Here is a 57671-nt window from a genome sequence, read left to right on the forward strand (position 1 = left end):
ACCTGATCCCTTCCCGAACTCAGAAGTGAAACCTCTTCGCGCTGATGGTAGTGTGGCACTTGCCATGTGAGAGTAAGTCATCGCCAGCTTTTAAATCTAAACACCCCCTCCGCTAACGCTGAGGGGGGGTTATCGTCAGTGGAAAAAGAAAAATAGAAGCCAATATTTAACGAGTCGTGCTATTTTTATCCTAATTAGATGCTAAATAAGAAATGCTATTAGGAGTGATATGATTCTCTATGAACTTTTATCTGCTATTGGAATTGTCTATTTAGGGCTTTTAGTATGGAAGTCGTTAGAAAAACCTAAGAAAAAATATCAAGCACCTAGAGTTATTCGCGAATGGATATTGGATGATCCTGAAGGTGAGCTATATGTAGCGTCTATTACATCAGATCAAAAGGTCTGGTCTGCTTGTGGACGTTATGCACATTCTTCTGGTTCAGCAAGTACGACTTGGTCTGATTTTCTCTCAGGGGATTTAAATGAGCTTGTGCGAACAACGATGGGGCAGAAAGTATTGGATGAAATGATTGAATGCCTAAAGCAGCAAAATATAAAGTAGCTGATATTTCCTCATCATAAAAAGATTCAGTCTGCTCTGATAAGTGTTCCCATTTAACTTGAACTATCATTTTCCAGAGGGCGTTGAGGTTAAAGTAGACTCCGTATTACATAAATATTTATACTTTCGCTATTTTTTTGAACAAATCAGTCAGTAGAAAAGAATTTTCCTTATATGCGTAAACATGACTTTATGTTATAAATATTTTTATAGGCATGTTTTTTGCTTGTTTAAACAAAAAGGAAAGACTATGAAATTATCTGTTGGATTGAAAGTTGCGAATAGCTTATCGTTAACTCCTCAATTACAACAGGCAATTCGTCTTTTGCAGTTATCAAGCTTAGAATTGGAACAAGAAATTCAGATTCAGCTTGATAGTAATCCTTTACTAGAAAAAATAGAAGAAACAGGCATAACTGAGAGTCTTTCTACTTTGGAAAGTAAAGAAAATGATGATTTGACGACTGAATTAAATGCTGATCATTTGCCGAATGATTTACCTGTTGATACCGAGTGGGATGATATATACACACATCAATCAACAGCATTAGGCTCTCCTGAATATGAAGAACGAGAAGATAATCGTCAGGTTCAACATAATTTAAAAGAGCATATTTTAGAGCAAGTTAATTTGTTGAATTTTTCTTCTATCGATAAGTTGATTGCCTATTGCATTGTTGACTCTCTTGATGAAAAGGGATTTTTAGATGCAGAACTTGAAGATATTCAGTTAGCAACCACACGCTTTCTAGATGAAATGGAAAGTGATGAAGAGGTTGAGTTGGATGAAATTATCGTTGTTCTTAAGCATATTCAACATTTAGATCCGATAGGAGTAGGCTCTCGAAACTTGGCCGAATGTTTGAGAATTCAACTTGAAGCATTGAATGAACATGTGCCTTATGTGAGTGAAGCCAAGAATCTTCTTAAATTTTATGAGTTACTCATTTCAAATGACTTGAACAAATTATTGAAACAAACGGGTCTATCCAAAGAACAATTGAAGTCAGCCGTTGATTTGCTAAGAACGTTAAAACCTTATCCAGGACTAGAATTTAATCAACAAGAGTCTGAGTATCAAGTCCCCGATGTAGTTGTCGGTAAAAAGGATTTACATTGGCAGGTACAACTCAATCCTGATGTTATGCCAAAATTGCGCATTAACTCTTTTTATTCTGGAATGATTCGTCGTGCGGATCAAAGTGATGATAACGTTTATTTGCGTAATCAAATGCTTGAGGCGAAAAATTTTATAAAAAGTATTGATGAACGTCATAAAACTTTATTGAAAGTTGCGACCTGTATTGTTGAGCATCAACGTGCATTTTTAGAACAAGGTCCTGAAGCGATGAAACCTTTGGTTTTGCGAGATGTGGCTGAAGAAGTTGAATTACATGAGTCCACCGTCTCTCGTGTAACGACAAATAAATATATGCTTACACCGCGCGGTCTATTCGAATTGAAATACTTTTTTTCAAGTCATGTGGGAACAACAACGGGTGGGGAAGCATCTTCTACAGCCATTCGCGCCATGATTAAAAAGTTGGTTTCAAATGAGAATCCATGTAAGCCATTGTCAGATAATGCAATTGCTGAAATGCTGAAAGTAGAAGGGATTGAGGTCGCACGACGTACGGTGGCAAAATATCGTGAATCGTTACATATTCCATCATCTTCTGAAAGAAAAGTCTTGATCTAAATTTCAAGGTGTGACTATTCTAGGGGTTCATTATTACGAAATAATGAATCTTTTAATGATCACTAGAGGAGTCGCTGAAAATGATTTAATGGATGTTGAACCACAAAATGTGCATTAAATTTGCTTAAGCGACGTTCTCGAATCCTGAGAAAAAGGTGAGGGATAGAATTATGCAAATAACAATTCGTGGACACCATTTAACCATTACACCAGCAATTGAAGAAAATATAAAAGAGAAGTTTAGCCATATGACCAAGCATCTGGATCAAGTGAACAGTATGCAGATCAAGCTGGCTAAGGACCATCAGGTAGACAAGCGGTCACATAAGGGGAGTGCAAACCATATTGCAGAGGCGATTATTCGTCTTCCGGGGGTAGAATTGTTTGCACAGGCAACAGCTGATGATATGTATACTTCGATCAAAAAATTAACAGAGAAATTAAAAAGACAACTTGCAAAACATAGAAAAATACAATGTTCTTATCAACATGAACTTGCACTTTTAAGTTGATTTTTATTTTATAAAAGAGGCTTTTTGTTGAGCCTCTTTTTTTTATTGATAAAAAAGAAGCTGTATACTGAATTAAGTGAAAAAGTTATAGTAAAATAACGCGTTTTACACCAGTGGTTGTATAAGAGGTCTTAGTAATGAATAGTGAGCAGCTCACGCAAATTTTAAAAGAAGCTTTCCCTGAAGCAGAAGTAGCAGTGAGCGGACAAGCTGGAAAATTTGACCTACGTATTGTTGATGATCAATTTGAAGGTAAACGTACCGTTAGTCGTCAACAAGCCGTTTATGCACCTTTAAATTCTTATATTGCGAGTGGTGCAGTTCATGCTGTAACGATTCGTGCAATGACAAAAGACGAATGGCGCAAAGCAAGCCTTTTCGGAGCTTAAATATTAATGGATAAATTTTTAATTACGGGCGGTGTTAAGCTCGAGGGTGAAGTGCGCATTTCTGGTGCTAAAAATGCAGCTTTACCTTTACTTGCAGCGATGATTCTAGCTGACTCTCCGATTACGCTTACCAATGTTCCAAATCTAAAAGATGTAAATACATTAGTAAAATTGATTGCTGGTCTAGGTGTGACCATGAGCTACGAAGGTGAAACGGTTTGTGCTGATGCTTCGACATTAGACAATCAGTTTGCACCTTATGAGCTGGTAAAAACCATGCGTGCTTCAATCTTGGTGCTTGGACCATTATTAGCTCGCTATGGAAAAGCAAAAGTTTCTTTACCTGGCGGCTGTGCGATTGGTTCTCGCCCAGTGGATCAACATTTAAAGGCTTTAGAAGCTTTAGGTGCTCAGATCGAAGTTGAAAATGGTTATGTGCATGCTTCAGTTGATGGTCGCTTGAAAGGTGGTGAAGTCATTTTTGATATGGTGACTGTGGGTGGTACCGAAAATATCTTGATGGCAGCAGCATTAGCAGATGGTGTAACCACGATTCGTAATGCAGCACGTGAGCCTGAAATTACTGATCTTGCGCAAATGCTGATCAAGATGGGTGCCAAGATTGAAGGTTTAGATACGGATACGCTTGTGGTAACGGGTGTAGAAAGTTTACATGGCTGTGAATATGCTGTGGTCGCTGATCGTATTGAAACGGGTTCATATTTGGCTGCAGCTGCGATTACGGGTGGTCGAGTCAAAACGACACATACCGATCCTAGCTTGCTTGAAGCAGTGTTGGATAAGTTTGAGGAAATGGGTGCAGAAGTCACACGTGGTGATGACTGGATTGAATTAGATATGCAGGGCAAGCGTCCTAAAGCTGTGAGTTTTAGAACCTTACCACACCCTGAATTTCCGACCGATATGCAAGCACAAATTATGGCTGTCAATGCGATTGGTCGCGGTTTTGCAACGATTTCAGAAACGATTTTCGAAAACCGTTTTATGCATGTCCCTGAACTTTCACGTATGGGTGCTAACATTCAAGTCGAAGGACATGATGCGGTTGTAACAGGCGTCGAAAAACTTCAAGCAGCACCTGTTATGGCAACTGATTTACGCGCTTCTTTCTCTTTAGTTCTTGCTGCATTGGTTGCAGAGGGGGAAACACTAGTTGATCGTATTTATCATATAGATCGTGGTTATGAACGCGTGGAAGAAAAGTTGCAAAGTTTAGGTGCTCAGATTAAGCGAGTAAAAGGATGAATGACTTAAGAAACGATGATCCAAATTTTGATGTGATGGGCAATTTTGATCATGGTTTAACTTTAGCACTCAGTAAAGGTCGTATCTTAAAGGAAACATTACCGTTACTAGAAAATGCAGGTATCAATTTACTTGAAGATCCTGATAAATCTCGTAAATTAATTTTTCCAACCACCCATAAAAAAGTTCGTATTTTAATTTTACGTGCTTCTGATGTGCCGACTTATGTTGAAAATGGTGCAGCTGATTTTGGTGTGGCGGGCAAAGATGTATTGATGGAACATGGTGCACAACATGTTTATGAGTTGCTTGATCTAAAAATTGCAAACTGTAAGTTAATGACTGCAGGTAAAGTAGGTATGGAACGTCCGAAAGGTCGTTTAAAGATCGCGACTAAATATGTCAATCTAACCCGTCAATACTATGCAAGCTTAGGTGAGCAGGTTGATGTGATTAAACTTTACGGATCAATGGAGCTTGCACCTTTGGTTGGTTTAGGTGATTACATTGTTGACGTGGTAGATACAGGTAATACTTTACGTGCCAATGGTTTGGAGCCTTTGGAAGAAATTTGCAAAGTATCATCTCGCTTGATCGTCAACAAAGCAAGTTTTAAGCGTAAACAAGCTTTACTCAATCCGATTCTGACGCAGCTTGAGCAGGCGATTAATAATCGCTAAAAAATTTCGAATGAAATATTGAAGGTCAACTAAGGTTGGCCTTTTTTATTAGAGTTTTTCAGGGTTGCGCAAAACATAAATGTCGGAGATGTGCTGTTGATCAAAATGAAAAGTTAGTACGATCACACAATGATGTTGCTGATCATATAGTTTGAAACCGATATTGCCATTCAAATAACACATTTCCCAAGATAACTCAGTCCATGCTTGAAAGAGTAAACGTTCAAAAAAGCGTAATACACTGTTCAGATCCGTAAAGGGTTGCCGAATTGCGGAAACTTTACCACCGCCATCGGCTGTAAATAAAATATCTTCACTTAAAAGTGCTTTAAGTTGCTCTAGATTGTGTGAATGAATCGCATCTTTGAATGCATTCAGCAAAGTTATCTGATGAGAAGTCGGTATGGTCGAAAGTACTTTGGGCTGCTCTGCAATCCGTTTCTTACTGCGAGTCACCAATTGGCGACAATAATTTTGCTGTTCTAAAAGTATGTCTGCAATTTCAGCGTAATCAAGATTGAATATCTCATGCAATATATAAGCGGCACGCTCTTTGACAGACAGTTTTTCTAAGATGAGCAGAAAGGCAGTGGAAAGGGTGTAATCTGATTCGACCAATAACTCTTCAGTATGATGATAGGGTTCAGGCAACCATGTTCCGATATAATCTGTCCGAGATTTGTGATGAGAGCGCAATAGATCAATACAATGTCTTGTGCATATGGTGGTAAGCCAAGCTTGTGGATAGATAATTTCATGTTTGGGTTGCTGTTGCCATTTGATAAAAACATCTTGTAAAGCATCTTCAGCATCACTTGTTGAACCTAAAAGTCGATAGGCAAGACCAAACAAAAATGTTCGGCTTGCCTGAAATAGGTTTAAGTCGTCTTGACTGATATTGGTTGGTCTATTCATTTAATTTTAGTGTTGCGAAATGCCGATGCGATTCCACAAATTAATCATGCCAATCAATAAAGTTAAAGCAGAGATTTGCTGTTCATTGAAGTATTTAAGTAACTCGACACGAAGTGGTTGGTAATCTGTTTGCGGTTGTAAATGGGTGAGTGCTTCTACCCAGGCAAATGCAGCTTTTTCTTGCGCACTAAAATCCGAACAGTGACGCCAAACAATCAAGCGATCTAAACGTGTTTGTGTTTCCCCGTCAGCTAGTGCTTCAGCAATGTGCATCTTGACACAGAAAGAACATTGGTTGATTTGCGAGGCTTGTAGCAGAACAAGATGATAGAGGGATCGTTCCAGTAAAGCAGAGTCGTCAATATTTTGATGTACTTGATAGAGAGACCGAATTGCTTCTGGTAAATGTGTTTTCGGATGAGTATTTAGCTTTGCCATTTTTAATGTTCCTCGTTTAAATCAATAGCGTTACTAAATTGACGATTCAGAAAGTGAAGTTGTGACAGAAAGTTAAAAAATATTTTATAAGATATTGTTTTTATTTTATAAATTTTATTATTGTTTATTGGGGTTTTGTCTTGATGAAGCGGTATTCATGGTTTATCGAAGAATTCGCTCTTTACTATTGATTTTTTAAGCAGATATTGCCCCCACAAATCTGATTAAAAAGAGTAAACTTAGCGTTCTCTTTTTCACCTTGTAGGTAAATTGATGCGACGTTTATCGACTCAGGATCAGAATTTTAAACAAACATTTGCTGAGCTTTTGGCATTTGAAACTGTGAATGATCCTCAACTAATTCAAACTGTAGACCAGATTATTGCCGATGTTCGTCAGCATGGCGATGATCATGTACTTAAGTTAACGCAGCAGTTTGATCGACATCCAGCGCATCAATTTTCTGATTTAGAACTGACACAAGCACAACTTAAGACTGCCTTTGACGGTTTAAGTACTGAAATCCGTGAAGCCTTAGAGTTGGCAGCAAAACGTATTCGTTCATTCCATCAGGCGCAGAAGCAAGAGGGTTGGACTTACGTAGATGAACTAGGTAATACCTTAGGGCAGAAGGTTACTCCGCTTGATCGGGTGGGAATCTATGTGCCAGGTGGGTTAGCTTCTTACCCATCCTCTGTGCTGATGAATGCTTTACCTGCACATGTTGCGGGTGTACCTGAAATTATTATGGTGGTTCCGGCACCGAATGGTGAACTGAATCCATTGGTTTTAGCCGCAGCATATTTGGCTGGTGTTAGTCGAGTTTTTACCATTGGTGGTGCGCAGGCTGTTGCTGCGTTGGCGTATGGCACACAGACTATTCCTCCTGTAGACAAAATTACTGGACCAGGCAATCGATTTGTAGCAGCAGCGAAACGTGCCGTATTTGGTCAAGTCGGTATTGATATGATCGCGGGGCCTTCTGAAATTTTGGTCTATGCTGAAGGTGAAAATAATGCCGATTGGTTAGCAATGGATGTGTTATCTCAAGCCGAACACGATACAGTTGCTCAAGCGATTTTCATTACACCTGATGAAGCGCTTCTCAATGCCGTTGAAGCTGCGATTGAAAAACATTTAAATGAATTGCCGAAAGCAGAAATTGCGCGAACTTCAATTCAAAATCGTGGTGCATTGGTACTGGTCAAAGACCGAGCAGAAGCGGTTGAGTTGATCAACCAAGTGGCCCCTGAGCATTTGGAACTTTGTTTGGATGATGCTGAATTGATGAGTCAAGACATTCGTCATGCTGGTGCGATCTTTATGGGACGTTATACACCAGAAGCAATCGGAGACTATTGTGCAGGACCAAACCACGTCTTGCCAACATCGGGCACTGCACGTTTCTCATCGCCATTAGGTGTATATGATTTTCAAAAGCGCTCAAGTTTGATTATGTGCTCAAAAGATGGGGTTAAAACCCTAGCGAAAACTGCTGATGTACTCGCAGTGCAAGAAAATCTTGATGCTCACGCACGTTCAGCACGTTACCGTTATGAAGTTTGAACTAGAAGTGAGTGCTGTAGCCTAGCACTATAAAAAATATAAACCTCTCCCTGACCCTCTCCTAAAATGAGAGGGGACTTGTCACGATACATGTGAAATAGGTTTGAAGACTCCTCTCCCTTGGGGCGAGGTTAGGAGGGGGTAACAAGAGAATAGAAAATGACGTTTACAACAGAACAAATGCGTTTTTGGAGTCCTGAGGTTCGTGAACTAGAACCGTATGTGCCTGGTGAACAACCAAAAATTCAGAATTTACTTAAACTTAATACCAATGAAAATCCATATCCGCCTTCACCAAAGGTGGTAGAAGCTGTTCAAGCTGTATTATCCAATCAAGCCGATGCTTTACGTCTATATCCTGATCCAGATGCAACTGCCTTAAAACAAGCGATTGCAAAACAGCAAAATGTGGATGTTGAGCAAGTTTTTGTTGGTAATGGTTCTGATGAAGTGTTGGCTCATATCTTTAAAGCATTCTTTATTCAAAAAGAACCGATCCTTTATCCTGATATTACTTATAGTTTTTATCCTGTTTATAGTCAGTTTTTTGGGATTGAAACGAAGCAAATTCCATTGAATGAAATGTTTGAAATAGATGTTTCAGATTATCAACAAGAAAATGGCGGCATCATTATTACCAACCCCAATGCGCCTACAAGTATTGCGTTAGGATTGGCAGAGATAGAAAAAGTATTACAGGCAAATCCAAATCGTGTGGTTGTGATAGATGAAGCTTATGTCGATTTTGGTGCTGAGACAGCTGTTCAATTAGTCAGTCGTTATGACAATCTCGTTGTTTGCCAAACGACATCTAAGTCACGTTCGCTTGCCGGTCTGCGTGTGGGTTTTGCGATTGCACAAAGTCATTTAATTGCTGCACTTGAAGCGGTAAAAAATAGTTTTAACTCTTATCCAATTGATCGTTTCGCGATTGCAGCAGCAGTCGCTTCATTTGAAGATCAAGGTTATTTTGAAGCACAATGCCAAAAAGTGATTCAAAGTCGAGAGAAATTGGTTAATGATTTAAATACGCTTGGCTTCAACATTTTACCGTCAAAGGCAAATTTTATTTTTGCTACGCACCCTCAACATGATGCAGCACAGCTTGCTCAGCAGCTTCGTGAACAGGGAATTATTGTTCGTTATTTTAATAAACCAAGAATTAATCAATTCTTGCGTATCACGATCGGTACGGATGAGCAAAATCAACGTTTGGTTGAGACGCTCAAAACAAAGATATTATAAACCGATATTTATTTTTCGGATTGCTGCCATGTATTGAGTAAATCAATCATGGCAGAAATTTTATCAAAACATTCTTGATACTCTGCTTCCGCGTCTGATGCGATCGTAATACCGCCTCCAGCCCATATTGATAATTCATTTTGATATTTTTGAATACTGCGGATCAAAATATTCCAACGGCCCGTCCCATCAAAATTAAAATAACCGAGACTACCGCAATATGCACCACGCGGAGCACCTTCTAACTCCTCAATGATTTGCATAGCACGAATTTTAGGTGCACCCGTAATCGAGCCCCCAGGGAGGGCGGACAGCAACATTTGCATTGGGTTGATTTCCTCTTTTAATGTTGCCGTGATTTCACTGACCATATGATGGACTTGGTTAAAGCTTTCGATTTCAAACAGTTTTGTTGTTTCTACTGATCCTGTTTCGGCATATACACTTAAATCATTTCGCAGTAAATCTACGATCATCACATTTTCAGCTTGATCTTTTTCAGATTGGCTCAGCTTATTCTTCGAAATTTGATCCTGTTTAGGGTCATTAAAGCGTGGCATGGTGCCTTTGATTGGGCGTGTTTTGATTTTTCGCTCGGCTTGAAACTCAATAAATAGTTCTGGAGAGCAGCTTAGTAACTCAAAATTACTAATATTAAGATACCCTGCATAAGGTGCATGTGTGAGATCCCACAAAACTTGGGCCTGACTCAACAATGATCCCTCGACTTTCGCTTTAAATTCTTGCGTTAGATTGATTTGATAGCAATCCCCAGCTTTAATATATTCTTGGACCTCATCAAAAGCATCCATATATTGTTGTTTTGACCAGCGCGGATGGCATTTTGAAACTAAGTTAAGTTTCACATTTTTTTGGGGCTGTTCTAATCGATGACAGATTTGATCATAAATGTATTGCGCTTCGTCTTCATCGCTATGGAAATACCAAGCATTATTTTGGAACTTTAAGAACGTTTGATATTTGCCTAAGAAAAAACAAGGTTGTGAGCGGATAGTATTGTCAATATTGAGTTGTGCTGCATAGTCATAACTAAAAAATCCAATATAGCCCCCTTGGAAACTGACATTGTTTGCCTTTGGAGGCGAGGTTGGGTCTAAATTGGTGAATTCTAAAATTGATGTCGTGGTGCTCTTCTGATATTGATCAAATTCAATACGATCAAATTGTTGTAGTGTCGAACGCTCTATAATTAAGAATGCTTTAGGTGAAAATGCGATAATTGGATTGTTTTGATCATACAAATAGGTTAAGCCAGTCAAACCATCTAATTGCAATAGCAGGTCAAATGCAGATGTGAGTTGCGTATTAAGCTTGCGATTAAAATAAGACATAAAACAACAATGACTTCATCTGTATTTGAGGTTTCAAATTGTACTACAACCAATAAAAATCTACTGATACGTCAGATTAAAAAAACATCGAATATTTGTTTGAATGAATATCGAAAAATAAATTTTAATCAAACTGATTTTTTCTGCATATTGTTGAAGCTCATTTGTATTTTGTTACATCCCTGATATTGAGCTTCTGTCAGTAGAATAAAGCGGCATCTCTTGAAAATGCGCACGTAAAAACAAGCATATATTTCTTTAAATTATTATAAATTTTATATGTTTATTGTTTATCTCTGGCTGTTAGTCAACTTTTTAATGATTCAGCCGTTTATCGGTTTATTGGTAAAAAACATTTAACAGGAGTTGAACATAAAATAACAAACGAGTAATTTAGTACTTGCTAAGCGAACTACTCAAGGATTGGAAGTTCAGGTTGTCATTAAAGAAAAACGACAGTGGACAGTTTAGAGTAGTGAAAGTCAAAAAAATAAATGCTCTTGGGAGAGTGCTCAATGAAAATGTTTACTAAACTAGTTTTAGTTTCTTCAATGGCGATTAGCGCAAATGCAATGGCTATGCAGTCAATGGATGATGCTGCACTAAGCGCTGCAACAGGTCAAGATGGGATTAATATCGGTATTGCTTTAGATTCTACTGGTATTTCTATCGATAAATTATATATTCACGATAACGATGGTTTGCAAACATCAACAGGTATTACTGGTGCTACTGGTGTAGCAGGTGCTATTTCAATTGATGGTCTTTCTATCACTCAAAGTGGTACTGGTAATTTACTTGATTTAGTGATTGATACTGATGCGGGTACTTCAGGTGCATTCCTGAATATCGCAGCAAATGTTGGTGCTGTAGATGTTAGTATTGGTTCGATTGGTGTTGCTGCATCAAATGGCTCTGAATTAACTGATACTACAACTGCTGTTCGTGGTGTAACAGGTACGACTTCTGAAATTCTTACTGGCCTAGACCTATCTTTAGGTGCGATCTCTGCAAATGTTCAATTGGGTGCTACACCACAAGGTGCGATGATCAAGTTGGATTCTACTCTGCAAGGTGGTTTGACGATTTCTAACCTTGGTATTAATGATGCTGCTGGTGGTGGTCAAATCTACCTAGACAATATTTATGTTCGTGGTGACAATGCTACAGGTGATCTTGATATTGATACAGATATTTCTGTAACGAATGCGGGTCTTCGTATACAAAATAATAGTACTCAAAATATGAATGTGTATATCGCAGGTGTGCGTTTAGGTGCTAGCGCAACTGGTGCTACTAACGCATCAATTGGTGATATTGAAATCCAAGGTTTAAATGTTGGCTCATCAACCATCACGATTTCTGGTCACTAATCAGTTTTCAAACAAAAAAAGCGCATTTTGCGCTTTTTTTGTTTATTGAAAATAATCTTTATGAACTAAAAGTACCTTACAGATATTTTTATGGATACATAAAGCTGGTCTTATTAAAGAAAATATACATTTCGTCAAAAAAAATAAAAAAAAGCTGTATTTTTTCATAAAAAAAGGTATCTTCAACATGCAGGGACGTAGTGTTTTAATGATTGAAACACTAAAAATAAAATGAATAAGGCAAGTGCTGCCACGGTTAGAAAAAGAGACTTATGTTAGAGATCGCTTTAGGCTCGGCATTGATGTATTACTTTACAACGCAAGCCTTTGAAATAGAAAAAAAACCAGATGGGACTGTGTATTATACAGAAACCCTAGACTCTCGTAATCCTTCGTTTACACGGAATCACCGCGAAGCCGTCACTATTAAGCCTGCTGTGGAAGATCAGTTCCGCGGTATTGTACGTCAGGCTTACGATTATAGCTGTGGTTCAGCAGCATTAACTACATTATTAAATGGTTATGCTGGTTTGAGTTTAACAGAACAGCAAACAATGTCTGGTTTACTACAGTATGGTGAATATCAGCGAATCATTGAGCGTCGTAGCTTTTCTTTGTTAGATATGAAAAGGTTTGTGGCTGCATTAGGGTTAAATAGCGGGGGCTATCGAGGGCAGTTTTCTGACCTTGCTGCATTAAAGCAGCCTGCAATTGTTCCAATTACTTATGCTGGCTTTAAGCATTTCGTTGTTTATAAGGCATATAAAGATGGGCGTGTTTATGTCGCTGATCCGGCATTAGGAAATATCAGTTTTGATGAGACACGTTTCAAAGAGGTCTGGGATAATAACACGCTCTTTTTGGTTGATGTACCTGAACAATATCGAAAGAATCTTTTGGCTTTACAAGATGCGGATATGCGACATGTTGAAGATGCGACAATCAATAAATATGCACTTGTGGATACTCAGTTTCAAACGCCGCGTTTTGAGCGTTTAGCCGATCGTGCTTCGACGATGCGCCGAGTTATAGATACCAATCCAGATTCAACTCGTTATAACCAACCAGTAACGACTTATATGCGAATGTACTATAAGCGCAAATAGTTCTTAAGTTTTAGTAAATTAAATGCATAAGTAGGATGTTAGAATGAATAATCAATGGATGAATATGAGTGTGCTTGCCTTAAGTTTAAGTGCAATCACAACAACTCTTTATGCTGAAGAACAACCTCAAGTAGATTATGCTGAGCAAGTGCAAGCTGAGCAAGAAACATCAGCAGGTGATGTGGTTGAGTCGGTTGTTGTGCCAGATGGTGGTGCGAATCAAGCAGCGAGTGCTTTGCAACAACAAGAAGGTGATGCATCACAAGAAGCAAATTTACAAGAGGTCTTTACGGCAAGCGAGCGTCAATATTCTTTGATCAAGAAGGGGACTATATCTTCATATTATGATATTGATTATACCTATTATAGAGATAGCCGTATTGATGCATCATTGGAAGATGGACGTTTAAATAACTACCGTGTTGAAGAGGATGCGAACCATACTCTGACCAATACCTTTACTTTGCAATATGGTGTCTTGGATAACCTGACTTTATCTGCATCGTTGCCCTTTATGGCAAAAAAACAATTAATAGATGATAAAACGGCTGCAGGTTTAGGAGATATTTCTTTTAGTGCGCGTTGGGAACCATTTCCACTGAAACAAGGTCGCCTTCCTTTAATCATTTTTGGTAGTGCATCGACTAAGACTGGGGACAGTCCTTATGAAATTGCGATTGATGAGTTATCTACAGGTAAGGGCTACTATTCTGTGGGTGGTGGTGTCAGTACCCGTAAATATATTGATCCAGTGGTTTTATTTAGTTCTGTTTCTGCAAGTTATGGTTTTAAAGAAACGGGCTTAAATCAATTACGTGGTGGTGGTGCGAATGGGCCACGTATTTTGGATAGTTTTGATCCTGGTCTAAGTGGTGGTTTTGCGTTTGGTTTCGCTTATTCGTTTAACTACGATGTTTCACTGACGATGTCCTATCAACAAAGCTTCAATACGGGTGCCAAGTTCTATTTTAAAAATGGTGAAAGCTTTAAATCCGCTGATCAAAGTAGTTCCATGCTGTCCTTTGCTTTAGGCGTCCGTGTATCACCAGCCACAATTGTTAATGGAACAGTTGGGATTGGCTTAACCGAAGATGCACCAGACGTTACTTTGGGCTTGTCTTTCCCGCTTGATATTATAGGTTTCGGCAAGAAGCTGCGTTAAGGAGATGTGAAGGTGAAATACCCTAAATTATGTCCCTTGACGATTAGTATTTTAATTGCGGGACTATCCAATATTGCTCATGCTCAGCTTGGGCAAGACTTATCTGTTGATCTCAGATCTTTGGCATTGGGGAATGCTGTAACAGCAGACCCTCCAGGAATTAGTGCGGTTCATTTTAATCCCGCAGCACTGGCGAAACTTGATGGTTTACAAACCGATGTTCAGGGGATTTTAGCTAACTTTTCAATTAAACGAGACTATACAGCACCTGCAGGTTATAACGTTTTTGGTTACTCTGATGATCCCTTGGTTTGTAATGATGGCCCTGAGATCGATGCACGAATCTGTACAGATTTTAAAGGAACTGTGTCTGGAGATGTCGAGTATGCCAGTATTTATGTTCCAATTTTAAAGAAAATCGTTGACCTAGGGCCGAATATGCCTTTGGCAGCGCCTACAGCTGGGATTTCCTATAAACCGCCTGGTTCTAAGGTCACGTATGCGACATCTATTTATGCTCCACTGGTAGCAGGCTTTGGCGCAGAAGATGGTAACCCAAGTAACTACATGGGACAACAAGTTGCATTAGAGCGTATTACTTATTTATCACCGTCTTTTGGTTATCAAGTGAATGATCATTTAGCTATTGGTGCTTCATTTGGTATGTCCTACCAAGCAATTGCAATGAAAACTGATTTACGCTTTCCCAATGAAATGATTGGGGTATTGCGTATGGTTGATGAGGTTGTCTGTGCTCCATTTAAAGGCAATGGCGATATTATTACCGGTTTACTGCTTTTTGGTATGTGTAATGCTAAAGAAGGGATGAACCCATTTAATAAAATGGGTTCACTTGATATTGCTATGGAGCAATCATTAAGTCCAAGCTATAATTTAGGATTACTATGGGAACCAACTGATGATTTTAGCTTTGGGATGGTGTACCAGAGTGAAGCCAAAATGCGTCTGCATGGCAAATACCTGATTAATGTTGCTGAAGCACCGCAACAGTTGATTGCAGGTTTAAACTCATCAGCAACAGGGCAGATTCTTGCAGCAATTCTTGGTTTTCCAAGCTATGCGCCAGCGGTAGAGTCTGGTTTAGTGGCAATGGATTTTAAATATCCTCAGCATTTCAAAGCAGGGATAAAATATAAAATATTTCCAGATTTACAAATGAATTTCGATATTGGTTGGACGGATTTCTCTGCATGGGATAAGTTTAAATTTGAATTTGATCGACAAATCTCATTATTAAAAGTCGCAAAATTGTTATCTGCTGATATTACTGAACGTTCATTAGCATTACCTTTAAATTTCCAATCTTCGTGGCGTTGGGGGATTGGTTTTGAATATTCTGCGACGGATCGTTTAAAACTACGTATAGGTTATGAACCACGGACAAGTTCTATTCCTGATGATAAGCGAAATACAATGGTTCCGATCAACAATGCACAATTGTTTGGGCTTGGTGTAGGCTATCGCTTTGATCAAGATACAGATTTAGATTTATCTATTGGTTTCTTACGTAGTCGTGATGATATTCCTGCGAATACCAGTAGTCTAGCCAACAAAACGGGGGTTGATAATATCTTACTCAATCCATATGCAGGGCTTGATATTAAAACCAATACCAAAGTGACTCTACTCGGTATTAACTATAGAACAAGATGGTAATGCAAAATATAATTAAACAAGGGCCTAAGTTTGCGATTTTAATATTGGCTATCGCATGTGCAAATGGCTCAAATAGTTACGCTGATGGTTTTTATACAATCATTGGGCCAGATGGTCGTCCAATGATTGTTCCTACACGTAATGCAAAACAGGATGTTGTTGAAAAAAAACAAGTAGATAAGGTGTTGTCTAATCAAAGTAAAGTTAAAAATATTGATATAACGGAATCTTCGCAAATTCAACAAGCAGAAATAAACTTAGGTACAACCAAGCCTTTAGCTCCACGAATCGATTCTGTCAAATCTCTCGCATCAAAAGCTGATAACACTCAATCTGAAACAATACCGACAGTGATTCAGGCAGAGCGAGTTAATCCTACCACACAGCAAAAATATACTCCGCCTTCTAAAGTTGAAAAAGAAGTGAAAGCTTCTATTGTACAAGCGCAAAAATCTTCATCTGTTACAGAGACTAGTAATATTGCTGTTGCACAGAATAAACCAATCGCTAAAGAAAAGTCTCATAGTGCATTTGAGAAAATTGATGGTATCGAATATGTAAATAGCGATTATCTAGAAGATCAGGAGTTTAATTTAGACGGGAAAAAACGATTCTATATGATGCCAGACGGAAGTGGTCGCCTTGAAACGGTTGAACGTAAAAAAGGTGTGAGTCGTTCGGTTTTAGATAAATTATTAAATCGTTCTGTTCAATCTACTGTACCGATTGCGTTATCTGAAAGTTATATACGGTTGTCAACACAAGATCTTGCACTTGCTTTTGAAGATGATCAATGTTTTTTGGAAAATTATTCAAAATCAATTAAAACATTAACGTCTAAAAAGGATGTTGGGCTATGGCCTCGTAAGCCTTTAAAAGAAAAGTTTGAATATGATCTCGTGAAATTAGATAGCTCAATTCAATATTTACAAATTGATTCTTATGCCGCAAGTGCTGAAAAACCAGTCTATTATTGGCCTTTAGTCGTTTTTTTAGATGAAAAAGGGTGTGTTAAAGAGGGAGTTAGCGGTTTCAAAAATGGTGAAACTCGTGCAAATCTATTACAGCATGCGGCAATTAATGGTGTTATTAAAGTTCCAGCTAATGTGAAATATGTCATGATGACCCCATTAGCTTCTGCAGTTGATCTTCCTGAAAATAGGCTCACCAATCAAGGTCAAATCAAAATTTCTGTTATACAGTAATTATATTTAGGATGAAGTGTTTATGAAAAAAAGGATTGTATTGCCATTTGCACTTTCAGCATTAGCTATTCTATTAAATGGATGTGGTGGTGAAAGCGCTAAAATTAATGAAGATCCAAGGAAAGGTGTTACAGGGGTTACATCAAGTACCAGTTGTGATGTGCGGCAAGATAATTGTTTGCAGTTTGTTTTAGACTACCCAATTGCAGGTATTAATTTTGATTGTAGTAGTGACAATATTAATCATTTTGCAACGAAACTTGATAGTAATGCTGTGACAGGAGCCTGTAAATTAGGTGATAGAGTAAGCTTTTATATTCAGGGTGAGGAATCACCTAGAATTGATTTGGGTACGATTCATTTAGATAATATAACGAAAACAAAAGTGGGTGTACCAGCGCGTATTAGAGTTTTCGATTTAGCGATGGCTTTAACAGGCAAAACTCCTACAGAAGTAAGCAAGAGTGATGATACAACTCTTGTTGCTATGGCATTGGTTAAAATTTTCCAAAGTTTAGGTGCAGAAAAGAAAAGTAATGTGATTGGTGATATTCAACCAACAGAGATCACACAGGAAAAAAGAAATCAATTAAAGAATATTAGTCGAGAAATTGGAGGCGCAGAATTTTATAGTGGTGAATATATTGGCCTTATTGAACCATGGTTAGATGTGAGCAAAATCAATGATGATCAAGCATTTACAATCGTTAACCAATTACTTAATTTAAGTAATATGGGAATATGGTATGCAGAATTGCCAATTTTTAAAGCAGGAAGTAATGGAGTCATTGATATACCAAATGAAGGGAGTGGAGTTTTCCCTGATGGTTTATTTGGATGTAACAGAGAGCTTTACACAGATTGTTTAGATATTAAGGACGGTAAAGGCGCAAACTTATTACACTCTATGGGGCGTTTTGAATTATTAACAGATCGTCAAGGGTATATTCTTGGTTATGGACAACAGTGGAAAGGCGCGCCAGTCATAACGAATGATGTTGTATCCCCACCAATAGCATTGATTACAAAAGTTAAACCCGAAAAGTTACAAATTACGGCACAAAAAAATTGGTTTAATTTGGTTAATCAAGAGATTAACCCAGATCAGCCTTTACGCTTTACATTGAATACAGATAATCCTGCTGAAGATTTATTAATCACACAAGGTAAATTAATTAATGGATCAAATATCGCAAGTACAGAAGCAGTTTATCGACAATTGACAAAAGCGAAAGCGACAGACCCATTTAATAATGCCAAAGATTTGGGTTTATGGAAGCAAAGTATTAATAGCATAAACTATAAAGGTGTAACGGATGTCTTTAAGATCAATCCAGCAAGTTATCTACCAAAAGATGTATTCACTACAGAAAAGAATGTTCAATCAGGACAACGCTTTGCCTTCCCATTATATGCAACTTTAACCTTTAGATTTCAGGATAGTAGTATTTCACCAATTGATTTGGGTATCGTAATTGATGAGCATGGTGATATTCGTACTGACATTAAAAAAGATGCAACTGCTACAGATATGTCTGGTGTTTGTGCTAAGGCTGAACCACAATCTAATGGTACATTTATCGATGAAAATGGTGTAATACAATATCGAATTGGTACAACGGGCGGAGCTTTGTATTCAGCAAATGATAAATCAATTACTGTACGTATGATTTTAGCAAATCCAAGATTTGGTGCACTTGAAGGTGTATTGCTAGGCCTAAATTTCACTTCTTTAGATGGACAGTTGAATATTGGGGGGGCAAAAATTAACGTACACAATTTATTAAATGGACAAGCAAGTGGTATTAACTTAACGAACTTTTCAAATAATACAGCTTCCTGGTTAAATAATTATGCTTTATATCTGACCACGTATATCAATATTTATGATAACAAAGATACGGATAAGAGCAAATATGTTGAGCCAACAGCTCAAGAGCGTGAGTTTGCGAAAGGTTATAGAGGTACTGCAAGTATTCGAATCGCAAATCAAAACATTCCTGCCTGTAATGCGATAAAAGTAAAATCTTGATTCATTTAAAGACCGCAATTTGCGGTCTTTTTTATCTAGCCAGTGTGATCTAAACGCGTGCCAAGTGTTTCTAGGTGAGTTGTAAATAAACCTTGTTTTCTATCAGAAAAATAATGTCTTAATGTTTGTTCAACACTAGGGAAAGCGAGTTCTGTCCAAGGGATTTCATGTTCTTCAAACAATCGACATTCGAGACTTTCTTCGCCAGCGCCAAATAACCCTTGTTTTAATTGTGCTTTGAACAACACGTAGATTTGTCCAATACGTGGAATATTATACATACAGTAGAGTTGTTCAATCTCAACTTCAGCTTCAGCTTCTTCTCGAGTTTCTCTAGCAGCACCTTGTTCCATGGTTTCAAAAAGTTCCATATATCCAGCAGGTAATGTCCATAGTCCATAACGTGGCTCAATGGCTCTGCGGCATAGTAAAACTTTATCATCCCAAATGGCTAAAGCTCCGCAAATCACTTTTGGATTTTCGTAGTGAATGTTGCCACAATTTGTGCAGACCAATCTTAATCTATGATCACCTAAAGGAATTTTTTGTTCGGTTTGATGCCCACACGCAACGCAAAAGCTCATAATTATCATCAGCGAGAGAGATAGCTCAGCATAACCGAATTTTGACGACTTCGCATCATCCTCTATGATTGCAGTTAAAATTTCGGCTATGATGATGAAAAATGAAAACAAGAGATGAGTCCTATGGAAGAGCCATCGTTAATACAGCTTTTAGAACAACGGTTGCGTTTTTCCAAACGAATCCAACAAGCAGATGCAGCTGTGTTAATTGCAATAACACAGGAAGTGCAGCCTCGTGTGTTATTGACACGTCGTTCTATTCATTTATCGCAACATGCGGGTGAGGTATCATTTCCTGGCGGCAAGCGTGATCCGAGTGATACCAGTAATATTGTGGTTGCGCTACGCGAAGCACAAGAAGAAACATCTTTGAATCCATTTGATGTAAAACTTTTAGGTGATCTTCCGATTCAGCGTGCACGTAGTGGTTTATCTGTGAAACCAATTGTTGGTTTGATTCCTGCACATGTGGATTTAATTGCTCAGCCTTCTGAAATTGATCGCATTTTCTTTGCAGATCTACAAGCATTGATTGAGGCACCTCCACTTCCTTACGAGGTGCGTTTAGCTCGACAATCGATTTATTTCCCGAGTATGCAGGTGGAAAGTGAAATTGTATGGGGGCTGACTGCCCGAATGCTGATTTCTTTATTTCAATATGGATTGGGCTATCAAAAGAATTGGCCTTTTCTTGTTAATCCACCAAATTTTGGTTTGTCTAAGTTTTAATTTTGTCTAACAAAACGAGTTTTTATCATGATGTATAAATATCAAGGATTGAGTCCAAAAGCATTACATGAACCTTGGGATGGTTGGGCTGCGCCTAATGCGACTGTAATCGGGCAGGTGGAGTTAGGACGTCAAGTCAGTATTTGGTTTGGTGCTGTGGTACGGGCAGATAATAGTGTGATCCGTATAGGCCATTTTTCCAATATTCAAGAGAATGCTGTTTTACATACTGATGCCGGTATCGAGCTCAATATCGGTGAGTATGTGACGGTTGGACATCAGGCAATGTTACATGGTTGTACAATTGGTGATAATTCACTGATTGGTATAAATGCGGTTGTCCTGAATAATGCTGTGATTGGTAAGAATTGTATTATTGGGGCAAATGCGTTAATTCCAGAAGGCAAAGTCATTCCTGATAATTCTGTCGTGATGGGGGCGCCTGGAAAAGTGGTAAAGACGATAGATGAACAGGGCGCAGCGCGTTTACGTTTAAGTGCATTACATTATGCAGAGCATTATAAAAATTTTATAGATATGGAACCGTTTAGCTTTTAATCGATATCTTTATTTGAAATAAAACCAGCCAAACAGAAGTTTGGCTTTTTTGTATCTAAATGGAGAACAACTCGAATATGAGAATGGAGTACGTTATGATATCGCTCGTTTTTCATCATACTTCGCTTAAGGTTTCGCATGAAGTTGCTTGCGTTGGAAACTGCAAATGAGCAGTGTTCCGTATCATTGGTTGATATGACTCAAGAGCTCTATTTTCAATTAGATAGTCGTGCGAAAGCACAAACCCAGACGATCTTACCGTTAATTGAAGATGCTTTATTACAAACAAACACCCAACTCAAAGATGTCAATGCAATCGCATTTAGTCGTGGACCAGGTTCTTTCAGTGGAGTAAGGATTAATGCTGCAGTGACACAGGCATTGGCATGGTCACAAGACTTGCCTGTGATTCCGGTTTCCAGTTTACAGGCTTTAGCACAAGCTGCATTTCGTCATACAGGTATGCAGCAAGTTACAGCTGTACTCGATGCACGTATGCAAGAAGTTTATATTGCCAATTTTAGCCTTGATGAACATGGAATTATGCAGGCGATTGATGATGAGAAATTATTGAATTACGAGCAAGCTACGGCATATTGCAAATTTATTGCAGTCGGTTCTGGTGCTGCACTCATCCAGGCTAGCCAGGAAAGTTCGCAAGTCATTGTGGCAACCGCACAAGATATCGCCAGTATTGCAAAAGTATATGCAACACAACATAAATGGGTCGATGCAGAATATGCACTTCCTGTTTATTTACGTGATGATGCATGGAAAAAAATTCCAGAACAAGGTAAAGCGGGTTAGGTATGGATTTGTTACTGCTGCTTAAAGCAGCGATCATGGGTATTGTCGAAGGTATTACTGAGTTCTTACCAATCTCAAGTACAGGTCACTTGATTTTGGCATCGGAATTGATGGATTTCTGGACAACTGAGAAAAGTGCGGTTTTCGTTGTCGCAATTCAGATTGGTGCTATTGCCGCCGTGATTTATGAGTATTGGTCGCGTTTGTGGAATGCTGCGACAGGTATGGTCACAGGTGAAGAAAAAGGCCGTCGTTTAGGGTTGAGCCTTATTTTTGCTTCGATTCCAATTGTCTTGGTCGGCTTAACTTTTGGGCAAGTCATTAAAGAGGTGCTTTTTAATGATGTTATTGTCGCTTTAGGCTTAATCATTGGTGGTTTAATCATTATTTGGGTGGAGAAGAATCCACCTAAAATTAATGCGGTAGAAGTGGAGAATATAACTTTTAAGCAAGCGGTCTGGATTGGTTTAATTCAAATTCTTGCTTTGATTCCAGGCACCTCACGTTCGGGTGCAACGATTATCGGTGCAATGTATTTAGGGGTTTCTCGTAAAGCGGCAACAGAGTTTTCATTCTTCCTAGGTATCCCTGTGATTATTGGTGCAGGTTTATTGGATCTATATCAGAGTTATCATGTATTTGAAGGTTTAGAGGATTGGACAGTCATTGCCGTTGGGCTTGTTGTTTCGTTTATCTCTGCCTTACTTTTGATTCGTGCGTTGGTTGCCTATGTGGCTAAGCGCGATTTTATGATTTTTGCGTGGTACCGCATAGCTTCTGGTATATTGATTTTATTATTATTCTTGACTGGTTGGAAATTATGGTAAGCGAGTTTCGCTTATTTTACCAAGCTAAAGATATTGAGAAAGCACAGCATTATCATGCTGTGCTTTCTTTACGTGGTATTCAGGTAGAATTTTGCTTGATTGAGCAATTAAATGCTCGATTTTTACGTTTAAATCCTGAACTAGCGCTTTGTGTCGATGCTTCTGGATTATGGCTATGTGCAAATGGCATGAAAATGCGACCAGATTGGCAGGCAGAAATTCCTCGTTTAAAACGTGCGAGTCTAAAGTCGGAAATGCTGGCGCGAGCATGCCAATTGTCTGAAAAACCAAACTTGCTTGATGCAACAGCGGGGTTAGGACATGACAGTTTGTTGATGGCACACTTGGGTGCGACAGTGCAATTGGTCGAACGAAATCCAATACTATTTAGTTTGTTGGAAGATGCACATCATCAAGCCAAACAAGATTCGTATCTACAGACAACAGCATCAAGAATTCAGCTGGTATTTGCAGATTCAGCACTTTACTTACAACAACTCAAACAGCAGAATCAAACTCTTGATGTTGTGTATTTAGATCCAATGTTTCCTCAACGTGATCAAAATCAACAGGCAATCAAAAAACAAGCACAGGTTAAAAAGCAAATGCAACTTTTGCATATGTTGTTACCCGAAGATGGTGAAATGGATTTAGGTGATGAGTTACTCGCTTTGGCTCGTCAAGTCGCCAAACGCGTGATTGTGAAGCGTCCACGTCATGCCGTCTTCCTTGCGGAACAAACGCCAGATCATCAATGGTTAGGTGACGCTTGTCGTTTTGATGCTTATTTTTCAAAAGATTAATTTTAAATTATGTTCAAATGAATGTGTGGCTTAGGTCAATGCTCAGTAAAGATTTGTGATATAGTGCCAAAGCATAATTGCTAAAAAAATCTGCTCCAGCATACACTAGCATTGCACAATTTTCTTTTTTGAGAAATGAGATTCATTCTATAAAAAGAATGACATATTTTGAGTTTAGTCCTGAAGAATTCTATGATAGACCTCAAACCATCGATAAATATCTGGCATGATTTTAAAAGTAACCAAATTGCTGGAGTATGGTTATTTCTAGGTTCGCGTCGATCTTTACAAGTGGTTCATCCATCCATTGCTCAGTTGATCCTATGGGGGATTTTGGGTGCTTGTACCAACTCACTTTATAGTTGGTTGGTGGCAGGACAGGTTGGAGAGTTTAACTCTCAAGGTTTAATCGGTTACGCGCTTTGGCCTTTTATTGCACTGATTGTTGGGATTTTCTTGTCTCAACGTTTGAATCAACCTCGTTTAATGTTGGTTCCTGCATTATTATGGCTAGTGCTTGATACCAATATTCTGCTTTTGCAGTGTCTCGTCCAATATCTCGGTTCTAACGGCTATCTCAATTTTATCCCTGATAGTATTTATAACGGCTTTTTACCTCCATTCTTTGCTGCTCTTTTTGTCTGGCAAAGTTTAGCAGTGATTTGGGTGATTTCCCGGGCGTTAAATTGGCCATGGTGGGAGCGTGCTTTAGTTTTCGTGGCAACGATTGCAACACTTGTTGTTTGGCAGCTTTCCGTAAAAGATCAGCCGATTTGGAAAGTTGAAGAGAGACCTGCAAGTTTTGCTGAAGATGCATTCTATGCCCAAAGTCATTTGTTAAATAATGCATTGGATCAGATTCAGTTTAGTGACCTTGCAACAAGTCATTGGTATTTTTTAGGCGTAGCGGGCGATAGCTATGCTGATGTTTTCCGTTCTGAAATTGAGCGAATAAAAGAACAGTTTGATACCCGATTTGGTACATTTGGTCGGTCTATCATGCTGGTTAATAATCCAGAGACACGCTTGGATATTCCGATTGCGTCAAAAACCAGTATTGAGTTAGCCCTACGCCGTATCGGGCAGCAGATGAATCGTGACAGTGATGTTTTATTCTTGTATATGACTTCACATGGAGAACGTAATCATTTTGAACTTGAAAATGCACCTCTAGATCTTGGACAGGTTGATCCAAAATGGTTACGTGATACGCTAGATAAAGCAGGTATCCGTTGGCGTGTTATTGTAATCTCAGCCTGTTATTCAGGAAGTTTTATACCTGCGTTACAATCACCTGATACCTTAATCATTACCGCATCTGCTGCTGATAAGACTTCTTTTGGCTGTAATAGTGAAGCGGACTATACTTATTTTGGTCGCGCTTTTTTTGACTTAGCCATGCGTGAACAAGATTCAATGAAAACGGCGTTTGAGCAAGCCAAGCAAACAGTGACGAAATGGGAAGTTGCTCAAGGGGTTGAACCTTCTGAGCCGCAATGGTCAATAGGCCGTAATATGGAGTTAATGTTACCGCAATTAGAGCCGTATTTATTCCCTACACAGCGTTTAGCATCTGAACCCATAAAAACACAGGATAATGAACATGCAACTACTGCAAAAAAATCGCTGTTTTGACGGTGAACAACAGATTTATCAGCTTGAATCCCAACATCTCAAAGGTTTGACAAAAGTTGGAGTTTATTTGCCGCCAGCAGCGTTGGAAGGGAAACCATGTTCGGCATTATTTTACCTTGCTGGTTTGACCTGTACTGAAGAAACGTTTGCAATCAAAGCACATGCGCAACGTATGGCAGCTCGATTAAGTTTAATTCTGATTATGCCTGACACTTCTCCACGAGGTGAGCAGGTTGCACAAGGTGATCATTGGGATATTGGGCAGGGTGCTGGCTTTTATATTAATGCAACACAACAACCTTGGGCAGAACATTACCAAATGGAGTCTTATTTGGTTGATGAGTTGTATGCACAAGTATTGCAAGAATTTCCAATTATTGAGAATCAGGTGGGAATTTTCGGGCATTCGATGGGGGGCCATGGCGCATTGACTCTCGCATTTAAATATCCTGAGCAATTTAAATCAGTTTCTGCTTTTGCACCCATTTGTGTACCGACGATTTGTCCGTGGGGAGAAAAAGCATTTAGTCAGTACTTAGGCGATGACCGACAAGCTTGGTTAGCTCATGATGCCGCTGCGTTAGTACAACAAAAAGGGAAGTTGTTTGAAGAAATACTGATTGATCAGGGCAAGGATGATCAGTTCTATGCCCAGCTCAACCCTGAGAAATTTAAACAAACATGTTTGGATGTGGGGCAACCACTTACCTTGCGTTTACACGAAGGATATGATCACGGTTATTACTTTATCCAAAGTTTTGTTGATGATCATTTGCAGTTTCATGCAATACAACTAGAAAAAGCGTAGAGATTAAAGGAACGTTTTGAGCGTTCCTTTTAGTTATGTTCCCATTGAACAGTAAATTCTTGTTGAGCCATACGGTTCAGATGATCAATGACCACTTGCTCTAAATGTGCAACATCATCGTTTTGATTTTCAATCAGTACATCTAAATGTTGTTCTTGGGGGGTCAATGTTACCGTCGCAGTGGGCATAAATATTTTTGAATGTGTTTCAGTTTCAGACACTTCAAATTTATGCTTCCAATGATTCACTAAACGTTTGCTGATACGTTTGCCTTCGTTCGTTGTCAATTGTGTTGAGCTATTCATAATCTAAAATCTTGTAATCACAGGCAAATAAACAATAACAAATCAACTTTGCTTTAGAAAGAGTATTCCTGCAACGGGGTGTTGCATCTTTGCAATGTTATCTTGATCACTTTATAACAGACTTCACTGTGTTGAATTTGTTATACTTGGTCGATCATTTTTTCAGAGTTTACCAGGTCATCCATGTCCAAGCCTTATTTAATTGCGCCTTCGATTTTATCTGCTGATTTTGCACGTTTAGGTGAAGATGTCGAGAAAGTGTTAGCTGCGGGTGCAGACGTTGTACATTTTGATGTGATGGATAACCACTATGTACCAAATCTGACTTTTGGTGCCGGAGTATGTAAAGCTCTAAAAAATTATGGGATTAAAGCACCGATTGATGTGCATCTTATGGTTTCACCTGTTGATCGTATGATTGGTGATTTTTTAGAGGCGGGTGCAGATATTATTACTTTCCATCCTGAGGCTTCTGAACATATTGATCGTTCTTTGCAATTGATCAAATCTGGGGGTGCAAAAACAGGTTTGGTATTTAATCCTGCAACGCCGTTACATTATCTTGATTATGTCTTAGATAAAGTCGATCAAATCTTATTAATGAGTGTAAACCCTGGTTTTGGCGGGCAAAAATTCATTCCGATGACCTTAGAGAAACTTCGTCAAGCTCGTAAAATTATTGATGCGAGTGGTCGTGATATTCGTTTGGAAGTCGACGGTGGTGTTGGTCCTGCAAATATCCGAGAAGTGGCGGAAGCCGGTGCCGATATGTTTGTTGCGGGTTCCGCTATTTTTGGCCAACCAGACTATAAAATGGTGATTGACCAGATGCGTGCCGAGTTAGCCAAAGTTGGTGCAAAAGCGCTTTAACGCTGGGCTTTATTATTGATACAGAGGAGCTACCGGGGTGTGGATAACTTTGTTCATAACTCGGTGGATAACCGTGTTGATAACCACGTGGATAAGATGTTGTTAAAATAAACAAAATGATTTCAGTTGTTTATATATACAACGAATTGATGAAAAAAGGACAAGTTTTTGTCCTTTTTTTGTGCGCTAAATTATTTATTTCGCTCTATTTTTATTCATTTTCTTGTTTTTTTATTTTTGTATAATAAAGCAACGCCAGTATAAGTAAATCCGCTCAATATTGCAGAATCAGAACAGAAAGAGGATTGTGCATAAGTAAGAAAGAATTTATGCTTGGTCTATCTATAAAAAATTAATTTGCTTAAAGGATGATTCAGTGCAACTACTGAAAAAATGCAAACATGTATGGTTTGTATTCCTGATGATATTCTTCATCGGGGGAAGTAGTGTGGCTGTTGCTGCAGCACAAACATTGCATTCTGATCAAGTCTCCTCTGCTTCAACTATGGCAACGATGCCATGTCATAATGAGAAAATGATTGATCAATCTCATCATTTGCAAAAGCATGACTTGAGTAATCTGCTTGAATGCCATGATGAAAAAATACAGAGTCAACAACATTGTCAAGATTGTAATCATCCTTCCCATTGTCAATCTGTCAGTTTCGCTTTAGATCAACAACTTCCAGATTTATCGCCAGTGATATCTGTTAAGTTAAGTATAGATAAAAAAACGGACTATCAAGCTCGCCATCTTGCAGGTTATTGGCAAGAAATTTTACGCCCGCCCAAAGCCTAGTCTGTTGAATTTTCTCCTCTTATAAAAGGAGGGAGCGTTTTTTTAACAGATTAGGAAAAGATCATGTCTACCAAAATTTATGCGAGCGTTATCGCAAGCGTCAGCTTATTGTTTGCACCCTATAGTTTGGCTGCAATTAAAGAATATCATCTTAATGTCAATCAAGAGATGGTTAATATCACAGGAAAACCTGTCAAACGAATCACGGTAAATGGCAAATTTGTAGCGCCTCTTTTAGAGTTTGAAGAAGGGGATGAGGCAGTTATTCATGTACATAATCAATTAAAAAATCAAGATACGTCATTGCATTGGCATGGCTTACTTCTCCCTGGTTTGATGGATGGTGTACCTGGTTTTAATGGCTTCCAAGGGATAAAACCTAATGGGAGTTTTGAGTATCGTTTTAAGGTTCGTCAGAATGGTACTTATTGGTATCACGCACATAGCAAAGGACAAGAACAAGATGGTTTATATGGTGCGTTGGTCATTTATCCTAAAGGGAAAAAACCTGTTGCAGCACATGAAAACGCTGAACGTGATTATGTGGTGATGCTTTCAGACTTTCATGAAACGGGAAGTGATCAGATCATGGCAAACCTTAAAAAGTCTGCTGAGTATTATCAAAATCAACGTGAAACAGTTGGAGATGTCTGGAAACAGATCAAGCAACAAGGCTTAAAAGCGACATGGCAAGACCGTTCGATGTGGAATCAGATGCGGATGCTTAAAACAGATTTATCTGACGTCACTGGTTATACCTTTTTGGTCAATGGTAAAACGCCGCAGCAGAATTGGACTGGTGCATTTAAGACAGGTGAAAAAGTTCGTTTGCGCTTTATCAATGCCTCAGCAATGTCATTTTTTGATGTTCGGATTCCAAACCTAAAAATGACTGTGGTTAGTGCAGATGGTCAGCCTGTGCAACCTGTACTTGTAGACGAGTTTCGTATTGGTGCTGCGGAAACCTATGACGTAATTGTTGAGCCACAACAAGCCCATTATCAAATTGAAGCAGAGTCGATTGATCGATCGGGTTTTGCAATTGCTACTTTACATAATGAAATGCACGCTCAATCGCAACATAAGGTTCATATACCAACAGCTCGCCCACGTGCTTTGCTAACCATGGAAGATATGGGCATGGATCATAGTGCACATGGTCAAAAAGATATGAGCAATATGGATCATAGCGCACATAGTCAACATCAAATGCCGCAGAACAAGGCGAAGGCTGCAACAGCTTCACAGCCAGCTATGGATCATAGTGCGCATGGGCAAATGAATATGGCGAATATGGATCATAGCCAGCATCAATCCACTATAACTCCGGAAACATTCAACACTGATACGGTGCAAGGTTGGGCCAATGCTGCGACGCCAGCTGGGCATAAAGCCTTACAATATGCAGACCTAAAATCTTTAACGCCTCAATCAGATACGCGTCCAGCGGAAAGAGAGTTAGTTATTCGTCTTGGCGGTACGATGGAACGGTATATTTGGACCATTGATGGTAAGAAATTTAGCGAAAAAGATTTTGAACCATTGAAAGTGAAATATGGTGAGCGTATTCGTTTGAAATTCGTGAATGAAAGCATGATGGCTCACCCAATGCATTTACATGGCATGTTCATGCAACTGGAAAATGGGCAAACAGCAGCGGATATGCCCAACAAACACACCATTGTGGTTCCACCCGGACAAACTGTCACAGCAATGCTGACTGCAGATGAATTGGGAGAGTGGGCGATACACTGCCATTTACTGTTTCATATGTCAGCGGGCATGATGAGTAAATTGATTGTCGCAAATGTCGATGATTCAAATCCAGCACCACAGAAAACAACATCTATTCAATCTCCTCAAGGAGCAAGCCATGCACATCATTAAGCGAGCTTCTGAAATGAAACGTTATACCCAATTGTTGGCGGTTGGCGGCATCGTCTCTACTTTCAGTGTATTGACCTATGCACATGAAGGACATAATCACTCCATGCAAATGGAGATGTCGGCACAGCAAAACGTGGCGATGAATACTTCAAAGACGATGGATCACTCACAGCATCAAAGCCCGAATATTTCCTCGCAAATGCAAAATAAAGCTGAGCATGCAGAGCATTACAAGGAACATGGCGGACAGATTTATCAAGCGACGCAGTTAGATACTCAATGGCTACTTGATGAGGATGGGCAGGGTACACTCAAATCCAAGTTAAAAACTTGGGTGGGAACGGATGAGAATAAATTATTTGTCATTGCAGATTATGTCAAGACTGAGTCAGAAAAATCGGAGCAAAGTTTGGCTGCCTTATATAGTCGGAATATTGCAGATTTCTGGGATGTACAAGCAGGTGTAAATTACCGATATAACCCTGATCGTGAGGTTGATAAGGAGCAGTGGGAGGGTGTCGTCGGTCTACACGGCATGGCTCAGTATTTCTTTGAAACTGATGCACATATGTATATCGGACAAGATCAACAATGGCGCTTTGTATTGGAAACAGAACGAGATCTGTTACTGACTCAAAAATTGATCCTGCAGCCTTATCTAGAAATGGAATGGGTACTGCGGGATGAGTCTAAATATGCCTCCAAAACTGGACTTGCAGATGCAGAAGTGGGGATTAAAACCCGCTATGAAATCGTTAAGAATCGAGTGATGCCTTTCATCGATGTCGGTTACGGTTATAGTAAAGGACGTAAAGAAACCAATTGGCAAACAGCCAGTGATTCCAAAACTGGTTGGAACTATGGTGTAGGTCTTTCGCTAAAGTTCTGATATTTTTAACTAAAATATCTGATTAAATGTCATTTTTTCGAGATACTGTTGGTTTATACTAACAGTATCTTTTTTGAGTCATTTATGGTGCATCAATGGCTTTAGAACAACAAGACGAACAAATAACAGCGAAAACAAAACGACCTAATTTGCAAAAAGAGCATATCCAGCCTTTGAATCAGTCTCAACTCGAGTTGATTCCTAAGGATGGTCGGATGAATGTCAGTTTTTATCACATCCCCCACATGTCGAGTCCAGTTGAAGCGAAACGTGTAAGATCAGCCTTGGTTCCATTTGCCGATTTGTTGTTGGAACATTGTATTGATCTCGAAGCACGGCATTTATCGCTTTATCACCATGGCTCAATTGAGGTGGTTACAACCGCATTACAACGTTTGAGTTTGGGGGCTGAGTTGCAACAGACAACAACGCATTATGAGCCGATGGAAGTCGTTGTACCAAAAACTGATGAAACTGCTTTGTCGAACCAAACCAAGTTTAAAGAAAATGATTTGACCCTAGCTCAAAAAATTCTGACTACTATTTTCGTGAAATTTAAACAATGGATGGATATATTGCTCAGCAATAATAAGGATAAGTAAATATGCCTAGATGGATCTATGGCTTAGTGGGGATTGCTTTGATGTGGTGGGTTTGGACCAATTGGCTCAAGCCTGTTTCATATCTCACTCAAGTCACAGCACAGGGAGTACAAATTGTAGAATTGGAAGCTTATGAAGGGGCTTTTCGGGTGCTTGCCCGTAAGGACTACCAGACTGGACGTGAGTCAGAATTTTCTCCAATTGATCTGGCTGTGGGATGGGGAGAAATGGCTAAACCCGAAATTTATAAGCAAGTTGAAGTTTCGCAACGAAATCGTTGGTATTACTGGCGAGTAGATTCAGAACCTCCAATAGCACTTCGGCAAATCGCTGTGCAGAGCGCTAATATGCATGTAGTGCCTGCCACTGAAGAAATTGTCAAGCAACTTAAACAAATCAAAAAAGATGACTTGGTTTACTTAAAAGGTGCCTTAATCGAGATTCAAGCATCTGATGGATGGCGTTGGAGGAGTTCATTGTCTCGTGAGGATACGGGCAACGGTGCATGTGAGTTAATGCGAGTAGACAGTGTGGTTTGGCATTGAGTATGTAAAAAAGTTCTTGAACGCCTTTGGTTTTGGATACATAACAATTCACATAATCATCGTATTTTAAATTACACTAATTCACCGAGTAGGACGACCTCTCGTTAAAGAATCATGTTGGGACGACCCAACCCTTGCTATGTATGAGAGAAAAAAATGGCGTGGGCAATTTTAATTTTGGCAGGTATTTTCGAAATTATTTGGGCGTATTCAATGAAACTGTCAATGGGTTTTACACGTTTAACCCCCAGTGTGATTACGATTGTATTCATGATATTAAGTGTTGTGCTTCTATCCATTTCAATGCGTACTCTGCCTTTAGGAACAGCTTATACAGTTTGGACGGGAATTGGTGCAATTGGTTCATTTGTAATAGGAATTGTGGTGCTGAATGAACCCATGACGGCGATGCGGATGATTGCAGCTGTGTTGATTGTTTCTGGGTTAGTGTTGATGAAACTTTCATCAAATTGACAATTTTCCTCTTTGTCAAAAAGTACAATGCGTGAAATAGCTATAAGGAGAGCTTTGATGCAACTGGTTTATATGTATATGGAATCTCCAGTGGGTGCATTAAAACTGGTTGCACATGATCATGCATTGGTTGCTGTCATGTGGGACAATGAAGATCATAAGCGTGTACGTTTAGCTGAGCTGATTGAAAATAATCAACATCCAGTCCTCCTTAAAGTTAAGCAACAATTAGAAGAATATTTTGCTGGGCAACGTCAGCAATTTGACTTGGTTTTAGACTTTCAAGGAACTACTTTTCAACAACAAGTTTGGCAAGCTTTGTTGTCTATCCCTTTTGGACAAACACGCAGCTATAAGGATATCGCGCTTCAGATTGGCAATGTAAAAGCAGTTCGTGCCGTGGGTGCTGCCAATGGTAAAAATCCGATTTCGATTATTGCGCCGTGTCATCGGGTGATTGGTTCGAATGGGACATTGGTGGGTTTTGCGGGTGGTCTAGATAAGAAGCAGATTTTACTGAGTTTAGAGCAAAACCAAATTCCATAATCTGTATTGTTAATACTCGATTTTCATTTCTTTTTGGAATAAGCTACCAAAGCAGATATGAATCAACATATTTTATGACTTGAACCGTAACTCAGTTATTAGCGAGGCGGTGTCTTGCTTAGTGTAATCCAATGTTAGGAATAACTTTCGGTTCGAGTTACTTTGGTTTCGCCCAAAGTAACCAAAGGCATTGTCATCTACAAAACCTGTTCATTTATTGCATTTGTTTTATCTATCTCAGAAACGGGATATTACAAACACCACGCAGGTTGTAGATGACCTTTCCGAGTCTCATATATAGGATATGTATTCATTTTCTTTTTCATAACAAATTGAATGGAAGTTTAAAAATGGCTGTTGGTGACGTAAGTATGCCACTTATGCATGTGGTGCAGGGTGTAAAAATTGGCTCAACTGAGGCGTATGTACGTTATCCAAATCGACGAGATCTAGTCATTTTTGAATTGGCAGAAGGCTCAAATGTTGCGGGTGTATTTACCCAGAACGCATTTTGCGCTGCACCTGTCCATGTTTCCAAAGCTCATTTGGCCCAAGCTAATCCTCGCTATTTAGTCATTAATACCGGTAACGCCAATGCAGGTACGGGACCAAGAGGCTTGAAAAATGCACAAGATACGTGTGCGAAGTTGGCAGAACTGACTGGGGTAAATAATTTTGAAGTTTTACCCTTTTCTACGGGTGTAATTGGTGAGCAGCTTCCGATGGAGCGATTATTGGCTGGACTTCAACCAGCATTGAACACGCTACAAGAGTCTGCTTGGACTGATGCTGCTTCTGGTATTATGACCACAGATACCGTGCCTAAAGGTGCGTCTGAACAGTTCGATCTTGATGGGATCACTTATACCATGACGGGGATCAGTAAAGGTGCAGGAATGATCCGTCCAAATATGGCTACCATGTTGAGTTTCGTTGCGACTGATGCGCCGATTAGTCGTGATCTGGTACAAAGTTTATTAAAGACCACGGTTGAACATTCATTTAACCGAATTACGATTGATGGCGATACTTCAACCAATGACTCTTGTATATTTGTAGCAACTGGTCAGGCTGGAGGAAGTGAAATCACCTCGAACGATGATGCGCGCTACGCCAAAGTATTAGAGGTGCTTGCACGTGTCATGAATCGTTTAGCGCAACTGATTGTGCGTGATGGTGAGGGTGCAACCAAGTTTATTACCGTTGCTGTAGAAGGTGGTGCAAATACACAGGAATGTTGTGATATTGCCTATAGTATTGCTCATTCACCTTTAGTGAAAACCGCGCTTTTTGCATCAGACCCGAACTGGGGGCGTATTTTGGCTGCGATTGGTTATGCTAGCGTCAAAGATTTAGACGTCTCCAAAATTCAGGTGTGGCTAGACGATGTACAAATCTGTAAAGATGGCGGCGCAGCCGAAGATTACACAGAAGATGCTGGTGCACGGGTTATGGCACAAACCGAAATTACAATTGGTGTTAATTTAGGTCGAGGTCAGGCCAAAGACACGGTATACACCTGTGATTTATCTTATGACTATGTGAAAATTAATGCCGATTATCGTTCGTAAATTTGCGCTATAATACAGCCTCCACAGTGAGGCTTTTTTAATATCGCTTGTTTGTGGACGATGTGATTTATCCCAAATGATCACCTGATACCCACGTTATAAGTTTGCAGTGATGCAAACACGCAGGATAGAGAAGACGTTTTATGAATGATACGAATTTAATTGCGAACGAAGCCAAAAATATTGTGCAGGCGCATTTAGATCGTTTGGGTGAGCCAAAGGACCATAGCCTCAGCCCAGAAGTGAAACAAGAAAAATTTGCTCAAATTGCAGCCGAGCTTAAGAAGCGCAATGCTGTACTCGTGGCTCACTATTACTGTGATCCTGACGTGCAAGAACTTGCAGAACTAACAGGTGGTTGTGTTTCAGATTCTTTGGAAATGGCTCGTTTTGGTCGTGACCATCCTGCAACAACCTTGGTGGTCGCTGGGGTTAAATTTATGGGTGAAACCTCAAAAATTTTATCTCCTGAAAAAACGGTTCTCATGCCAACTTTAGAGGCAACCTGTTCATTAGATATTGGTTGTCCAGTCGAAGAGTTCTCTGCATTCTGCGATCAGCATCCTGACCATACTGTGGTGGTGTATGCCAATACTTCAGCGGCGGTAAAAGCACGTGCAGATTGGGTGGTCACATCAAGTTGTGCGGTTGAGATCATTGAACATTTGGATAGTTTAGGTGAAAAAATTATTTGGGCACCTGATCAGCATTTAGGGCGTTATATCCAAAAGAAAACGGGCGCTGAAATGTTATTGTGGGATGGTGCTTGTATCGTACATGAGGAATTTCGTGCGCGTGGCATCGCCCAAATGAAAGCGCTTTATCCAGATGCGGCAGTATTAGTGCATCCTGAATCTCCTGAATCTGTGGTTGATATTGCTGATGCAGTGGGTAGTACATCGCAACTGATTAAAGCGGCACAGACTTTGCCTCATAAGCAAATGATCGTGGCTACAGATCGTGGTATTTTTTATAAAATGCAACAAGCGGCTCCAGATAAAGAGTTATTTGAAGCACCGACAGCAGGTGAAGGCGCAACTTGTCGTTCATGTGCGCATTGTCCATGGATGGCAATGAATGAACTTGATGGAATTTTGCATGTATTACAACGTGGTGATCAAGAAATACACGTTGATCCTGCTTTGTCAGAACGAGCGAAATTACCGTTAGATCGCATGTTGAACTTTAGTGCTTCATTGAAGCGTTAAAAACAACCAAAATGCTTGTTAAATATACATTTGATAAGGGTTTTTAATATTTTTGAAAAATAGGTGTTGACGTTCTAGGGCGTCAAGCCTAGAATGCACACCGTACCGCACGATGTGCGATACAATAAAAGCTGAGAGAAATCGGAGCATAGCACAGCCTGGTAGTGCACCTGGTTTGGGACCAGGGGGTCGTAGGTTCGAATCCTACTGCTCCGACCATTTAAAAAATGTTGAAAAACATTATTTTAAGATCGGCGAAGTATCGCTTGATAGTATTATCATCGTTATGCGCCTGTAGCTCAGTTGGATAGAGCATCCGCCTTCTAAGCGGATGGTCACAGGTTCGAATCCTGTCAGGCGCGCCATTTGGTAGCTTGGTACATAGAACTAAAAATGTTATGGTGGATGTAGCTCAGTTGGTAGAGCCCCGGATTGTGATTCCGGTTGTCGCGGGTTCGAATCCCGTCATTCACCCCACATTCGGAGCATAGCACAGCCTGGTAGTGCACCTGGTTTGGGACCAGGGGGTCGTAGGTTCGAATCCTACTGCTCCGACCATCATCTTAAAGATGAGATAAAATTCCGCTAGTTTAGCGGTTTTTTTATGTCTGAATTTTGATTCTTTTGATGACACATATCTCTTAATTTCATTTAATTATTAATAAGTTAAGCTGTTTAATAAAATTTAACGATCGTATTTTTTCTCTAACTTCTGTTTTATATCATTTGCATAAATAAAATGATGAATCTACTATTAAACTGTTCACCACATTAAATCTTCAATGAACAATTAATATCTTAATACTGAATTACCAAATAATAAATTTGCTTTGAAAGCGATAGAAGAGAGTTGGTACGTGCAAAATATTCACTATGTTTTTGTTAGTCTTTTAGGTGGTCTAATCGTACCCTTACAATTAGCCATGATTCATGCGTTTCGTAGTACCAGCGGAGCGAGCCAACTACAATCCACCTTCTTTCTCTATGTGGGCGGAGCAATTGCCTCCTTGATTATCGCATTATTGATTGACGGTAGTATTAAGCCACCAATGTATCAGCAAACAGCATGGTGGATGTGGTTATCAGGGTTATTGGGATCATTTTATATACTCTGCATGTTTCTGGCTGCTCCACATATTGGTGTCACCAATACTTTGTTGTGGATTTTTTTAGGTCAAATGATCTTCGCTACACTTATGGATAGTAGCGGTTTTCTTGGGATGCAAATTAAAAAACTAGACGGATTAAAATTGTTAGGTTTAGCATTTATTTTTATGGGGGGCTTGATCATGATTTATAGTGAAAATAGAAGTTCTATTTCATAAAAAAGAGTAGATTTCTTTAAAATTAGTAGGTTAAGTTAATAAGTTATCGTAATTTTTAAATTAAATAAGTAGTCATTAAATATTGCATTTGTGAATCAACGACTTCTTCTGCGGACTGGCAATTTACTGCAAAAAACTTGCATATTTTAACGCTTGTAGTTGGATGATTATCCCGTTATTTTTGCTGTTGAGGATGCAGATCTGTTTAGATAAACATAACAGTATTTAACAGCCATGGTTGGCATAATGCATGCACTTTTTAAAAAGAAAAATTGAGTATAGTAATGACACAAACAGCTTTTGATTTTGTAATAATTGGTGGTGGTTCAGCAGGTTCAGTACTGGCTGGAAGATTATCAGAGAATCCAAATATTTCAGTATGTTTATTGGAGGCTGGGGGCGATGGCAATAGCTGGTTGGTCAATACACCTGCTGCTGCAGTCATCAGTATCCCCACTAAAATTAATAACTGGGCGTTTGAAACCATTCCTCAAAAAGGCCTGAATGGCCGTAAAGGCTATCAGCCACGTGGTAAATGCTTAGGCGGATGTTCTGCCGTAAATGCGATGGTCTATATTCGTGGGCATCGTGATGATTATGATCAGTGGGCTACATTAGGGAATACTGGTTGGTCGTATGACGAGGTACTACCGTACTTTAAAAAATCAGAACATAACGAAAGAATTAACAATGAATATCATGGTCAGCATGGGCCGCTCAATGTCTGTGATTTACGTTCAGATAATCCTTACCAAAAAACCTTTATTGAAGCTGCAAAGCAAGTTGGTTATCCGCTTAATGATGATTTTAATGGAGCAGAGCAAGAGGGCTTAGGTGTTTATCAAGTCACTCAAAAAAATGGCGAACGTTGGAGCGCGGCGAAAGGTTATTTATTCCCTTATTTAGGCAAGCGTCCAAATCTGCATGTGATTACACAAGCCATGGTGTCACGGATTGTGATCGAAAATGGCCGCGCTGTAGGTGTGGAGTTTAAACATAAAGGTCAAACGATTGTTATCGATGCGAATAAAGAAGTTTTATTGTCTGCTGGTGCTTTCAAATCACCTCAAGTATTGATGCTTTCTGGTATTGGACCCCGTCAAGAATTAGAGAAACACGGTATTCCTGTCATTAAAGATTTAGCAGGTGTGGGTGAAAACCTGCATGACCATCCAGACTTTATTTTTGCTTATAAAGCTAAACTCATGGACGGAACTTTTGGTATGTCGATGGGTGGAAGTCTGGATTTGTTTAAACAGATTGGACGTTATCGTAAAGAACGCCGTGGTCTGATCACGACCAATTATGCTGAATGTGGTGGTTTCTTAAAAACTCGTCCTGAATTGGATAAGCCTAATTTACAGTTGCACTTTGTGATTGCTGTGGTGGATAACCATGCCAGAACGATGCATATGGGACATGGGATCTCATGTCATGTCTGTTTATTGAACCCACGTGCACGAGGTTCAGTCAAACTTAGCGGTAAACATGTGGATGATCCATTACTGATTGACTTTAAATTCCTTGAGGATGAGCAGGATCTTCAGGATATGGTCGATGGTTATAAAGTCACGCAAAATTTGATGCAGGCTCCTGCGTTAAAAGACAAGATCAAAGAAGATATGTTTACTGTGAACGTGAAGTCAGATGATGAAATTCGTGAGATTTTACGTCAACGTGTCGATACGGTTTATCATCCGGTCGGCAGTTGTAAGATGGGCGTAGATGAGATGGCTGTCGTTGATCCAGAGCTGAAAGTGTATGGTGTCGAAGGGCTGCGTGTAATTGATGCGTCGATTATGCCGACTGTTGTTAATGGTAATACGAATGCGCCTGCCATCATGATTGCTGAAAAAGCTGTCGATATGATTCGTCAGGCTTGGAAGTAAGTTTTTAGAGCTAAGGTTTTGCCTTAGCTCTTTACTTATTCAGTTGGGATACGGGGTGTTTCCAGCATTCGTGGAAACGTAAAATGATAGTGGTCGAGTGCATAACGAAACAGTTGGGCAGGGCGTTTGCCGACAATTTTTTGCTGTCCTGTTTCTTCAACGACCCCTGCTTCTTGCATACGGCGTCTAAATGATTTCTTTTCTAAGGTATGACCTAAAATAATTTCATAAATTGTTTGTAATTCGGTCAGCGTAAAGAACTCAGGCATGAGACTAGCTGGGAGTGCGGTATAGCGGGTTTTATTGCATAAGCGATCAAATGCTAATTTTAGTAATTTCTGATGGTCAAAGGCTAAATCAAGTTGCAAAGCTTCTTCTATAGAAATCCATTTACTTATTTCAGTTGTTGATGTCTTTTGAATTTCAAATTTTTCAAAATCAATCAGGGCGAAATATAAAGCGGTAATGGACCAACCGCGTGGATCACGATGCTGATTGCCGATGGTTTCAACTTGTTCTAGGTACGGGGAATGAATCCCTGTTTTTTCAAGTAGTTTACGATGCGCTGTTGCTATTAGGTCTGGGTCAGTTTTTAAATCAACAAAGCCGCCAGGGAGGGCCCATTTGCCTTTTTCAGGAAAGTTGGAGCGCTGGATCATTAATACCTGTAACTGACCTTTTGCCACAGAAAAAATTGCCATATCGACTGTAAACAGCGGGGTGTCATAGTCTGTCTTTTGATAGTGGGCAAGGTATTCTTGTTCGGAAGCGTGGGTCACGGTTTAAACATCTCGGGCATTTGATCTGAGATTGAGTATAAATGATTTTGGATAGCGTGAGATGTTTGCTTCTGTGATATAGATATCAAGCTATAAGTTAAGATGTAAATCATTCTATAGTGCCACTGGTAGGTTATCTCCCTGTTGGGCTACGGTAACAAGCAGGTACCTCAGCCCGTGAGTAGCGATTCAAGCTGCGCAAGATGGCACTATATTCTCCTTTTTCCAAAAGCTAACAGATGCCTGTTTGACAGATATGTGGGTAATCAATCTTGATGTAGCAATATTGCTGCATTGAAAGAGATTTTTCACATTAATCTCTCCCTAATTTGGTCAAGAGAGCATTCTCTTAATAATTGACCATTTTCAAATACCGTTTGCAGTGCGCCCATATTCTCCTGTTCAAAGCTTTGTTGATCAAATAACTCAAAACCATTCTCAGTTTGTTCAACCCGTAATAAACCCTTGGCTGATTTTTTAACACCTGAATCTGTCACAGGGTCTTTAAACAGCTCACGACCTACACCGTTGACTTGCCCCCAAGTGGCTTTTACTGCAAAACCAAAGGTATCGCGAGTCAGGTAGTTGTAAGTATAACTACCGATGCCAAAAACTAGATTATTAGAGGCAAAGCCTTTAGCTTCTAAACCCTTTAAGATGTTTTGCGCACGTTCTAGGGTAATCGAGTCACCATAGATCAAACCGACGCGTTCGTTTAGCACTTTATAGCCTTGAGCTGTCTCTGTACCACCAAAAATTTCCCATAAACATTGCACGGCACCTTTATAAGCAGGACTATCTTGCTCTGCCTCAGGATCGCCGCAGATAATTTTCACAGGATCACCTGAGTCTGGACGAAACACCACTTTGGCGAGTCCGAGCGTATTCGGTTGGCGTTTTAAAATCTCTGTTTTTAATTCCACGCTAAATTCAGTAATCACACGCCAGAAATCCCAAGTATCTGAAACGATACTTACCACACCGGCAGGATAGAGCTCGCAGATCAGACGTCTAAAGGTCTCGATTTCACTTTCTTCACTGCCCATGCACATCACGCTGTGTTCTGTGGCAGGCACTGAAACGCCCACGATACCTGTTGCATTGTAATATTCTTCCGCGTAGTCAATGGAAGCGACTGAATCCGTACCAATAAAACTGGTCAAGTGACCCACGCCTGATTGGGCTGCATCATAGATACCACTCATACCACGGCTACTAAAATCATGACCCTGAACAGGAACAAAATCTAAAGGTGCACCTGTTTTTTCTGCATATTGTGTCAACAAGCGTTTGTATTCATACGCAATGCTGGCAGTGGTACAGCTTTTCCATAACTCGGCACTCAGCACGGTTTCGATATAGTTGGTTAACCAAAAGAAATTCGGATCAGTATTAATAATCGTCAATACAGGTACTTTGATGTTAACTCGGTTTCCTTCTGGCAGGGCTTTAATTTTTAATGGTAAATAGCCGAGATCATGCAAGGCTTGAATGTGTTCGACAGGTACAGCACCTTCACCCAAAGAGTTGTCCATTCGGCGTTTATAGGCTGCGACCACTTTGTCTTTAGGTTGATTGAAAAAACCTTCATTCCAAGTTTCAATCAGAAAATGTTTGATAAAGCCTTGTAGACCAAAGAATACAATCTTGTCATCAAAATCAGGCAGCATTTTGGCTAAACGTGATGAGCGAGGGGTAAAGTTAGCATAAACGTATTCAGTTCCCACTGGATACTGACGACGGTGATCTGCTTTGTAGAAATCAATTGCATTGAGCGGGTTAATTTTAATACTCATTTTTATAGGCCTCTTGCTTTAAATCTTAATTTTGAAAATTGATAATGTTGAGTTTGCTTGATTCTACTTGTGGCAAACTATTGCTAGTAAAGATCTGATCGACTAAGCCATCAAATACCGCCAAACCTTTGCTAAAAATGCCATGCGTGACATACAAAATAATGTTTTGGCAATTTAGACTGCGCAGTTGTTTGGCAATACCAATAAAAGTTGCACCGCCGTCACAAATATCATCGGTGATCACTGCTGTTTTTCCAGTTAGGTCTGGACTATCCACCGCCGTTGTTCTAATTTTTCCCGTGCTTGGGTCGCGTTGCTTTTCACAGCGAATCACTTCAATGGCGTGTTGACGTTGCGAATTGATGCCGTTGGCAATCGCTTGAGTGCGTTGTGTTGCACCTGCATCAGGGCAGACTAAAACTGTACGCTCAGCAGTTAAAATCTGCATCAATGTTGGACTTTGCTGGATAATCTCGATCGGCTCGATATTGATTACCTCTTGGAAGCGAGTATTTTTGCGTAACAACTCTAACGTCATTTGACTATGACAATCCCACACCACAATTTTTTGACGTTGACCTGCAAATTTTTCGGTATTGCTATTTAATAACTTGGTCATTAAATCCAGTGAAAAGGCTTGGCCTTGTGCACAAATACGGTCTTGGCGTGCATAAGGGAAATAAGGAATTTCTACTGAAATACGAGAACCTTGTTCCAGTAATACATTCTCCAATAACAAATAATCCATCACATCCGTACTGTTGTGCAGTGAGGCTTTGATCTGGATGTTTGCTTGTAATTCATTCAATAACTCAGGTGATAGTTGAATATGACGTTCACCACCTGAAAACTGCAAAAACTTGATGGGAACATTCGCTTGAGCTGTCATAAGTTGAATCGTCATGTTTAACTCCCCTTATAAGGTGGCTTAAAGCCATTAAATATATATTGGCACAATGACACTATTAAATGCAAGCTTTAAATTATGCTTTTTTTAAAGAAAAAAGCAGAGAGGGGAAGTAAATTTAATATTTAAATGAAAAAGACAGCTTATTGGCTGTCTAAGATTTTCGTTTTCATTAATTTAGCGTGATGTTTTAAATTATTTTTTATTTGAGCTATTCAACACAAAAGTACGTTTAGGTTTTAAAATATAAACATTTTTATTTTGATCTAATAACCATACCCAATCATTCTCTTGTTTAATTACGTAACCTCTTAATTTTTCATCATTAAATGTCGTCGCAATAACAAAGTCACTGTTGGGGACTTGTTGAATATCGATATTTGAAAGACAGTCAGTCACAAAAGCTGCACTTTGTATAAAAGTGGAAGTTAATTTTTCCTCATTAATCTCATTCCAAGTAATAAGCTGATCTAGGTTAGTGTCTTGTTCTAAGTTATGGAAAATATAAATCTGAGACTTAGTTGATTCACTTTTCGTCTTAGGTTTTGATGCTTTTAGGCGATATTTAAACACCATTTTCATCGTATGGAGGGATGGGCTTAGGTAATACTCTGGTTCGACATCCAGTTCATATAAACGTCCATCAGTCCATTTAGGATGCTTTTCTAGTTCTGATGAGAGCTGATTTTTGATCAAAAGGCTTGGTTGGACTGTTTTTGCTAATTTAAGTAATTGGGGGATTTTCTTTTTTTGCTCCATTTGCTCAGCGGTTTGACTGATTTTATCTGCCGTCATATAGCCGATAACTACACCTGTTAATGCAATGAATGGATCGACACCTTGTAAGTTTTGTACCGGAATAGGGACTGTTGCGGCATTGAAGCTTTCAACAAAGAAATTTGTATCGTCTTGCTTTAATGAGACTTTTATTTGCGTTTGTGCAGTTGAAATTACCTCATCTGCGTAGGCAAATGAGGTAATTGAAAAGATAAGCACAATCACAAAGCTAAATAGTTTGTGAAGTTTATTCATGGGCTTAGTTAGTGATTGTTACTTTTGGCATGTTGTAATTGAAAAACTGTTTTTTGTATTCTTGTTTTGATGCTTCTACAGCTAAATCAACTGCTTGTGCAACATTTGGATATGATGGTGGTTGATCCCATTTACCACTTACAGGTTTAACGACATTGACTGGCTTCCACCATTTAATCTCATTTGTTTTTACATCCACTAGATGTGCAATCCCACCATACACGCCTTGAGGTGCGGAGGTTGGAACAAATCCATAATAAGAACGAGTGGTACCAACTTGATTACTGGTTACGATAAAGACAAAATCTTTATCTTTTAAATCAGGTACAGCAGCAAGATTCATTTGGAATACGGCTGGATTTTTCTTTTGTTCTGCAGTTTTTTCCAAGGCAGGAATATTCTTTGGATCTAATTTTACGACAGTCGCATCGAAACCACGCTGATCAAATTCTTTTTCAATGTCTTCAGCTAATGTGCTATATGGTTCGAATTGTAAGCTTTCAACAAAATTATCAAATTTATTTGAAATGGCGTTATTGATTGCCACATCTAACAGACCTTGATTACCTGCTTTGTACGCTGCTGATTTAGGCAATTCATACACAACAACTGCAACTTTTTTATTCGGCTGCTGCCAAAAATCTGATTGTAATTCCATTGGTTTAAGGGTCGCACATCCAGAAAAAGTAACAGCAACTACAGCGATGGCGGGAAATGAAAAACGCATGAATTATTCCTTGAATATGGATAAATTGTTAATGTTTTTAACTTTTGGTAAATTAATGTTAATTGTAAATGATTCTAATTACATTTCAATGAAAGTAGATTTATTTGTTTATTATTTGCTCGGTGGGTTGAAGGGTTGAGTAAGAGCTGACCTCATTTGATAACGATATTGGTATTTGGGTCATGGATTCTGACAATATGGTTTGTCAAAATTAAAATCAAATGAGTTAGCCAAACAGTTTTTAATAGAAAGACTCAGCGTGGCTAACAAATGCAATAAAACAAAAAGGAAAGCATTCTATGAAATCGCTAGTTTGTCATAACGCCGAGTTGAAGCTGGAAGATAGTCTTCAATTAGTTCCAGCTAAAGGACAAGTATTACTTGAGGTAGTACGTTGTGGAATTTGTGGCTCGGATTTACATATGCAACATCACTGTGATCATATGCATGATTTGGCAGCACGAGTCGGTTTTAATGGGGTAGCAAAATCCTCTGATAAACTTGTTTTCGGTCATGAGTTCTGTGGCAAAGTCTTAGATTATGGTCCAAAAACCCGTCGCAAATTAAAAGCAGATACTCTGGTTTGTGCGATGCCGCTATTAAATGTTGATCCTCAAGGTTATGTGCCAACTGGACTTTCACCAACTGCATCAGGCGGTTATGCAGAACAAGTTTTAGTTCAATCCAGCTTAATGTTTGAAGTTACAAATGGTTTGGATGCTGATCGTGCTGCATTGACAGAACCGATGGCTGTTGCTTTGCACGCTGTGCGTCGTAGTCGAATTAAGAAAAATGAGCCAGCCATTGTGATTGGTTGTGGTCCTGTTGGTTTAGGCGTAATTATTATGCTCAAAGCGATGGGTGTTAAAACTGTCGTTGCCAGTGATTTTTCACCGAATCGTCGTAGACTTGCTGAGTTATGTGGTGCAGATGTATTGATTGATCCTAAACAGCAATCTCCATTTAGTAATTGGAAAGAGCTGGGTTTATTAGGCAATGTATCTGAAGCAATTAATATGGGGATGGGGATTTTTGATAAAGTTCAGACCTACTCCTTGCCATGGGTCAATGCAATGCGTGTGGGTGACAAGCTCGGACTATTACCGAAGCGTCCCGTGATTTTTGAATGCGTGGGGGTAGCAGGTATCATGCAGCAAATCTTGGAAGGTGCACCATTGTTCTCACGTATCGTGGGAGTAGGGGTTTGTATGCAGAGCGATAAGATCGAACCTGCATTGGCTATTAATAAAGAATTGGAAATCCAATATGTATTGGGTTATACGCCACTTGAGTTCCGCGACACCTTGCATATGATTGCGGAAGGTAAAATTGATGTTTCACCACTGATTACAGGTGTAGTGGGCTTGGAAGGGGTGAGCAACGCCTTTGAAGCCTTACGTGATCCAGAACAACATGCAAAAATCTTGATTGATCCGAAACGAGCAGGATCAGATATTCAATTGATTAAAGTCTAATTAAAGGCAATAAAAAAGCTGCATTGAGCAGCTTTTTTATTGCCTTAATTAAAAGCTCTTCGTAATGGAGAATGTTACTGTTGAATCAATGGGATTTGAAACTTTAGCATTTGGATTGCCATTACTATACTGTTGGTAAAAGCCATCTTTATCCCATGCTTTGCTATAGGTCAAGCTGCTGGATAGGTTATAAGGCAGTTCCTTATTAATCGCAAAACTAGCATCTTGGAAGCTTGCAGCGGAGAAGTTTTTAATACGTTGGTTACCATAATGTGCATCTGCAGACCAACCTCGCCCCAATGGTTGATGCCAATTGACATCTAGGTAGCCTGATCCACGAGAATGCCTATTGTCACCTATAGCGAGTGTATCCGAGTTATTGCCAAAATAGTCTTGGGTATAGGTCACAGCATATTTGACTGTGAGCGGCCCATAACTGATTTCGGGAATAATTTCACCATAGTCAAAACGCGTATGCCCCGTTTCTGCTGTGGTTTTGGCACCTGGATAGAAGTAGTAGGCTGCTGTTATACCTAAAGACAAATCTCCAATACTGTGGCTATAACCAGTATAGACATCCCATTCGATCGAAGCGTCACGAATAAAATCATCACTGACATTTGAAGCCCATGTCCCAGCAAAAAAGCCATTTGGATGATTGTAATCTACACCACCTTGTAATGCGGGTTTGCCCCAAGTTTGTTGGAAACCGCGTGATACATACTGGCTGGCGAGTGTGAGATTGGCACTGAATGGAGATGCTGTTTCAGTGGTTATTTCTGTCGCATGTGCTGTATGAATCAATGTGAAGAAAGGAAGTGTGAATAAAATTCTTTTCATTTGGATTTTCCTAATGGTTGGCAGCACCTTAAAGTCTTAAGGTGCTGAACATAACTGGACTAGGTTATGCAAATGGACGTAAAGGTGTTTGACGAACAGGGTTTGAGCCAGCTTTGTAATAAGGGGCTTGAGATCGTGGTAATTTTTTCCCACGAATTTGATCTGCAATTTTTTCTGCCATCATAATGGTGGTGGCATTTAAGTTACCTGTAATGATTAACGGCATAATGGAGGCATCGACCACACGTAAACCTTGTACACCATGGACACGACCTTGGCCATCCACCACGGCCATATCGTCTTCACCCATCTTACAACTACATGATGGATGAAACGCTGTTTCTGCATGGTTACGTACGAACTCATCCAATTCAGCATCAGTCTGAATGTGTTTACCTGGGCTGATTTCTTCACCACGATACGGATCCAGAGCAGGTTGAGCCATGATTTCACGCGTAATACGAATCGCGTCGCGGAATTCTCGCCAGTCTTGTTCGGTTGACATATAGTTGAACAAGATACTTGGATGCTCAAACGGATCTTTAGATTTGAGCTTGACGCGACCACGAGAAGGTGAACGCATTGAACCAACATGAGCTTGGAAACCATGTTCTTTCACTGCATTACTGCCGTTGTAGTTAATCGCCACTGGCAAGAAATGATATTGAATATTTGGCCAGTCGAACTCTTCCGAACTACGGATAAAGCCGCCTGCTTCAAATTGGTTACTTGCACCAACGCCTGTACCGTTGAATAACCATTCAGCACCAATCGCTGGTTGGTTATACCATTGTAGAGCAGGATAGAGTGACACAGGTTGCTTACATTGATATTGCAAGTACATTTCCAGATGGTCTTGCAGATTTTCACCCACACCTGGTAAGTCGTGCACCACATCAATATCCATCGATTTCAGGAAGTTGCTTTCACCCACACCTGAGCGTTGCAAGATTTGCGGTGATGCAATTGCACCCGCACACAGCAATACTTCACGTTTGGCTTGCGCCTGTTTCATATTGGCTTTGTCTGCGCCGAGGATATATTCCACACCCACGGCTTGTTTTTGATTAAACAGGATTTTGTTGGTGGTGGCATGGGTCACGATGGTCAAATTCGGACGACCTTTTGCCATATCCAAATAACCGCGAGCGGTACTTGAACGCCGACCATTTGGCGTCACGGTACGGTCCATTGGGCCGAAACCTTCCTGCTGATAACCATTCAAATCATCAGTACGCGGATAGCCTGCCTGTACGCCAGCTTCAATCATGGCGTGGAACAGTTCATTGTTACCTTGTTTTGGAGTGGTGACTGAAACGGGACCTTCACCACCATGATAGTCATTTTCACCAATATCGCGGGTTTCAGCCTTTTTGTAATACGGTAAGCAGTCTGCATAAGTCCAGTCTTCCAGACCTTTCATGGTTGCCCATTGTTCTAGATCCATTGCATTGCCACGGATATAACACATGCCGTTGATCAGAGATGAGCCACCCAGTCCTTTACCACGACCACATTCCATACGGCGATTATTCATATGAGGTTCAGGATCAGTTTCATAAGCCCAATTATAACGGCGGCCTTGGAGCGGAAAGGCCAATGCAGCTGGCATTTGGGTACGAAAATCTAAACGATAGTCTGGACCGCCTGCTTCTAATAATAATACCGAGATATCTGCATCTTCAGTTAAACGTGCGGCAAGGACATTACCTGCTGAACCTGCACCAATAATAATATAGTCGTATTCTTGCTTATTCATAATTAGCCTTTATTTGTTTGCATGATCAACTGAAAGCATGGCGCTTCAGTTGATCAAGTGAAGATAAAGCGCAATGCTTTTTAGAAAATGCTTTGGTAATCACCAAGCTCAACTTGAATGGATTTAATGCGGGTGTAATGCCCTAAGGTGGTGAGACCATTTTCACGACCAACACCAGACTGCTTATAGCCGCCTACTGGCATTTCAGCAGGGGATTCGCCCCAAGTATTGATCCAGCAGATCCCAGCTTCAATTTGATGAATAATACGGTGCGCTCGACTAATATCTTGCGTAACCACGCCCGCAGCGAGACCAAAGTTTGTGTTATTGGCACGGCGAATCACTTCTTCTTCAGTTTGATAACTGAGGATACTCATGACAGGTCCAAAGATTTCGTCTTGAACAATACGCATATCATCGGTGCAATCACTAAAAACAGTAGGTAGCACATAAGCACCTTGGGCAAATTGTCCCGTTGCACGCTCACCACCAACCAACAATTTAGCGCCCTGTTGTTTGCCTGCATTGATATAGGAAAGCACTTTGTCCATGTGTGGGAAGCTTGCTAGTGGACCGAAATTTGTTTCAGCATCCATTGGGTCGCCGAGGCGGATACGCTGTACACGTTCTACAATCGCTGCCTCGAATTCGGCTAAACGTGATTTTGGAACAAAAACGCGCGTGCCATTGGTACAAACTTGGCCTGAGCTAAAGAAATTTGCCATGATTGCAATATCTGCGGCACGGTTCAGATCTGCATCTTCACAAATAATCAGGGGTGATTTACCACCGAGTTCCATCGTGACTTCTTTAAGTGTAGAACCTGCGGCGCTGGCCATTACTTTTTTGCCTGTTTCAACACCACCTGTGAAAGAGATTTTTTCAATCACCGGATGTTCAGTAAGCCATTGTCCGATGTCACGACCTGCACCTTGTACCACGTTAAATACACCATCTGGGACACCAGCTTCGGTATAGATTTCAGCAAGTTTAAATGCGGTAAGCGGGGTAGTTTCACTTGGTTTGAAAATCATCGCATTTCCCGCAGCTAGTGCAGGAGCTGATTTCCATAAAGCAATTTGAATTGGATAATTCCAAGCGCCGATACCAGCGACAACGCCAAGGGGTTCACGGCGTGTATAAAAGAAACTTGATTCACGCAAAGGAACTTGTTCACCTTGAATGGCAGTCGCAAGACCTGCGTAATATTCAAGTACATCAGCACCCGTGACGATATCAACGGTTGATGTTTCGCTATAGGCTTTACCAGTATCAAGTGTTTCAAGCTTCGCCAGTTCATCATTACGTTCACGCAGAATATCAACAGCACGACGTAAAATACGGGAACGTTCCATCGCAGTCATTGCTGCCCAAACTTTTTGTCCTTGTTGGGCACTTTGAACAGCTGCTTCGATATCTTGTTGTGAGGCTTGCTGAAGTGTTGCGATCACTTCACCGTTGGCAGGGTTAATACTATCAAATGTTTGTCCGCTGGTTGCTTCAACGTAGCGTCCATGAATATATAGTTGATGAACTTGTGCATCACTCATTCTGTTTCTCCTGCAAAGGCTTGTTCGCAAATTGCAATTGCGTTTTTACATAATCGTAAGCAATGGAACGGGCGAGTTGACTGTCAAATTCGTCATGACTGCTTAAACTCCCGCGTAACCATAATCCGTCAATCAACGCTGCTAAACCGCGAGCAGCAATACTTGCCTGTTCTTTATCCAGTAACTTGAGAAAATAGAATTTCAAGTTTGAATAGAGGCGTTGATCATTAATTCGTTGCAAACGCCCTAATTCGGGAAGATGCATACTGGCTGACCAAAAATCTAACCAAACACGCATCGCTTGCTTGTTGACCTGACTAATATCGAAGTTGGAATCAATAATTGCCTTGATTTGGCTTTCTGGATGCGCATCTGCTTCCGTTTTATATTGGTCAGTTTTTTGACGCAAAACGTTGAGCATTTCTTGCATGCAGGTATTGATTAATCCCTGTTTATCACCAAAATAGTGACTCACAATACCAGTTGATAACTCGGCCTTTTTTGCAATTTGTGCAATGGTGGTATTGGATAACCCCACTTCAGAAATTACATGGAATGCGGCGTTGATAATTTCTTCGCGTCGCACATGCTCTGGTTTGACTCTACGTTTTGTCATGTTGATCCACTGAAAGCCCTGTAAAGGTACTTTTTATTTAACATTTCTCAATGTAGAACATCATAGCATTTTTTTATCATACTTTTTATTGATTGAACGTTCAATCAATAAAAAGTATAATCTGTAAAAATCACACAATTTTTGATTACTTGGTCAAAAGATGCAGTAAGAAAAATACACCGATTGCAAGGAGCAAGATGATGGTGTCAAAAAGTAAGGATGGGTTTTCTTCCGAACGTATTCGATTAAATTTTTTTGTTTTTTGGAGCTCCGCAATCAGTATCGGTGTTTTCGGTCTATTGTTTGTCGGCTTTCCAGAGCAAAGCCAGTTTTGGTTGACTTATGTCCAAGAGCAAGTCAACCAGTTATTTGGTTGGTATTACATATTGGTGATCGTGGCATGCTTAGGTTTTGTCGCATGGTTAGCATTTTCTCGAGTGGGCCAGATTCCATTAGGTAAAAATCAAGACAAGCCAGAGTTCGGTTATCTGGTATGGGTGTCCATGCTATTTTCAGCGGGTATCGGTATTGCCTTGCTCTATTATGGTGTTGCTGAGCCAGTTGACCATTTTCTTCGTCCGCCAGAAGGTGAGGGCGGTACTGTACAAGCAGCGCGTGATGCCATGATGTATAGCTTCCTGCATTGGGGTATTCATGGTTGGGTATTGTATGCCTTGATCGGCGTAACCTTGGGTTATTTTGCTTTTCGATTAGATTTACCGTTGGCTTTACGTTCTGCGCTGTATCCAATTTTCGGTCCTCGAATTTATGGCTGGATAGGCGATTTCGTTGATGGTTTTGGTATTTTAGCGACGGTCATTTCTCTAGTAACCAATTTAGGGATTGGCGCACTGGTATTGGTGTCAGGAATTACTTATTTGTTGCCAGAAATTCCCAATACACATGGTACTTTGATTGCAGTGGTGTTACTGATGATGGCAGTAGCTACGCTAACCACTGTCGTCGGTATTGAAAAAGGCTTGGCGTGGTTATCACGCATTAATTTACGTCTGCTATATGCGCTGCTACTTTTTGTTTTCCTCACAGGACCAACCAATCATTTGCTCAATGGTTTGGTGCAAAACATGGGCGATTATCTCAATAACTTTATTGCTAAAAGTTTTGACATGTATTTATACGATCAACAGGCAAATTCATGGTTGGGTTCGTGGACGGTGTTTTATTGGGCATGGTGGATTGCTTGGGCGCCTTTTGTGGGAATGTTCATTGCACGTATTTCCAAAGGCCGTACCATTCGAGAAGTAGTTTTAGGGGTATGTCTGATACCGCTTGGTTTTACCTTGGCTTGGATTTCAATTTTTGGAAATACCGCGATTCATTTAATTTTGAATCAAAAACAGCAAGCATTAGGAGAGATGGTCTTAGCTGATCCTGCGTTATCCCTATTTAAGTTCCTCGAATTTTTACCGTTCAATCCTGTTATTGCTGGGATTGTTGTTATGATTTGTTTCGTATTGTTTTTGACTCCAGTCGGTTCGGGTACACTTATGATCGCAAATCTTTCCTCGAAAGGGGGGAGTAATGAAAGTGACTCACCGATTTGGTTGCGTATCTTTTGGTCTGTGGTCATCACGATTGTCAGTATTGGTCTGCTTTTAGCAGGTAGTTTTGATGCAATGCAAAGTGCGGTTGTACTTTGCGGATTACCATTCTCCGTTATTCTTCTGCTTTATATGTTTGGTTTAGCCAAAGCGCTAAAACAGGATCATTATCATCCTCAACAACCCAAAGTGGTGACGGAGGAAATTCAACCATTACATCAGCATACTAAAGAACCAGAAGTTATGTAATTTCGGTTGATGCGCTTTATTTTTCATTTTTTATTCGGATGGATCTTTTCGTTTAAGTTTTAATTAACGAAAAGATCAGGATGAATATTTTTCTTTTTTTCTCATTCCTTGAGGATTGTATGGTGACAGATAATCCAAGAGCAGTTGATGATTCATCTATTCAAACAAAAGATCAGTTAAACCGTGTGGTCTTTTATGTTTCAGCGCTCATAATTTTAATATTTTCATTAACTACGATTTTGTTTAATGATTTTGCCAATCACGTATTGAATACGGTTTTGGACTGGGTCAGTTCCACATTTAGTTGGTATTACCTCCTTGCTGCAACTTTATATTTAATCTTTGTGGTGTTTATTGCTTGTTCTCGTTATGGGGACATCAAGCTGGGGCCTAAGCATTCCAAACCAGAATTTAGTTTATTGAGCTGGTCGGCGATGTTGTTTGCGGCAGGGATCGGCACAGACTTAATGTTCTTCTCTGTGGCTGAACCTCTTTCTCATTATATGAATCCACCAGTGGGTGAAGGACAAACCTATGAAGCCGCAAGACAAGGCATGGTGTGGACACTATTTCACTATGGCTTAACAGGCTGGGGTATGTATGCATTGGTGGGAATGGCATTGGGCTATTTTAGCTATCGTTATAATTTGCCTCTCACCATTCGTTCTGCTTTATATCCTATTTTTGGTAAAAAAATTGACGGTCCAATTGGGCATAGTGTTGATACAGCAGCGGTGATTGGTACGATTTTCGGTATTGCAACCACCTGTGGTATTGCCGTTGTTCAGATCAATTATGGTCTGCATGTTTTGTTCGGCTGGCCAGAAGGACTCTGGATTCAATCCAGTTTGATCTTGGTTGCGGTGATTGTCACGATCATTTCAGTGACGGCAGGGGTGAATAAAGGGATTAAGGTCCTGTCGGAGATCAATATTTATGCCGCCATTGGCTTGATGTTATTTGTCCTGTTCTTGGGGAATACTGAATTCCTACTCAATGCACTGGTACAAAACTTTGGTGACTATATTAGCCGTTTCCCGAGCTTGGCTTTAGATAGCTTTGCATTTGAACAGCCGAAAGAATGGATGAACAGTTGGACATTGTTCTTCTGGGCATGGTGGGTGGCTTGGTCGCCATTTGTGGGGCTGTTTTTGGCGCGTATTTCACGTGGCCGTACCATTCGTGAGTTTGTCTGTGGTACTTTAATTATTCCATTACTCTTTACCATTACATGGTTATCTATCTTTGGTAATAGTGCTTTATACAATGTTATTTTTGACGGTAACAATGCCTTGGCGCAAACGGTACTGACTGATCCTGCCCATGGTTTCTATGACTTGCTGGCTCAATATCCTGGCTTTGCCTTTATTGCGGGTGTAGCCACAATTACAGGTTTGCTGTTCTATGTAACATCTGCCGATTCTGGTGCCTTGGTACTCGGTAACTTCACTACCAAATTTTCCAATGTCGATAATGATGCCCCACGCTGGTTACGTGTGTTTTGGGCGATTGCGATTGGATTATTGACGATCGCCATGTTGATGGCAAATGGGATTACGGCGTTACAAAGTGCCACGGTGATTATGGGTTTGCCGTTCAGCTTTGTGATGTTATTGGTGATGGCGGGATTGTATAAGTCTTTGCGTTTAGAAGACTATCGCAAGGCCAGCAGTAGCTTAAATGCAGCGCCTGTGGTGGGGAATGTGGATATTCTCAACTGGAAGCAACGTTTATCTCGTGTGATGCATCATCCTGGAAGTAGTGAAACCCAACGTATGCTCGATAGTGTATGTAAACCTGCGGTACAAACGGTTGCAGATGAGCTGGTGAAACGCGGTATGAATGTAGAGGTGACACAGGGTGAGGTGGAAGACAGTGATTCCCTTTACCATTTGGACTTAACCATCTACATCGAAGATGAACATAATTTTGTTTATCAGATCTGGCCTGTGCGTTATATCGCCCCTACATTTAGTGAGCGTGGTAAACGTGGTAAGCAACATTATTATCGTTTAGAGACGTTCTTATATGAAGGTTCTCAGGACAATGATTTGGTCGGTTATACCAAAGAGCAAGTGATTAATGACATTTTAGATAAGTATGAGCGTCACATGACATTCTTACATATCAATCGAATTAGTCCAGGAAATCGCCCATTGTATCCGGATTCACAAGATTAATTTTTATCAAGACCCCGCTTTAAACAGTGGGGTTTTTTTATCCTTTTAAAGTGCGCCGTATTGTTGCCATGTTTCGCCCGTTTCATGCGGAGCGTATTTTTCTTTTAACTCATGTAGGGATTGAGTTTGATAGATCGCAAAAACAATCATTATTATGAATAATCCGCCGAGTTTAATTAATTTTTTATAGCGATATGGGCCTGAATAAAGATAGAAAATACAATAAAACGCCAGTAACAAATAGGTGCAGAACAATGAGTGCAGTGCTAAATAGATCAGAAGCAAAGCTGTAAATAGTAAAATGATACGATTTTTTAAAGTACTGGAATGAAAACTGAAGATATATAGAAATAAGAAGCCAATTGAGGTCCAAAAGAGATAGCTAGGCCCACCGATAATCACGATATAGGTCGATTGTAGGCAGAGTAAGACTAACCATACAAAAATGGAAAAATTAATAAATTTGCTAGAGCCTGATGAGGCAGGCAATGAGTCTTTCATATGGATTGGCGTTTAAAATCAAAGTTGTTAAGGGCTAAAACGAAAATTCAGTAAATCTTTGGTTTTGAGCTTGGTAAAACAACGCAGACTAAAGCCAGTGACCCTCCGATATATACCGCGGGTATTAGGCTGAAAAAACATGTCATTACACTGGATTGGAATGTACCAAGTTCATTGCTTGCGCTAACAAAAATGCCATTTATTGCACCTGTCCTAGCAAGTATTGGGCGAGGTGATGGGCAATATGGTCTGGCAAATTACAATGTTAACACTGTCACAAGCATCCATCATAATGAGAACTGAAAGGGAAAAATAGGGGTGTCTGGTAACTGCGAAAATTAAAGTATAAAAAGCAAATTCTGTAACTGCGATTATGATGAAGTTCCATGGCTGAGATCCTAATGAAAAGGAACTAACTCGCTCTCATGAATAGTCCACCAATAGTATCTGCTGTATGAAACAACCCCGTCATCAACATCGAGGCGTAAAAAAGAGGAGTCGAAACTCCTCTCTTTAAGAAAGATTAATTATTGCGCCACAGCTACAGCGGTACTTTGTTGCTTCGCAGGAACAATTTGAGCTGGGGTCGTATAGTTCAAGCCTAATGTTGAGCTTGTATATTGGCGAATTTGATCAAGTAAAACAGGGTCGGTTGCAAGATCCTGTCCATAAGAACGCACGATCTCATGTAACTTCGCATCCCATTCACCTTTGGTTTTTTCTGGGAAGGCTTTTTCAAGCAAATTCAGCATGATATACGGCGAAGTTGATGCGCCTGGAGAAGCACCGAGTAAAGCGGTTACGGATTTATCTTCTGATGCAAAGATCTCTGTACCAAACTGTAACTTAGCTGGTTTGCCAGGTTCTTTTTTGATGATTTGGACACGTTGACCTGCTTGACGTAAATGCCAGTCTTTCGGATCAGCTTCTGGATAGTATTTTTTCAACTCATTGAAACGATCTTCATCAGACATCAACACTTGGCTAATCAAGTATTGAACAAGGTCAGCATTTTGTAAGCCAATCGCAGTCATTGGCAAGATGTTGTTCTTGTTGGTCGATGCTAACAAATCGAGTTGAGAACCATATTTCAGGAACTTGTTCGAATAGGTTGCAAATGGTCCAAACAATACATATTTCTTACCGTCAATATAACGCGTATCAATATGTGGAACTGACATCGGAGGTGCACCAAGATCTGCACGACCATAGACTTTAGCGGTGTGTTTTTCAGTTATTGCAGGATTATCTGTCACAAGGAACTCACCGCCTACAGGGAAGCCAGCATATTGTTTTGCCTCAGGCAAACCTGTCATTTGTAATAATTTAATCGCTGCACCACCTGCACCAATAAATACAAAGCGGGTTTTGACGTGGCTAACTTCACCAGATTTCAGGTCTTTAAATGCGACAGACCAGGTATTGTCATCATTTTTACTGATACCCGTTACTTCAGTAGAGGTTCTCAGTTTGAAGTTTGGATTTTTTTCGAGGTGGTTAACCAATTGAGTTGTGATCGCACCATAGTTCACATCTGAACCAACATCCATACGCGTTGCCGCAATTTTCTGTTGAGGATCACGACCATCCATCACCAAAGGTGCCCATTTCTGAACTTCGGTTGGATCTTCAGTGATTTTCATGCCCGCAAACAACGGCTCTTGGATCATAGCTGCATAACGCTTTTCCATGAATTGCACATTATCACCCCAAACGAAGGCAATATGTGGTACTGGATTGATAAAGCTATTTGGTGTACTCAATACACCTTGTTTCACTTGATGCGCCCAGAATTGTTTTGCAATTTCGAATTGGCTTGCAACTTTCACGGCTTTAGAAACGTCCATTTTACCGTCTTTTTCTTCGGTATAGTTCATTTCCATAAAGCCTGAGTGACCAGTACCCGCATTGTTGAAACCGTTTGAACTTTCTTGTGCAACCGCATCAAGACGTTCATACATGCGAATATTCCAGTCAGGTTGTAACTCATTTAGATAAGTGCCTAATGTGGCACTCATAATACCGCCACCGATCAATACGACATCGACAACAGGTTCGTCACTTTTAGTTTTAACTGCCTTTGACGTAATCGGTCTAAAAAGAAAGGCAATAGCGATAACAATTAGCACAAGTAACAGTGCTAATACGTATTTCCAAAATTTTTTCATTCAATTTACCTTAAAAATTAAATGACGCTCTATATAAAGGATATATAGAGAGAAAAGATTTAAATAATGATGTATGCACTCAAGGCACATCAAAAGAGGAGGGTGCCCGAATTGGGATTGGAGACAATTTTGTGAATTTTACTTTAATTTGGGTGCTTTTTTATAGCCTTAATGTTTAAAAATGTACATATCAAGCCCGATTTAGTGATCGTTTGCTGATTTATTGCTTCGTGAAAAAACTATAATTAAATTTATTAAAGAGTGATAGCTGTCACGCTTTTTTAAGTAAATTTTCGCAATTTTATTGAAGTGATAGATTTTACCCTTTATCTCGACTGCATAGCGGCTTAGGATTTAAATATAGTGGATTAGTACGGCAAACATGGAATGGATGTTGGAATAAAAAATGGAATAGAATTTGGGAATAATGAGGTAAAATTACACATAGTATAATTAAATTATGTATTGCATAAATTCATGGTTTCTTGTAGCATGAATTTATGTTGAGGGCCAATGCTTAAATTTGGCTGACTTATGGACGGAGGAAAAGGTTTCAACACGGATGCTTTTAGCCTATTTATAAAAACATCGGAAACCTTTTCTAATCATGCTTGCGGCTGTTGATGCCATTTAAATGGAATGTTTAAGCATTTGGATGCACAACACCAAGGCCGAGTGTGAAACGGA

At 39.9% G+C, this 57671-nt stretch carries 52 protein-coding genes, 4 tRNA genes, 1 rRNA gene and 1 pseudogene; 41 read left to right on the plus strand and 17 right to left on the minus strand.

Annotated features, from left to right (window positions below; translation table 11 throughout):
* From rrf to hisG, 7 genes are all read left to right on the plus strand, one after another.
* Positions 1-89: ribosomal RNA gene (gene rrf, locus DK207_RS13345) — 5S ribosomal RNA — on the plus strand; the annotation flags it as partial.
* 140 nt (positions 90-229) lie between these two features.
* Complete coding sequence (locus DK207_RS13350; protein WP_109441597.1) at positions 230-565, plus strand: hypothetical protein; 336 nt, start codon at positions 230-232, stop codon at positions 563-565.
* 250 nt (positions 566-815) lie between these two features.
* On the plus strand, positions 816-2264 hold the full coding sequence (locus DK207_RS13355) for an RNA polymerase factor sigma-54 (RefSeq protein ID WP_109441598.1): 1449 nt from the start codon (positions 816-818) through the stop codon (positions 2262-2264).
* A gap of 170 nt (positions 2265-2434) precedes the next feature.
* Positions 2435-2776, plus strand: coding sequence for a ribosome hibernation-promoting factor, HPF/YfiA family (hpf, locus tag DK207_RS13360; protein ID WP_109441599.1), 342 nt, complete (start codon positions 2435-2437; stop codon positions 2774-2776).
* 137 nt (positions 2777-2913) lie between these two features.
* Positions 2914-3165 carry a BolA family iron metabolism protein IbaG gene (gene ibaG / locus DK207_RS13365; RefSeq protein WP_004637997.1) on the plus strand — a complete coding sequence of 84 codons (252 nt, stop codon included), beginning with the start codon at positions 2914-2916 and terminating at the stop codon, positions 3163-3165.
* A 6-nt stretch (positions 3166-3171) separates the two neighbouring features.
* A complete protein-coding gene (murA, locus tag DK207_RS13370; RefSeq protein ID WP_109441600.1) occupies positions 3172-4431 on the plus strand; it encodes a UDP-N-acetylglucosamine 1-carboxyvinyltransferase in 1260 nt (419 codons plus the stop codon).
* On the plus strand, positions 4428-5111 hold the full coding sequence (hisG, locus tag DK207_RS13375) for an ATP phosphoribosyltransferase (protein WP_004799890.1): 684 nt from the start codon (positions 4428-4430) through the stop codon (positions 5109-5111). Before murA ends, hisG begins: the two co-directional genes overlap by 4 nt.
* Before the next feature lie 48 nt (positions 5112-5159).
* Here the strand turns inward: hisG and DK207_RS13380 are convergent, their stop codons facing one another.
* A complete protein-coding gene (locus DK207_RS13380; RefSeq protein WP_109441601.1) occupies positions 5160-6026 on the minus strand; it encodes a sigma-70 family RNA polymerase sigma factor in 867 nt (288 codons plus the stop codon).
* Between the two features lie 6 nt (positions 6027-6032).
* Complete coding sequence (locus DK207_RS13385; RefSeq protein ID WP_109441602.1) at positions 6033-6464, minus strand: carboxymuconolactone decarboxylase family protein; 432 nt, start codon at positions 6462-6464, stop codon at positions 6033-6035.
* 273 nt (positions 6465-6737) lie between these two features.
* Here DK207_RS13385 and hisD point away from each other — a divergent pair, with 273 nt between their 5' ends.
* Together hisD and hisC are read left to right on the plus strand one after the other, a co-directional pair.
* Positions 6738-8030: a histidinol dehydrogenase gene (hisD, locus tag DK207_RS13390; protein ID WP_109441603.1), complete on the plus strand. Its 1293-nt coding sequence runs from the start codon at positions 6738-6740 to the stop codon at positions 8028-8030.
* Between the two features lie 159 nt (positions 8031-8189).
* On the plus strand, positions 8190-9275 hold the full coding sequence (hisC, locus tag DK207_RS13395; protein WP_075316120.1) for a histidinol-phosphate transaminase: 1086 nt from the start codon (positions 8190-8192) through the stop codon (positions 9273-9275).
* A gap of 8 nt (positions 9276-9283) precedes the next feature.
* Here the strand turns inward: hisC and pabB are convergent, their stop codons facing one another.
* Positions 9284-10627 (minus strand): aminodeoxychorismate synthase component I, encoded by a 1344-nt coding sequence (pabB, locus tag DK207_RS13400; protein WP_109441604.1) that lies wholly within the window; start codon positions 10625-10627, stop codon positions 9284-9286.
* Positions 10628-11142: 515 nt separating this feature from the next.
* Here pabB and DK207_RS13405 point away from each other — a divergent pair.
* The 6 genes from DK207_RS13405 (at position 11143) to DK207_RS13430 (ending at position 19182) form a co-directional block, all read left to right on the plus strand.
* On the plus strand, positions 11143-12000 hold the full coding sequence (locus DK207_RS13405) for a DUF6160 family protein (protein ID WP_109441605.1): 858 nt from the start codon (positions 11143-11145) through the stop codon (positions 11998-12000).
* Positions 12001-12272: 272 nt separating this feature from the next.
* Complete coding sequence (locus DK207_RS13410) at positions 12273-13106, plus strand: C39 family peptidase (protein WP_109441606.1); 834 nt, start codon at positions 12273-12275, stop codon at positions 13104-13106.
* 43 nt (positions 13107-13149) lie between these two features.
* Positions 13150-14268 (plus strand): hypothetical protein, encoded by a 1119-nt coding sequence (locus tag DK207_RS13415; protein ID WP_109441607.1) that lies wholly within the window; start codon positions 13150-13152, stop codon positions 14266-14268.
* A 12-nt stretch (positions 14269-14280) separates the two neighbouring features.
* A complete protein-coding gene (locus DK207_RS13420) occupies positions 14281-15945 on the plus strand; it encodes an OmpP1/FadL family transporter (RefSeq protein ID WP_109441608.1) in 1665 nt (554 codons plus the stop codon).
* Positions 15945-17150, plus strand: coding sequence for a putative pilus assembly protein FilE (filE, locus tag DK207_RS13425; protein ID WP_109441609.1), 1206 nt, complete (start codon positions 15945-15947; stop codon positions 17148-17150). The genes DK207_RS13420 and filE overlap by 1 nt, the downstream gene beginning before the upstream one ends.
* 22 nt (positions 17151-17172) lie before the next feature.
* The gene (locus tag DK207_RS13430) at positions 17173-19182 is read left to right on the plus strand and encodes a hypothetical protein (protein WP_109441610.1); all 2010 of its coding nucleotides are present in this window, start codon (positions 17173-17175) and stop codon (positions 19180-19182) included.
* 35 nt (positions 19183-19217) lie between these two features.
* On the opposite strand, the gene DK207_RS13435 is transcribed toward DK207_RS13430, so the two are convergent.
* Positions 19218-19766, minus strand: coding sequence for an NUDIX hydrolase (locus DK207_RS13435; protein ID WP_109441611.1), 549 nt, complete (start codon positions 19764-19766; stop codon positions 19218-19220).
* Positions 19767-19880: 114 nt separating this feature from the next.
* Here DK207_RS13435 and DK207_RS13440 point away from each other — a divergent pair, with 114 nt between their 5' ends.
* From DK207_RS13440 to fghA, 7 genes are all read left to right on the plus strand, one after another.
* Positions 19881-20495, plus strand: coding sequence for an NUDIX hydrolase (locus DK207_RS13440; RefSeq protein ID WP_162540237.1), 615 nt, complete (start codon positions 19881-19883; stop codon positions 20493-20495).
* A gap of 30 nt (positions 20496-20525) precedes the next feature.
* Positions 20526-21053 carry a gamma carbonic anhydrase family protein gene (locus DK207_RS13445; RefSeq protein WP_162540238.1) on the plus strand — a complete coding sequence of 176 codons (528 nt, stop codon included), beginning with the start codon at positions 20526-20528 and terminating at the stop codon, positions 21051-21053.
* Positions 21054-21191: 138 nt separating this feature from the next.
* Entirely contained in the window at positions 21192-21860 is a 669-nt protein-coding gene (tsaB, locus tag DK207_RS13450) for a tRNA (adenosine(37)-N6)-threonylcarbamoyltransferase complex dimerization subunit type 1 TsaB (RefSeq protein ID WP_109441614.1), read from the plus strand.
* A gap of 2 nt (positions 21861-21862) precedes the next feature.
* Positions 21863-22687, plus strand: coding sequence for an undecaprenyl-diphosphate phosphatase (locus tag DK207_RS13455; RefSeq protein ID WP_109441615.1), 825 nt, complete (start codon positions 21863-21865; stop codon positions 22685-22687).
* Complete coding sequence (locus DK207_RS13460) at positions 22681-23490, plus strand: class I SAM-dependent methyltransferase (protein ID WP_109441616.1); 810 nt, start codon at positions 22681-22683, stop codon at positions 23488-23490. Before DK207_RS13455 ends, DK207_RS13460 begins: the two co-directional genes overlap by 7 nt.
* A gap of 192 nt (positions 23491-23682) precedes the next feature.
* Entirely contained in the window at positions 23683-25125 is a 1443-nt protein-coding gene (locus tag DK207_RS13465) for a C13 family peptidase (RefSeq protein ID WP_109441617.1), read from the plus strand.
* Positions 25094-25933, plus strand: coding sequence for an S-formylglutathione hydrolase (gene fghA, locus DK207_RS13470; protein ID WP_109441618.1), 840 nt, complete (start codon positions 25094-25096; stop codon positions 25931-25933). The genes DK207_RS13465 and fghA overlap by 32 nt, the downstream gene beginning before the upstream one ends.
* 29 nt (positions 25934-25962) lie before the next feature.
* Here the strand turns inward: fghA and DK207_RS13475 are convergent, their stop codons facing one another.
* Positions 25963-26238 carry a DUF2218 domain-containing protein gene (locus DK207_RS13475; RefSeq protein ID WP_109441619.1) on the minus strand — a complete coding sequence of 92 codons (276 nt, stop codon included), beginning with the start codon at positions 26236-26238 and terminating at the stop codon, positions 25963-25965.
* A 183-nt stretch (positions 26239-26421) separates the two neighbouring features.
* Here DK207_RS13475 and rpe point away from each other — a divergent pair, with 183 nt between their 5' ends.
* The 16 genes from rpe (at position 26422) to DK207_RS13555 (ending at position 38843) form a co-directional block, all read left to right on the plus strand.
* The gene (gene rpe / locus DK207_RS13480) at positions 26422-27108 is read left to right on the plus strand and encodes a ribulose-phosphate 3-epimerase (RefSeq protein ID WP_109441620.1); all 687 of its coding nucleotides are present in this window, start codon (positions 26422-26424) and stop codon (positions 27106-27108) included.
* Between the two features lie 376 nt (positions 27109-27484).
* Positions 27485-27907: a hypothetical protein gene (locus DK207_RS13485; protein ID WP_109441621.1), complete on the plus strand. Its 423-nt coding sequence runs from the start codon at positions 27485-27487 to the stop codon at positions 27905-27907.
* A 63-nt stretch (positions 27908-27970) separates the two neighbouring features.
* Positions 27971-29794 carry a copper resistance system multicopper oxidase gene (locus DK207_RS13490; RefSeq protein WP_109441622.1) on the plus strand — a complete coding sequence of 608 codons (1824 nt, stop codon included), beginning with the start codon at positions 27971-27973 and terminating at the stop codon, positions 29792-29794.
* Positions 29781-30683 (plus strand): copper resistance protein B, encoded by a 903-nt coding sequence (locus DK207_RS13495; RefSeq protein WP_109441623.1) that lies wholly within the window; start codon positions 29781-29783, stop codon positions 30681-30683. The genes DK207_RS13490 and DK207_RS13495 overlap by 14 nt, the downstream gene beginning before the upstream one ends.
* Positions 30684-30778: 95 nt before the next feature.
* Entirely contained in the window at positions 30779-31285 is a 507-nt protein-coding gene (locus DK207_RS13500; RefSeq protein WP_109441624.1) for a cobalt transporter, read from the plus strand.
* 2 nt (positions 31286-31287) lie between these two features.
* Entirely contained in the window at positions 31288-31830 is a 543-nt protein-coding gene (locus tag DK207_RS13505) for a hypothetical protein (protein WP_109441625.1), read from the plus strand.
* A gap of 156 nt (positions 31831-31986) precedes the next feature.
* Positions 31987-32304, plus strand: a complete 318-nt coding sequence (locus DK207_RS13510; protein ID WP_109441626.1) for a DMT family transporter — start codon at positions 31987-31989, stop codon at positions 32302-32304.
* Positions 32305-32361: 57 nt separating this feature from the next.
* Positions 32362-32850 (plus strand): methylated-DNA--[protein]-cysteine S-methyltransferase, encoded by a 489-nt coding sequence (locus DK207_RS13515; protein ID WP_109441627.1) that lies wholly within the window; start codon positions 32362-32364, stop codon positions 32848-32850.
* Positions 32851-33200: 350 nt separating this feature from the next.
* Positions 33201-34421 (plus strand): bifunctional glutamate N-acetyltransferase/amino-acid acetyltransferase ArgJ, encoded by a 1221-nt coding sequence (argJ, locus tag DK207_RS13520; RefSeq protein ID WP_109441628.1) that lies wholly within the window; start codon positions 33201-33203, stop codon positions 34419-34421.
* Between the two features lie 143 nt (positions 34422-34564).
* The gene (gene nadA / locus DK207_RS13525; protein WP_109441629.1) at positions 34565-35629 is read left to right on the plus strand and encodes a quinolinate synthase NadA; all 1065 of its coding nucleotides are present in this window, start codon (positions 34565-34567) and stop codon (positions 35627-35629) included.
* A 142-nt stretch (positions 35630-35771) separates the two neighbouring features.
* A tRNA-Pro gene (locus tag DK207_RS13530) sits at positions 35772-35848 on the plus strand.
* Positions 35849-35917: 69 nt separating this feature from the next.
* Positions 35918-35994: transfer RNA gene (locus DK207_RS13535), tRNA-Arg, on the plus strand.
* Positions 35995-36030: 36 nt separating this feature from the next.
* Positions 36031-36106, plus strand: a tRNA-His gene (locus DK207_RS13540).
* Between the two features lie 4 nt (positions 36107-36110).
* Positions 36111-36187: transfer RNA gene (locus tag DK207_RS13545), tRNA-Pro, on the plus strand.
* Between the two features lie 299 nt (positions 36188-36486).
* Positions 36487-36954 carry a DMT family transporter gene (locus tag DK207_RS13550; RefSeq protein ID WP_109441630.1) on the plus strand — a complete coding sequence of 156 codons (468 nt, stop codon included), beginning with the start codon at positions 36487-36489 and terminating at the stop codon, positions 36952-36954.
* A gap of 284 nt (positions 36955-37238) precedes the next feature.
* Entirely contained in the window at positions 37239-38843 is a 1605-nt protein-coding gene (locus DK207_RS13555) for a GMC family oxidoreductase (RefSeq protein WP_109441631.1), read from the plus strand.
* Positions 38844-38878: 35 nt separating this feature from the next.
* On the opposite strand, the gene DK207_RS13560 is transcribed toward DK207_RS13555, so the two are convergent.
* From DK207_RS13560 to DK207_RS13580, 5 genes are all read right to left on the minus strand, one after another.
* Positions 38879-39622 carry an NUDIX hydrolase gene (locus DK207_RS13560; protein WP_109441632.1) on the minus strand — a complete coding sequence of 248 codons (744 nt, stop codon included), beginning with the start codon at positions 39620-39622 and terminating at the stop codon, positions 38879-38881.
* Between the two features lie 308 nt (positions 39623-39930).
* The gene (locus tag DK207_RS13565) at positions 39931-41418 is read right to left on the minus strand and encodes a nicotinate phosphoribosyltransferase (RefSeq protein WP_109441633.1); all 1488 of its coding nucleotides are present in this window, start codon (positions 41416-41418) and stop codon (positions 39931-39933) included.
* 25 nt (positions 41419-41443) lie between these two features.
* Entirely contained in the window at positions 41444-42322 is an 879-nt protein-coding gene (prs, locus tag DK207_RS13570; RefSeq protein WP_109441634.1) for a ribose-phosphate diphosphokinase, read from the minus strand.
* Between the two features lie 198 nt (positions 42323-42520).
* Positions 42521-43357 carry a hypothetical protein gene (locus DK207_RS13575; protein WP_109441635.1) on the minus strand — a complete coding sequence of 279 codons (837 nt, stop codon included), beginning with the start codon at positions 43355-43357 and terminating at the stop codon, positions 42521-42523.
* A 4-nt stretch (positions 43358-43361) separates the two neighbouring features.
* Positions 43362-44084 carry a hypothetical protein gene (locus tag DK207_RS13580; RefSeq protein WP_109441636.1) on the minus strand — a complete coding sequence of 241 codons (723 nt, stop codon included), beginning with the start codon at positions 44082-44084 and terminating at the stop codon, positions 43362-43364.
* A 299-nt stretch (positions 44085-44383) separates the two neighbouring features.
* Between DK207_RS13580 and DK207_RS13585 the strand changes: the two genes are divergently transcribed.
* The gene (locus tag DK207_RS13585; RefSeq protein ID WP_109441637.1) at positions 44384-45559 is read left to right on the plus strand and encodes a zinc-binding dehydrogenase; all 1176 of its coding nucleotides are present in this window, start codon (positions 44384-44386) and stop codon (positions 45557-45559) included.
* Positions 45560-45607: 48 nt separating this feature from the next.
* Here the strand turns inward: DK207_RS13585 and DK207_RS13590 are convergent, their stop codons facing one another.
* The 4 genes from DK207_RS13590 to betI form a co-directional block, all read right to left on the minus strand.
* On the minus strand, positions 45608-46399 hold the full coding sequence (locus tag DK207_RS13590; protein WP_109441638.1) for a TorF family putative porin: 792 nt from the start codon (positions 46397-46399) through the stop codon (positions 45608-45610).
* A 64-nt stretch (positions 46400-46463) separates the two neighbouring features.
* A complete protein-coding gene (gene betA, locus DK207_RS13595) occupies positions 46464-48158 on the minus strand; it encodes a choline dehydrogenase (protein WP_109441639.1) in 1695 nt (564 codons plus the stop codon).
* An 80-nt stretch (positions 48159-48238) separates the two neighbouring features.
* A complete protein-coding gene (gene betB / locus DK207_RS13600) occupies positions 48239-49708 on the minus strand; it encodes a betaine-aldehyde dehydrogenase (protein WP_109441640.1) in 1470 nt (489 codons plus the stop codon).
* A complete protein-coding gene (gene betI / locus DK207_RS13605) occupies positions 49701-50324 on the minus strand; it encodes a transcriptional regulator BetI (RefSeq protein WP_109441641.1) in 624 nt (207 codons plus the stop codon). The genes betB and betI overlap by 8 nt, the downstream gene beginning before the upstream one ends.
* Positions 50325-50524: 200 nt before the next feature.
* On the opposite strand from betI, the gene DK207_RS13610 reads away from it, so the two are divergent.
* Positions 50525-52135 (plus strand): BCCT family transporter, encoded by a 1611-nt coding sequence (locus DK207_RS13610; protein WP_109441642.1) that lies wholly within the window; start codon positions 50525-50527, stop codon positions 52133-52135.
* A gap of 119 nt (positions 52136-52254) precedes the next feature.
* Entirely contained in the window at positions 52255-54315 is a 2061-nt protein-coding gene (locus tag DK207_RS13615) for a choline transporter (RefSeq protein ID WP_109441643.1), read from the plus strand.
* 45 nt (positions 54316-54360) lie between these two features.
* On the opposite strand, the gene DK207_RS13620 is transcribed toward DK207_RS13615, so the two are convergent.
* The 3 genes and pseudogenes from DK207_RS13620 to mqo form a co-directional block, all read right to left on the minus strand.
* Positions 54361-54816: a hypothetical protein gene (locus DK207_RS13620; protein WP_109441644.1), complete on the minus strand. Its 456-nt coding sequence runs from the start codon at positions 54814-54816 to the stop codon at positions 54361-54363.
* Positions 54817-54843: 27 nt separating this feature from the next.
* A pseudogene (locus DK207_RS16045) lies at positions 54844-55282 on the minus strand (MFS transporter); the annotation flags it as partial.
* 61 nt (positions 55283-55343) lie between these two features.
* A complete protein-coding gene (gene mqo, locus DK207_RS13625) occupies positions 55344-56984 on the minus strand; it encodes a malate dehydrogenase (quinone) (protein ID WP_109441645.1) in 1641 nt (546 codons plus the stop codon).
* Between the last annotated feature and the right edge of the window lie 687 nt (positions 56985-57671).

The sequence above is a fragment of the Acinetobacter haemolyticus genome, from assembly GCF_900406815.1.
Taxonomy (GTDB): domain Bacteria; phylum Pseudomonadota; class Gammaproteobacteria; order Pseudomonadales; family Moraxellaceae; genus Acinetobacter; species Acinetobacter haemolyticus_A.

What these genes read in the sequence shown, in the direction of transcription:
- DK207_RS13350 (WP_109441597.1), top strand. Translation starts at nt 230, where the DNA reads ATGATTCTCTATGAACTTTTATCTGCTATTGGAATTGTCTATTTAGGG.
- DK207_RS13355 (WP_109441598.1), top strand. Translation starts at nt 816, where the DNA reads ATGAAATTATCTGTTGGATTGAAAGTTGCGAATAGCTTATCGTTAACT.
- hpf (WP_109441599.1), top strand. Translation starts at nt 2,435, where the DNA reads ATGCAAATAACAATTCGTGGACACCATTTAACCATTACACCAGCAATT.
- ibaG (WP_004637997.1), top strand. Translation starts at nt 2,914, where the DNA reads ATGAATAGTGAGCAGCTCACGCAAATTTTAAAAGAAGCTTTCCCTGAA.
- murA (WP_109441600.1), top strand. Translation starts at nt 3,172, where the DNA reads ATGGATAAATTTTTAATTACGGGCGGTGTTAAGCTCGAGGGTGAAGTG.
- hisG (WP_004799890.1), top strand. Translation starts at nt 4,428, where the DNA reads ATGAATGACTTAAGAAACGATGATCCAAATTTTGATGTGATGGGCAAT.
- DK207_RS13380 (WP_109441601.1), bottom strand. Translation starts at nt 6,026, where the DNA reads ATGAATAGACCAACCAATATCAGTCAAGACGACTTAAACCTATTTCAG.
- DK207_RS13385 (WP_109441602.1), bottom strand. Translation starts at nt 6,464, where the DNA reads ATGGCAAAGCTAAATACTCATCCGAAAACACATTTACCAGAAGCAATT.
- hisD (WP_109441603.1), top strand. Translation starts at nt 6,738, where the DNA reads ATGCGACGTTTATCGACTCAGGATCAGAATTTTAAACAAACATTTGCT.
- hisC (WP_075316120.1), top strand. Translation starts at nt 8,190, where the DNA reads ATGACGTTTACAACAGAACAAATGCGTTTTTGGAGTCCTGAGGTTCGT.
- pabB (WP_109441604.1), bottom strand. Translation starts at nt 10,627, where the DNA reads ATGTCTTATTTTAATCGCAAGCTTAATACGCAACTCACATCTGCATTT.
- DK207_RS13405 (WP_109441605.1), top strand. Translation starts at nt 11,143, where the DNA reads ATGAAAATGTTTACTAAACTAGTTTTAGTTTCTTCAATGGCGATTAGC.
- DK207_RS13410 (WP_109441606.1), top strand. Translation starts at nt 12,273, where the DNA reads ATGTTAGAGATCGCTTTAGGCTCGGCATTGATGTATTACTTTACAACG.
- DK207_RS13415 (WP_109441607.1), top strand. Translation starts at nt 13,150, where the DNA reads ATGAATAATCAATGGATGAATATGAGTGTGCTTGCCTTAAGTTTAAGT.
- filE (WP_109441609.1), top strand. Translation starts at nt 15,945, where the DNA reads ATGCAAAATATAATTAAACAAGGGCCTAAGTTTGCGATTTTAATATTG.
- DK207_RS13430 (WP_109441610.1), top strand. Translation starts at nt 17,173, where the DNA reads ATGAAAAAAAGGATTGTATTGCCATTTGCACTTTCAGCATTAGCTATT.
- DK207_RS13435 (WP_109441611.1), bottom strand. Translation starts at nt 19,766, where the DNA reads ATGAGCTTTTGCGTTGCGTGTGGGCATCAAACCGAACAAAAAATTCCT.
- DK207_RS13440 (WP_162540237.1), top strand. Translation starts at nt 19,881, where the DNA reads ATGAGTCCTATGGAAGAGCCATCGTTAATACAGCTTTTAGAACAACGG.
- DK207_RS13445 (WP_162540238.1), top strand. Translation starts at nt 20,526, where the DNA reads ATGTATAAATATCAAGGATTGAGTCCAAAAGCATTACATGAACCTTGG.
- tsaB (WP_109441614.1), top strand. Translation starts at nt 21,192, where the DNA reads ATGAAGTTGCTTGCGTTGGAAACTGCAAATGAGCAGTGTTCCGTATCA.
- DK207_RS13455 (WP_109441615.1), top strand. Translation starts at nt 21,863, where the DNA reads ATGGATTTGTTACTGCTGCTTAAAGCAGCGATCATGGGTATTGTCGAA.
- DK207_RS13460 (WP_109441616.1), top strand. Translation starts at nt 22,681, where the DNA reads ATGGTAAGCGAGTTTCGCTTATTTTACCAAGCTAAAGATATTGAGAAA.
- DK207_RS13465 (WP_109441617.1), top strand. Translation starts at nt 23,683, where the DNA reads ATGATAGACCTCAAACCATCGATAAATATCTGGCATGATTTTAAAAGT.
- fghA (WP_109441618.1), top strand. Translation starts at nt 25,094, where the DNA reads ATGCAACTACTGCAAAAAAATCGCTGTTTTGACGGTGAACAACAGATT.
- DK207_RS13475 (WP_109441619.1), bottom strand. Translation starts at nt 26,238, where the DNA reads ATGAATAGCTCAACACAATTGACAACGAACGAAGGCAAACGTATCAGC.
- rpe (WP_109441620.1), top strand. Translation starts at nt 26,422, where the DNA reads ATGTCCAAGCCTTATTTAATTGCGCCTTCGATTTTATCTGCTGATTTT.
- DK207_RS13490 (WP_109441622.1), top strand. Translation starts at nt 27,971, where the DNA reads ATGTCTACCAAAATTTATGCGAGCGTTATCGCAAGCGTCAGCTTATTG.
- DK207_RS13495 (WP_109441623.1), top strand. Translation starts at nt 29,781, where the DNA reads ATGCACATCATTAAGCGAGCTTCTGAAATGAAACGTTATACCCAATTG.
- DK207_RS13500 (WP_109441624.1), top strand. Translation starts at nt 30,779, where the DNA reads ATGGCTTTAGAACAACAAGACGAACAAATAACAGCGAAAACAAAACGA.
- DK207_RS13505 (WP_109441625.1), top strand. Translation starts at nt 31,288, where the DNA reads ATGCCTAGATGGATCTATGGCTTAGTGGGGATTGCTTTGATGTGGTGG.
- DK207_RS13510 (WP_109441626.1), top strand. Translation starts at nt 31,987, where the DNA reads ATGGCGTGGGCAATTTTAATTTTGGCAGGTATTTTCGAAATTATTTGG.
- DK207_RS13515 (WP_109441627.1), top strand. Translation starts at nt 32,362, where the DNA reads ATGCAACTGGTTTATATGTATATGGAATCTCCAGTGGGTGCATTAAAA.
- argJ (WP_109441628.1), top strand. Translation starts at nt 33,201, where the DNA reads ATGGCTGTTGGTGACGTAAGTATGCCACTTATGCATGTGGTGCAGGGT.
- nadA (WP_109441629.1), top strand. Translation starts at nt 34,565, where the DNA reads ATGAATGATACGAATTTAATTGCGAACGAAGCCAAAAATATTGTGCAG.
- DK207_RS13555 (WP_109441631.1), top strand. Translation starts at nt 37,239, where the DNA reads ATGACACAAACAGCTTTTGATTTTGTAATAATTGGTGGTGGTTCAGCA.
- DK207_RS13565 (WP_109441633.1), bottom strand. Translation starts at nt 41,418, where the DNA reads ATGAGTATTAAAATTAACCCGCTCAATGCAATTGATTTCTACAAAGCA.
- prs (WP_109441634.1), bottom strand. Translation starts at nt 42,322, where the DNA reads ATGACGATTCAACTTATGACAGCTCAAGCGAATGTTCCCATCAAGTTT.
- DK207_RS13575 (WP_109441635.1), bottom strand. Translation starts at nt 43,357, where the DNA reads ATGAATAAACTTCACAAACTATTTAGCTTTGTGATTGTGCTTATCTTT.
- DK207_RS13580 (WP_109441636.1), bottom strand. Translation starts at nt 44,084, where the DNA reads ATGCGTTTTTCATTTCCCGCCATCGCTGTAGTTGCTGTTACTTTTTCT.
- DK207_RS13585 (WP_109441637.1), top strand. Translation starts at nt 44,384, where the DNA reads ATGAAATCGCTAGTTTGTCATAACGCCGAGTTGAAGCTGGAAGATAGT.
- DK207_RS13590 (WP_109441638.1), bottom strand. Translation starts at nt 46,399, where the DNA reads ATGAAAAGAATTTTATTCACACTTCCTTTCTTCACATTGATTCATACA.
- betA (WP_109441639.1), bottom strand. Translation starts at nt 48,158, where the DNA reads ATGAATAAGCAAGAATACGACTATATTATTATTGGTGCAGGTTCAGCA.
- betB (WP_109441640.1), bottom strand. Translation starts at nt 49,708, where the DNA reads ATGAGTGATGCACAAGTTCATCAACTATATATTCATGGACGCTACGTT.
- betI (WP_109441641.1), bottom strand. Translation starts at nt 50,324, where the DNA reads ATGACAAAACGTAGAGTCAAACCAGAGCATGTGCGACGCGAAGAAATT.
- DK207_RS13610 (WP_109441642.1), top strand. Translation starts at nt 50,525, where the DNA reads ATGGTGTCAAAAAGTAAGGATGGGTTTTCTTCCGAACGTATTCGATTA.
- DK207_RS13615 (WP_109441643.1), top strand. Translation starts at nt 52,255, where the DNA reads ATGGTGACAGATAATCCAAGAGCAGTTGATGATTCATCTATTCAAACA.
- DK207_RS13620 (WP_109441644.1), bottom strand. Translation starts at nt 54,816, where the DNA reads ATGAAAGACTCATTGCCTGCCTCATCAGGCTCTAGCAAATTTATTAAT.
- mqo (WP_109441645.1), bottom strand. Translation starts at nt 56,984, where the DNA reads ATGAAAAAATTTTGGAAATACGTATTAGCACTGTTACTTGTGCTAATT.